Origin of the sequence: Pseudomonas sp. B21-047, from assembly GCF_024748775.1 — a bacterium.
Taxonomy (GTDB): Bacteria; Pseudomonadota; Gammaproteobacteria; order Pseudomonadales; family Pseudomonadaceae; genus Aquipseudomonas; species Aquipseudomonas capeferrum.
Window position 1 is genome coordinate 5,204,702 of the sequence record NZ_CP087169.1, and the last position, 55,137, is coordinate 5,259,838.

Here is a 55,137-nt window from a genome sequence, read left to right on the forward strand (position 1 = left end):
AGCGACAGCGCCGCCCCCACCAGTACCGCCATCAACGCGTACGGCAGGCGCACGTTCCAGATGATCACCCGCTCGGTGGCACTGAGCGTGGTCGGCTCGAAAATGCCCTGCAGCAAACGCCCCAGGCTCATGCCCGAGGCGCCACTGGCCAGGTCGCCCAGCACCGACACCAGCAGCACCAGCGCCAGCCCCGCTACCAGCAACCCGCGCCGCCACAGCAGCCGGCGATAGTGCCAGGCGGCCAGTGCGGCGCCATCCTGAGCCAGTGCAGTCACTTGGCGTCGACCCAGTACTGGCCGTCCAGGCCGACCTTGAGCAGCTGGTTGATCTCGGCCAGGGTCGCCTGCGGGTCGAGGCCCTCGAAGCGCTCGGGGTGTACCCAGCGGGCCATGGCTTCGATGGCGAGGATGTTGAACGGCGAATTGTAGAAGTCATGCCACAGGCCATGCGCCTGGCCCGCCTGGATTGGCCGCAGTGGCGCGAATTCCGGCCGTGCGGTGATCTTGGCCAGGCTCTGGCGCGCGGTATCGAGCGACACCCCAGCCCCCATTAGCACGCCGGGTGCGCGGTTGCCGGTGGCGATATACACATCAGGGTCGGCCTGCAGCACGTATTCGACGCTCACATCGCCGAGCGCGCCCGGCACCACATCGGCACCAATATTATGCCCGCCCACGGCCTCGACCACGCTGCCCAGGCCGCTCTTGCCGGTGGTGTGCCCAGGCGCCTGCCAGACCCCGGCCAACAGTTCGAGGAAGACCTTGGGCCGCGCGTTGTCCGGCAGGCCGGCCACGCCCTCGGTCACCCGCTTCAGGTGGCGGTCATACAGGCTGAGGTACTGCTGGGCCCGGGCCTCGCGACCGAGCAGCGTGCCCAGCGCTTGCATGCTGACCCGGGTATTGCGGATGGGGTGTACACGAAAGTCGATGAACAGCACCGGTACGCCGGCTTTGGCCAGCAGGTCTGCCACCGGGCTGTGCTGGGTCGGGCCCTCGCCGGCAATGCTGAAGATCGCCAGGTCGGGCTTGAGCGCGAGAATCTGTTCAGCGCTGACGCTTTGCTCGGTGGCCTGGCCGATCAGCGGCAACTGGGTGATCTGCGGGTACTTTTGCGCATACACCGCATAGGTGTGGGGGTCGAGCAGGCGCATGTCGTTCTGCCAACCCACCACGCGTTGGAAGGGGTTGTCGCGGTCGAGCAGTGCCAGGGCGAAGAACAACCGGCCCTCGCCGAGCACGATCCGCTGCGGCGCATGGTCGAGCTCGACTTTGCGCCCCAGCACATCGGTGGCTTGCACGGCACTGGCGGTCTGGACGAAGGCCATCGACAACAGAAAAGGCAGCAAGCGCTGCCAGAGGCGGGGAAGTACGCACATGGGGGCATCCTCTTCAAGAGAATCAGTCGCATCAGAAGCGGGGCATTCTAGCCAGCCGCCTGGTGCTACCCATGTGCGGGAATGTATCGGGTTGTAGGTCGCTCGTTACAAACGCCTTGTCGGCGCAGCAACTACCAGGTCAGGCAGATCTTGCCGAAATGCTTGTTGCTCTCCTGGTAGCGGAAGGCATCGACGATCTGCTCCAGCTCGAAGTGTTTGTCCACCACCGGCCGCAAGCCATTGGCATCGATCGCCCGCACCATTGCCTGCTGCTGAGCCCGACTGCCGACCAGCACGCCCTGCAAGCGGATCTGCCGCACCAGCGCCTGCACCAGCGGCAACTGCCCTGCCACCCCGGTAAGGATACCGATCAACGACACATGCCCGCCGATACGCGCGGCAATCATCGATTGCTCCAGGGTCGCCGGGCCGCCGACTTCGATCACATGGTCGACACCGCGATTGCCGGTAAGCTCACGCACCTTCTCGCCCCAGGCCGGGGTGCTCTTGTAGTTGATCAGGTGGTCGGCGCCCAGGGCCTTGAGGCGCTCGAGCTTGGCATCGCTGGACGACGTGGCGATCACCGTCGCACCCGCCAGCTTGGCGAACTGCAAGGCGAATATCGACACCCCGCCGGTACCCTGCACCAGCACGGTATCGCCGGGTTTGAGGTGGTCGTCGCTCATCAAGGCACGCCAGGCGGTAAGGCCTGCGGTGGTCAGCGTGGCCGCTTCGGCGTGGCTGTAACCCTTGGGCGCCAGGGTAAAGGACGTGGCACGCGCGGTGACCTGCGCACGGGCGTAGCCATCCAGGCCATCACCGGGCACCCGGGCAAACCCTTCGACATTGGCCTGGCCGTCGAGCCAGTCGGGGAAGAAGGTGCTGACAACGTTGTCACCCACCTGGAATTCGCTGACGCCGGCCCCCACCGCCGTCACTTCACCGGCACCGTCGGCCATGGGAATGCGCCGCTCGCTCGGCCCCCACATGCCGCTGACCACGGCGAAGTCGTGGTAGTTGAGGGAACTGGCGTGCAAACGCACGGTGATTTCGCCGGCCTGTGGCGCAAGCGCCTCGCAGGTGCCGACCTGGACGTTGGCGTAGCCGCCGCCAGGTTGGACGTAGATGGCCTTGCTGCTCATGGCTGGGTCTCCATCAAGGGAAAAATTTCGGTTCAGCATAGCCAGTGCAGGCAGCTTGCCAACACCAACGATCAGCCGAGCATCACCCGCAACGCCCGGCAATCCGCCGCATGCCAATCGGTCAATTGCGGCCACGGGTTGTCCGGCAGGTTGACCAGTATGGTCCGCGCCCCGGCCGCGCGCCCGCAATCCAGGTCGAAGCGGTAGTCACCGACCATCACCAGCTCGCGGGGCGCCACGCCCCACGCCCCGGCAATTTTCAAAAGGCCGTCCGGGCTAGGCTTGGGCGCGGCCTCGTCACGGCCAAGAATATGCTCCACCGCGAAGCAGTCAGCCAGGCCGATGGCCTCTAGCGTGACATGCGCAAGCTCGCGGGCATTGCGGGTCAGGATCGCCAGCCGGCAGCCGCGCTCGGCCAGCTCGCGCACCAGTTCCACCGCGCCCGTCGCTGCCGTCGAGGCCAGCGCCAGGTCGCGTTCATGCTCCAGCAGCCAGGCGTGCTTGGCCGCCGCTTGCGCCGCCGGCAACGCCGCCAGGTGGGTCAGGATGTCGTGCTCGGCCGGTATCTCCAGCGCTTCGCGGATTGCCGCAAAATCGTGCACCGCCACGGTCAGGGTGCCGTCCATGTCGAACACCCAGTTACGCACTTCGCTCAGGTTCATGCCCAGTCCTTGCGATGACGAATGAGGCCTTCCTGGCACGACGATGCCACCAGCTGCCCGGCCTGGTTGAAGATACTGCCCCGGCAGAAGCCGCGGGCATTGCCGGCCCAAGGGCTGTCGGTGGCGTACAGCAACCACTCGTCTGCACGCAGGTTGCCATGGAACCACAGCGAATGATCGAGGCTGGCGATCTGCATGTCGCGCTGCCACACCGATTTGCCATGGGGCAGCAGCGCGGTGGTCAGCAGGCCGAAGTCAGAGGCATAGGCCAGCAGGTACTTGTGCAGCGCTGGCACGTCCGGCAGGTTGCCGTCGGCACGGAACCAGGCGTACTTCACCGGGTCACCCGGCTTGGGGTTGAACGGGTCGCGTTCTGTGACCGGGCGGATTTCGATCGGCTTGGCGCACAACACCTTGTCGCGGATGCGTTCGGGCAGGTGCTCGGCCATGGCACTGGCCAGTTCGACTTCGCTGGGCAGGTTTTCCGGGCCGACCACATCCGGCATCTGCGCCTGGTGCTCAAAGCCCTCTTCGTCGTACTGGAACGACGCGCTGCAGGTGAAGATGGTGTGGCCCTTCTGAATCGCGGTCACCCGCCGGGTGCTGAAGCTGCCACCGTCACGTACCCGGTCTACCGAATAGACCACCGGCAGGCTGGCATCGCCAGGGCGCAGGAAGTAGCCGTGCAACGAATGCACGTGGCGCGCGTCCTCGACCGTCTGGCTGGCCGCCGACAATGACTGGCCCAGCACCTGCCCGCCGTACAGCTGGCGGAAGCCCAGGTCCTGGCTGCGTCCACGGAACAGGTTCTCCTCGATGGACTCGAGGCTCAACAGGTCGACCAGGTCGTCCAACACATGACTCATCGGGGGTTCTCCTAGCAAGGCATCACGGCTCTACAGCACTTTCATGAAGGCAAATGATACAGGGTTTGTCATTCGCACCGCGCATGGCCATCCATTCAGCCACGCAGGGTCTGCTCCCAGTGTGCACGGTCGATGCGGTACAGCACATGCGGGCGCAACGGGTGGCCGGCCGGCAGGCGCGGGTGTTCGAAACTGCCGCTCGGGTCTTGCAGCATGCCAACGGCCTGCATGACCTTTTGCGAGGGCAAGTTGCTCTCGCTAGTGAACGACACCACCTCATCCAGGCGCAATTGGGCAAAGGCACAACGCAGGCACGTCCAGGCGGCCTCGCTGGCAAAGCCCAGGCCCCAGTGGCGCCGCGCCAGGCGCCAGCCGATTTCCACTGCAGGCGCAAAGTCGGCATCGAAGCTGACGTGCAACAGCCCGGTCATGCCGATGAACGCGCCGCTGTCCTTGCGCTCCAGCGCCCACAGGCCGAACCCGTACTCATTGAAGTGGCCACGGATACGCCCGATCAGCGCAGCCGCCTCAAGGCGCGTCAGCGGCGCCGGGAAGTAGCGCATCACCTGAGGGTCGGCGCACAGCGCGGCGAACTCGCGCAGGTCGTCGTCATGCCATTGGCGCAGCACCAGCCGTGCGCTTTCCAGTTGGGGGATGGGGGTCATGGGGTGTGCTCCGGTTTTGCTGTCTTGCAGTTTACAGCGTAGGCGCGGGCGAAGGTTTAACCCAGTGAGATCGAGCGCCGCCCGCGCGGCGCTTCGCGGGGCAAGCCCGCTCCCACAGGCAATAGCACCGACCGCCCAAGAACTGGCAAGATCAGCACTGGCCCCGATTGCGAACCCACCATGCCGTTGCCGCTGATCTACCACGATGACTACAGCCCGGCGTTCCCCGCCGACCACCGCTTCCCGATGGACAAGTTTCGCCTGCTGCGCGACCACCTGGTCGACAGCGGCCTGACCCGCGACCAGGACCTGTTGCGCCCGCAGATCTGCCCCAACGACATCCTCGCCCTGGCCCACGACCGCGGTTACATCGAGCGCTACATGAACGGCGACCTGTCCCGCGAGGACCAGCGCCGCCTCGGCCTGCCCTGGAGCGAGGCGCTGGCCCGGCGCACCGTGCGCGCCGTGGGCGGCTCGCTGCTGTGCGCCGAATTGGCCCTAGAGCACGGCATCGCCTGCCACCTGGCCGGCGGCACCCACCACGCCCATTACGATCACCCCGCCGGCTTCTGCATCTTCAACGACCTGGCCGTGATCAGCCGCTACCTGCTGGAGGCCGGGCGGGTGCACCGGGTGCTGATCTTCGACTGCGACGTGCACCAGGGCGACGGCACCGCGCGCATCCTCCAGGACATACCCGACGCGATCACCGTGTCCCTGCACTGTGAACAGAACTTCCCGGCCCGCAAGGCGCAGAGCGACTGGGACATCCCCCTGCCCCGCGGCATGGGCGACGCCGCCTACCTCAAGGTCGTGGACGATGCCCTCAACTACCTGCTGCCGCTGTACCAACCCGACTTGGTGCTGTACGACGCCGGCGTGGATGTGCACAAGGACGACGCCCTGGGCTACCTGCAACTGACCGACGAAGGCCTGGCGGCCCGCGACGAAAGGGTCATGCGCCATTGCCTGGGCCGCGATATCCCGGTGGTGGGGGTGATCGGCGGTGGCTACAGCAAGGACCGCGCAGCCTTGGCGCGGCGCCATGGCATCCTCCATCACAGCGCGGCGAAGGTCATCAGTTGTTCACAATGACTGTGGAACCGCCTGTGGATAAGCTGCGCGAAAGCTGCTGCAGCCCTTTGCCTGCGTGCCCTGCAAAGATCTGATCATTTTTTGACCAGTGCTTCCGCAGGGCCGGCTGCGCTAGAATGCGCACTCTTTTCCACAGCCTGCCGCCGCCCATGCCCGATCTACGCCCTTCATCCCCTCCCCTTGTCGCCGTCATCGGTGGCGGCCCCGCCGGCCTGATGGCCGCCGAAGCGCTGGCCCAAGCGGGCTTGGCGGTCGAGGTGTTCGATGCCATGCCCTCGGTAGGCCGCAAGTTCCTGCTGGCCGGTGTCGGCGGCATGAACATCACCCATTCCGAGCCCTACCCCGCTTTCGTCGCGCGCTACGCCGAACGCCAGGGCGAGATCGACGCCCTGCTGCGCAGCTTCGATGCCCAAGCCCTGCGCCAGTGGATTCACGGCCTGGGTATCGAAACCTTCGTCGGCACCTCGGGCAGGGTATTCCCTCGCGACATGAAAGCCGCCCCGCTGCTGCGCGCCTGGCTCAAGCGCCTGCGCGACAGCGGCGTAGTTATCCACACCCGCCATCGCTGGCTGGGCTGGCATGACGATGGCAGCCTGCGGATCGCTTATCCACAGGGTGAACGACGGGTGAAAGCGGCAGCCGTGGTGCTTGCGCTGGGTGGGGGCAGTTGGGCGCGCCTGGGTTCAGACGGTGCGTGGCAACCACTGCTGGCTGAGCGGGCTGTGGATATCTCGCCCTTGCAGCCGAGCAACTGTGGGTTTGAAGTCGAAGGCTGGAGCACCTTGCTCAAGGACAAGTTTGCCGGCGCACCGCTGAAGAACATTGCCCTCAGCGTGCCGGGCAGCCTGCCGCGCAAGGGCGAGTTCATTCTCACTGCGCAGGGGGTCGAAGGCAGCCTGGTGTACGCCTGGTCGGCGCCGGTGCGCGAGGCCATCAACCGTGAGGGCCGCGGGGTGCTGCTGCTGGATCTGTTGCCAGACCGCCCTGTGGATAAAATTGCTGAAGCGTTGGCCAGGCCGCGTGGTTCACGCTCGATGGCCAAGCACCTGCACAGCCAGCTGGGTATCGACGGGGTCAAGGCAGGCTTGTTGCGGGAGTTGACGGACCAGGCGACCTTCGCCGACCCGCAAGCGCTGGCTCGGGCGATCAAGGCGTTGCCGATTACCTTGGTGCGCGCCAGGCCGCTGGATGAAGCGATCAGCAGTGCCGGTGGGGTGCGCTTCGAGGGGTTGGATGCGGGGTTGATGGTCAAGGCGCTGCCGGGGGTGTTCTGTGCCGGCGAGATGCTGGACTGGGAGGCGCCGACGGGGGGTTATCTGCTGACGGCGTGCTTTGCCAGTGGGTTGCGGGCCGGGCGGGCAGCGGCGGATTGGGTGGCGGGCTTGTTCCACGAATAGAGGCACGCAGTGCCTGGCACCGGCTTCGCCGGTGTTCGCGGGGCAAGCCCGCGCCCACAGAGCCGCCGCTAGCTCAAGGCTTACGCTTACGCGGTCCGCCATTGAAGCTAGGCACCTTACGCACCGCTTTAACAGCTGGCGCCGGGCTAGCCGCCTCGGCACTGTCCATCCAGCGCCCCAGGCCACGCTTGGCGCTGTTCTCTTTCGGCTTCTTGGCCTTCTTCGGCTTCTTGATCACCTGCCCACTGGCATCGGTCATCGGCACCCGGTGTTCAGGGATGAAGTCCGGCTCTTCGTGCCGCGGCAAAGTCTGGCGAATCAGCGTTTCGATCGACGCCAGCATCTGCACTTCGTCGGCACACACCAGCGAAATGGCCTCACCTTTGTTGCCAGCACGCCCCGTGCGGCCGATACGGTGCACGTAATCCTCGGCGACAATCGGCAGGTCGAGGTTGACCACCAGCGGCAGGTCGTCGATGTCCAGCCCGCGTGCGGCCACATCGGTTGCCACCAATACCTGGATCTCACGCGCCTTGAAGGTATCCAGGGCACGCTGGCGCGTCGCTTGCGGGCGGTCGCCATGGATGCCATCGGCGTTGATACCTTCGCTGAGCAAGCGCTCCACCAACTGGTCGACACCGTTGCGGGTCTTGGCGAACACCAGCACCTGGCTCCAGCGCTGCTTGCGCAGCAAGTGGCAGAACAGGTCGGCCTTGCGCTTCTTGTCCACAGGCACCAGCCACTGCTTGACGGTGGAGGCGGCGGCGTTGCGCGGGCTGACTTCGATGCTCAGCGGGTCGTTCAGGGCCAGGCCGGCGAGCACCCGGATCTGGTCCGAGAAGGTCGCGGAAAACAGCAACGTCTGGCGCTTGCGCGGCAGCGCGGCGTACACCGACTGCAGCTCTTCGGCAAAGCCCAGGTCGAGCATGCGGTCGGCTTCGTCGAGCACCAGGGTTTGCACCTGGTTGAACTTCACGGCGTTCTGGCGGAACAGGTCGAGCAAGCGACCTGGGGTTGCCACCAGCAGGTCGACGCCACGGCGCAGGCGCATCATCTGCGGGTTGATACTGACGCCGCCATACACCGCATAGGTGCTCAGCGGCAGGTTCTCGGCATATTCGCGCACGTTGTTGTGTACCTGCTCGGCCAGCTCGCGGGTGGGTACCAGCACCAGCGCGCGGATCGAGTTGCTGGCAACCTTCTCACCTTCCAGCGCCAGGCGCTGCAGCACCGGCAGGGCGAAACCTGCGGTCTTGCCGGTGCCAGTCTGGGCTGCGGCCATCAGGTCGCGGCCGGCCAGCACGGCAGGGATGGCCTGGGCCTGGACCGGGGTCGGGGTGGTGTAGTCCAGCTGCTGCAGGGTACGCAGCAAGGGTTCGATCAGGCCGAGTTTGGCGAAATTCATGGCAATACCGTCAGGGGGTTCAGCGAAGGCGGCAAGTTTACCGCAACACCCCCGCTTACTTGCAGATTTCGCCCTTCAGCGGTTGCGCAGGTTGTGGTGCCTTGCGCCACTGCGGCAGGCCAATCAGCACCACTGCGCCAATGATGACTGCCATGGCCACGCATTCCTCGGCGCCGATCTGCTCACCGGCGAAGACGATACCCAACAGCACCGCCACCGCCGGGTTGACGTAGGCATAGCTGGTCGCGGCTGCCGGGCGTACATGCTTGAGCAGGTACATGTAGGCACTGAACGCGAGGATCGAGCCGAAGAACACCAGGTAGGCCAGCGCGCCCCAACCGGCGGCGGTCGGCATCTGGGTCATGCGCTCGCCCGACACCACGCTGCCCAGCAGCAACACTGCCCCGCCCACCAGCATTTCGGCAGCACTGGCCATCGGCCCCTGGGGCAACGGCAAGCTCTTGCTCCACACCGAACCGAATGCCCACGACGCCGCCGCGAACAGAATCAGTGCCGCGCCAATCGGGCTTGCCTGCAAGTTGGAACCGAGGTTGAGCAGGCCGATACCGACCAGCCCAAGGCCGATGCCCGCCCACTCGAGCCGCGAATTACGGTGACCGAACAGCAAGCCGAACACCAGGGTGAACAGCGGCACCGTCGCCACCGCCAGCGCCGCCACGCCTGAGGCGACACCGGCGTGCTCGGCCACGGTCACACCGCCATTGCCGCAGCTGAGCAGCAGAAAGCCGATTGCCCCCGCCGCCCGCCATTGCGGCCAGGTCGGCGCCGGCACACCCCGCCAGCGCAGGAAGCCGTACAGCAAGCCCCCGGCGATCAGAAAGCGCACCCCCGCCATGAGCATCGGTGGCCAGGACTCGACGCCAATGCGGATGAACAGATAGGTGGACCCCCAGACCAGATACAGGGCCATAAAGGCGCCGATAAGCAGCAGCGGGAAGCGACGGGAGGCAGGCATGGCAAGGTTACTCAAAATCCGTTTACGGGTGGCCTAGTTTAGAAAGGCTACCGAGCAATAATAAGTTACAAAACCAGAATAAATGAGCGGCACACTTGGTGGGGGGAGCGAGTTTGACGGTAGGTTTTCAGCGCCCATAAGATCGAGCGCCGCCCGCGCGGCGCTCGATCTTATGGGCGCTGAAGATGTAATGGCGACCCCCTCAATGACGCAACAACAACCGCCCCTCAATAGGCACATACCGGCTCGCAGCGCGGATCAGTGACATCGCAGTAAGCCCGGGCACGCCATACACCACCGCTTCAGCACCGTGACGCTGGATGACCCGCTCCAGCAACAGGTCGAAGTCACCATCACCCGAGGCCAGCACCACCTGGTCCACGCGGCTGGCCGCATCGATCACATCCAGGGTGATGCCCACATCCCAGTCACCTTTGGCCGAGCCATCGCTGCGCTGGATGAACGGTTTCAGGCGTACCTCGAAACCCAGGTTGCGCAAAATTTGCTGAAACTGCTGCTGCTTGCTGTCCCCGCGGTCGATGGCATAGGCCACGGCCTCGACGATCTGCCCTTCACGGCTGACCTCGGCCCACAGCGCGGCGTAGTTGAAATGACAACCGTGCGCCTGGCGCACGGTGTAGTAGAGGTTCTGCACGTCGGCGAACAACGCGATCTTTTTCACCTGGAACCCCTTCATCTGATGGAATTCGGGGCTGCCCTGCAGCCCCAAAATGCCAGCAGTATGCCAGACCCGTCAGACGTAGGAATCGTCGTCGGAGAAGAAGCCCCCATCATCACTGCCATAATCGGTATCGGCGTAACCGCCCTGGTCATTGCTCCAGCCGCCGTTGTCGGCCACTTGCTGCTGCCCGCCCTGGTCATTCCAGCCACCGCTGTCGCTGGCAGGGGTCGGTTCTTCCTTGATCACCTCGGCCACTTCCTCAGGCTGCGAGTTGTGGTTGAACAGGCTGCTGATACCTTGCGCCAGCAACACCCCGCCTGCCACACCGGCAGCAGTCTGCATCGCGCCGCCCAGGAAGCTGCTGGCGCCACCCCGCGCCGGGGCGGCGCCGAAGCCTTGCTGCTGTTGCTGCGCAGGCTGCGGGTTAAAGCCCGGCGCAGACGGTTCACGCCAGCCACCGCCGGCAGGAACAGGCGCCGAAGGCCGCTGCGGTTGCACCGCCGGTGGCGCACTGCGCCCGCCCGAACCAAAGATGCTCGACAGGAAACCACCGCCGCTGTTGCTCGGGGCGTTGCTACCCGCACGGCTGGCTTCGGCTTGAGCGCGGGCCTGCTTGAGCTCCGCTTCCAGTTGCTTGTTCTGCTCGTCCAGGCGCTTGAGCGCAGCTTCCTGAACCAGGATCGCCTGGGCCATGTAATACGGCGCCGCCGGCTGCTGACGCAGGTGTTCCTCGATGCACGCCTGGGCCTGGGCATCGCGGGGCTGGCTTGGGTCTTCAGCTTGCTTGATGCGGCCGAACAGGCTATCGATCAGGGTTTGTTCTTCAGTGTTCATGAGGCAACCTCGTGGGGAAGCGGGACAACGGACAGCGTCAAAGATGGGGGGTGCAGGCATGGGATTCAATCACCACGGCGGTGAAACTTTTTTCAGCAAGTGACAGCTGCGCGCCCGCTTTGGGCTAAAGTTAGGCCCCTGCTTTTACTGCCATGCGATGTTGACCGATGAATCCGCTGAGCGTTCTGCGCGACTCCCTGTACTTCTTCCGCCGCCACCTGCCAAACATTCTCCAGCTGTGCCTGCCGCTGGTGGTGCTTGAAGCCTTGCTCACCCAGCTGCTGTACCGGCAGCTGGGCGACCAGGCGTCGCCGGCTTACGGCATGCTGGTCAGCCTGCTGTTCTACCCGTTGTACAGCGCGGCGCTGATCCTTTACCTCGACACCCGCAGCAACGGCCAGGACATCGCCAAGCGCGACCTGTTCGCCCGCGCCCTGCAACTGTGGCCGCAACTGGCCCTGCTGATTCTGATCAGCTCGCTGCTGATCATGGCGGGCCTGGCGCTGTTCATCTTCCCGGGCGTGTGGATCATGATCAACCTGGTGTTCGCCGAATACCTGCTGGTGCTGCGTGGCCTGCCGGTGGTGCAGGCGATGCGCGAAAGCGCGCGGATGACCACCGGCCACTTCATGCGCATCATGATCTGCGTGCTGGGCGTGCTGGCACCGATCTGGCTGATCGACGGGCTGTTGCTGATGGCCTTCCCGGAGCCAGCCCCCGGCATGGAACTGGCCATGGACAGCCTGAGCGGCTTCTTGCAGCTGTTCAGTACTGTGGTGCTGTACCGCCTGTTCACGTTACTGGAAGCGGATAGCGGCGCCTGACGCCAGTGACCTTGCACAAGGCGTGCGCCGTGGAAGACCTGCACGCTGCCAGCATGGTCCCGTATCAGTGAACGTGGCGGCTCGCGACCTTAAGACACGGAGCCGCCATGATCACTTCCACAGCCGATTGCCGTTGGGCAGCAAGCGATAGCCATTGGGCAGAAAGTGCCGAGATATTCCTCGGCACTCTGCAGGCCCTCGATCCGGCAACCACTCTCGAAAGCCTTCCGCGCGAGAAGCCCAAATCCGTCTACCTCAGCCTGTTCAAAGACGCTGATCAGCAGGTGATCAGCGGCCAAAGTGATTGGCTGATTGCAGGCCATCAGAAGCCTGCCAGCGTGTTTCGTTTTCTGTTTCACTCGAAAGAACCCGATCGCCTGCATTTCATGATCACCGGCAGCGGAGCGGACCACGAGAAGAAGATGGGGGTCAGCCGCAACGGCTACCTTGGGCTATACCAGTACGCCAGCGTGTCCGCCCCCTTCAAGTTCGAACCCCTGTACTGGAGCGACGACAGCTTGATATGCCGTTGGCGTGATCATCAAGGGCATACGGTGCGGCTCGACCACGACCAGACCGTGGCCGATCCTTTCTTTTCTTACTTGCGAGTCTTGGAGGGCAAAGAAACCATCTTCCTCCTCACGCGGGTTTGCAACGGACGCCCTGTGCAGGCACCGAGTAATTCCGCCTGAAACCCATCAGGTACCCCGAGGCTTGGCCCGCGCCGTGGCTTCGGCCACCAGCGGGTCATCCGGCCAGTAGTGCTTGGGGTAGCGGCCCTTGAGGTCCTTCTTCACCTCGGCATAGGTCGTGCGCCAGAAGTTGGCCAGGTCCTGGGTCACCTGCACCGGCCGGCGTGCCGGTGACAGCAGGTGCAGCTTGACCTGCTGACGCCCCTGGGCAATGCGTGGGGTGTCTGCCAGGCCGAACAGCTCCTGCAAACGCACGGCGAGAATGGGCGGGTATTCACTGTAGTCCAGGCGGATGTTCGAGCCAGACGGCACGGCCAGATGCGCCGGCGCCCACTCATCCAGACGCTGCGGCAACGGCCATGGCAGCAGGTTGCGCAGGATCGACGACAGGTCCAGCGCGGCAAAATGGCTCAAGCGCGAGACCTTGCCCAGGTAGGGTTGCAGCCAATCTTCCAGGCTGGCCAGCAGCGCTTCGTCGCCCAGATCAGGCCACTCGCTCTGCCCGTTCTTCTCCAGGTCCAGCTGGCGCAGCAAGGCCACCCGCGCCTGCCACTGGCGCAACTCTGGCGTCCAGGTCAGCAGGTTCAGGCCTTTGCGCCGTACCAGGCCGAGCAGCGCCTTGGCGCGGGCTTCATCGTCCAGGCCAGGCAACGGTTCGCGGCTGAGCACCAGCTCGCCGACCTTGGTCTGGCGTTCGGCACGCAGCACCTGTTCGCGTTCGTCCCAGTCGAGCAGGTCGACACGCTCGACCTGCTCGGCCAGCACACCGTCGAGCAGCGCCGGGTCGAACTCGGCGGCCAGGTAGATGCGTTCCTCACGCTGGCCCTGACGGCTGCCCAGGTCGGCAATCACCAGCCACGGGCACTTCATCAAGGCATCGACCTCGGCGAACAATGCCGCGCGGCCATTGGCCAGGCGGTACTCGGCGCCGCCTTCGCGTCGCTGCTGGGCGACCCGGTCGGGGTAGGCCAGCGCCAGCAACGCGCCCAACCAGCGTGGATGGTCGGGGTCGGCGACGCCCGCACCCACCTTGCCGCGCAGCAGCCCACGGTACTGGCGGGCCAGCTGCCGCGCACGCTGCACACCGCCCTGACCGCCTCGGGATGCTTTGCTTTCACCACTGACCAGCGCCAGCCGGCTGTGCAGGTCGGCGCCGCCGCCACGCTGGATATCACGCTCGCCCAGCAAGGCCGCAACATCACAGGCCATGGTGGCCAGCCCCAGGTCCTGGCCGCGCAGCAGCAAGTGAGCGATGCGCGGATGGGCCGGCAATTCGGCCATCGCCTGGCCGTGCTCGCTCAAGTTGTCGCGGCTGCCGGCCTTGAACGTGTTGAGCCGTGCCAGCAGGTCCTGGGCCTGGGAGAACGCCGCCGCTGGCGGCTGGTCCAGCCAGCGCAACTGATCGGGGGTGACGCCCCAGCGGGCCAGTTGCAAGGCCAGCCCCGCAAGGTCGGCCTGGAGTATTTCTGCGCTGCCATGGGCGGCCAGCTGGTCATGCTGGGCCTCGGACCACAGCCGGAAGCACACCCCCGGTTCCAGGCGCCCGGCACGGCCGGCGCGTTGGGTGGCACTGGCGCGGGAGATGCGCTGGGTATCGAGCCGCGTCATGCCGCTGCCGGGGTCGAAGCGCGGCACTCGCGCCAGGCCTGCGTCCACCACCACGCGCACGCCGTCGATGGTCAGGCTGGTTTCCGCGATGTTGGTGGCCAACACCACCTTGCGCATACCGCTGGGCGCGGGGTCGATGGCCGCGCGCTGCGCGTTCAGGTCGAGTTCGCCATGCAGCGGGCACAGCAGGATACCCGGGCGGTCAGCCAATGCTTCCTGAAGGTGCTGATGCACCCGGCGAATCTCCGCCTGGCCAGGCAGAAACACCAGTACGCTGCCTGGCTGCTCCGCCAGGGCCTGCAGGACACACTCGACGACCCGTGGCTCGACGAATTCACCAGGCTGGTAGGGCCGCCCCCAGCGGATATCCACCGGGTGCATGCGCCCTTCACTGCTGACCACCGGCGCGTCGTCGAGTAGCCGCGACAGGCGCTCGCCTTCCAGGGTCGCCGACATCAGCAAGATCTTCAGCGGCTCGTCACGCAGCAACTCGCGGCCATTGAGGCTCAGCGCCAGCGCCAGGTCGGCGTCCAGGCTGCGTTCGTGAAACTCATCGAAAATCAGCAACCCCACGCCCTCCAGCCCTGGGTCGGCCTGCAGCCGGCGGGTGAGGATACCCTCGGTGACCACCTCGATACGGGTCTTGGGCCCGACCTTGCTGTCCAGGCGGATGCGGTAGCCGACGGTTTCCCCGACCTTTTCCCCCAGCTCGCTGGCCAGCCTTTCGGCGGCCGCGCGGGCCGCCAGGCGGCGCGGTTCGAGCATCACGATGGTCTGCCCGGCCAGCCATGGCGCGTCCAGCAACGCCAGCGGCACGCGGGTGGTCTTGCCGGCGCCGGGCGGCGCTTCGAGCACGGCTTCGTCGCGGTTTTCCAATGCCTGGCGCAAGGCGGGCAACACGGTATCGATCGGTAATGAAATCATGGTGGTCCTCGAACAGTCGGGCGAGTATAACGGCGAACCCAGCCTGCTCTATCATGGTCTTAGCTTCAGGTGCTGGCGCTTCGCTTGCCCCTGCTGAATACCTTTTCGGAGATTTACATGCGTATCCCATCCCGTGTCATCGGCGGCGCCCTCATCGTCACCTTGCTGACCCAGCTGACGGCCTGCGGCACGCTGTTCTACCCAGACCGTCGCGGGCAGATCGACGGCAAGATCGACCCCGTGGTCGCCGCCATGGACGCCATCGGCATCCTGTTCTACGTGATCCCCGGGCTGATCGCCTTCGGCATCGACTTCGCCACCGGCGCCATCTACTACCCCGGCGGCCGCACCGCCCAGGTCGCCCCGGAAAAACTGCGCGAAGCGGTAAGCCCCGATGGCAAGGTCGACAACCTCAAGCTGCAGGCCATCCTCGAAAGCGAACTGGGCCAGCGCCTGCCGCTGAACGACCCGCGCCTGATCCAGCAGCGTGGCAGCGTCGAGCAACTGGCGGCCTACCAGCGGGTACCGGCTGCCTGAACCACACAAGGACATCGCCCACAGCATGATCACCCCGGCTGAACACCAGCGCCTGCTGCGCCTGGCCACCCGCGCCTCACTGGCGGTGGCCAGCATCCTGGTGCTGAGCAAGGCACTGGCCTGGTGGCTGAGCGGCTCGGTCAGCTTGCTGGCCGGGCTGACCGATTCGGCACTGGACGCCGTGGCCTCGTTTCTCAACCTGCTCGCCGTGCATTACGCCTTGCGCCCAGCCGATGACGACCACCGGTTCGGCCACGGCAAGGCCGAGGCCCTGGCCGGCATGGCGCAGGCGCTGTTTATCGGGGTCAGCGCGGTGTTGATCGGGGTGCAGGCGGTCGAACGCCTGCAAACGCCACAACCGTTGGGCGACACCACGGTCGGCATCGCGGTGATGCTGCTTTCGCTGGTGCTGACCATTGCCCTGCTGGCGTTGCAGCACAAGGTCATTCGCCTGACCGGCTCTACGGCGGTGCGCGCCGACTCACTGCACTACCGCTCCGACCTGCTGCTCAATGGCAGCATCTTGCTTGCCCTGTTGCTGACGCAGTTTGGCTGGTCGCAACTGGACGCCCTGTTCGGCCTGGGCATTGCTTTCTACATTCTCTGGAGCGCCCTGCAGATCGCGCGGGAAAGCACCGCCATCCTGATGGACAAGGCGCTGCCCGGCGAGGTTGGCGAGCAGATGGCCGCCCTGGTGCTGGCCATCCCCGGGGTGAAAGGGGTGCATGACCTGCGCACGCGGGTATCGGGCAACCAGTGGTTCGTGCAGTTGCACCTGGAGTTGCCTGGGGAGCTGGCGCTGCATGAGGCGCACGGCTTGTGCGTGGCGGCATCGAAGGTGATCCGCCAGCGTTATCCACAGGCGGATGTGATGGTGCACGCGGACCCGGTGTAGGCGCGTCAGCTTCAGTTGATGCTGTAACCACGCCCACTGAAACAGGCCCCCAGCGCACGCCGGTAGGTGTCTGTGACATTGCCCGGTGGCGCATAAACCGCCGTGGCCGGATCAAACCCAGACTGGCTCACCGCCCAACGATGGCATTGGTAGCGGTCCTGCTCCTGCTGCTCCTGCCCCTGGCCATTCATCGGATAGGCCACCACGTCGTAACCGTTGCCAGCCGGCACAGGCGCCGGCGCCCCCCCCGGCGGGTTGACCACCACGTACTCGCGGCTGTCCGCCAGGTACTGGTAATAGGTATCGGCAACCAGGAAGAACAACGCCCCGCCCAACCATACCTCGCGGGCATACGACGGCAAGTATTCCACCCTTACCCCATAGGGCGGCGCCACGACGATGTAACTGCCGCCATGCGGCCGGTACCAGTAGCCGCCCGAGTAGAAGTAGTCCTGCCCGCGGTAGGGCACCTTCCAGTAGCGGTCAGGGAAGCGGTCGATGCTTTGCCCTGGCCGATACTGCGGCCCCGGCCCCCAGCCATTGCCATGCCCGTCCGGGCGCCCCTGCCAGTCACCGCCTGGCCGCTGCCCAGGCCCACCGGCCTGCCAGTGACGGTTATCGCCATTGCGCCGAGGGATGTCCTGGTAATAGCCCTCGCGCGGCGGCTGCGTCTGGCGCACTTCGTCGCGCGAGTTGAGCGGGGAGCGGCCCGCGGGGGCGCCAGTGGGGTCGCCGCCATGCCCACCCTGCGCCTCATCCGGGCCTTGGGCCAAGGCGCCCAGACTGATGCTCAACGCAACCAAACCAACACCTGCCAACTGCCAGATGCGCGACTTCATGGTGTTCCTCTCGGTAAAAAATGACTGCAGCCGCTGCCAGTCTACCGCGCCGGCCACAGCGGCAAGTTAAAATCGCGGACATGAAAAAAGGGAGGCCGTGGGGCCTCCCTTTGGGAATTGTCGTCCGTGCTCGGCACTTGTGGCGCCGGCTCACCTCACATCGTCTTCTGGACGGTGTGTAGCCCGGGGGCCTGGCGGATCCTGTTGGATGGCTGGCCGCGACCGCCCGCCTAGGGCGCGTCGCCGTGGACTGTTGTCCGGGCAGTGATTCTGTTGATAAAGATACCGAACCGGAGGTGACAGAGGATTGCGAAGATTGCTCAGATAAATAGCACTTGCGCAATTTTTCATCGCGGATTGATAATTCACCGCAATCGGAACAGAAAAGGCATATTCCATGAGCAAACTTGACCGCTACGACCTGAGCATCCTTGCCGAATTGCAGCGCGATGCGCGCATTTCCAACCAGGAGCTGGCCGAACGCATCGGCTTGTCACCTTCGCCGTGCTCGCGTCGGGTCAAGCAGCTGGAGGACGACGGCTACATTTCGCGTCAGGTTGCCCTGCTCGACCGCAAGAAGCTCGGCCTGAGCCTGACCGCCTATGTGCTGATCGGCATGGACCGCCACACCCCGGAGCGCTTCGAAACCTTCGAGGCCGCCATCCGCAACTTGCCGCAGGTGCTCGAATGCAGCCTGGTCACCGGTATGGACGCCGACTACCAGCTCAAAGTGGTGGTGCCAGACATGGACCATTACCAGAAATTGCTACTAGGCAGCCTGACCCGCATCGAAGGCGTCACCAGCGTGCGTTCGAGCTTCGTGCTCAACCAGGTGCTGGCCAGTACCGAACTGCCCTTGACGCACCTGCGTTGAATACCCGGGCGCCCGGCGTATGATCGAGCGCTCAGACTGCCTGGAGAACACAGATGGATCCCGCCGTATTCGAAGAATGGATGATGATTATCCTGGTCACCGTGCTGATCGGTTTCATGGGTTTCATCGTCTGGGACCTGGCGAAAAAGTCCAAGGCCGGGCGGTTTGGCACGATGATCCTGTTCTTCGTGCTGGGGCTGGGGGTGCTGGCCTTCATCATCAAGAGCGTGGTGGTGGCATTCCTGGAAGGCGTGTAGGCGCGCGGCGCTTTACCTTGCGTAGCGAATGGGCCGCAAAGCGGCCCCCTGCACCTACCTCGACAGCTTCGCTGCAACTTCCCGCCAGCACCCCTGCTCCAGCCCATCCAGCGCCCAGTCACCAATGCGCACCCGCACCAGGCGCAATGTCGGTAACCCTACCGCCGCCGTCATCCGCCGCACCTGGCGGTTACGCCCCTCGCGAATCACCAGCTCCAGCCAACTGGTCGGCACGCTCTTGCGAAAGCGCACCGGCGGGTTGCGTGGCCACAGCTCGGGCTCATCCAGGCGCCGTGCTTCAGCCGGCAATGTCGGCCCATCATTGAGTGCCACGCCTTCGCGCAGGCGTTGCAGTTGCTCGTCGCTCGCCTCGCCTTCCACCTGCACCCAATAGGTCTTGGCCAGTTTGTGCTTGGGGTCGGCGATGCGCGCCTGCAGGCCACCATCGTTGGTCAGCAGCAACAAGCCTTCGCTGTCACGGTCCAGCCGCCCGGCCGGGTACACTCCGGGGATGTCGATGAAGTCCTTGAGGGTCGCACGCCCTTCGCCATCGCTGAACTGGGTCAGCACGTCGAACGGCTTGTTGAACAGGATCAGGCGTGGCTCGGCCGGCGGCGCCTTGGGCTGGCGACGCTGGTCAGCAGGCCGCGCCTGGGGGCGGCGCGGCTTGGAACGGGGTGGCAGGGGCATGGATCCTCAGCGGAACGGCGGCTCATCGAAGCTACGCAGTTTACGCGAGTGCAGCGAATTGAGCTCGGTACGCAGCAGATCCAGTGCGGCGATGCCGATCTTCAAGTGCTGGCTGACCGCGCGGTTGTAAAACGCGTTGGCCGACCCCGGCAGCTTGATCTCACTGTGCAGAGGTTTGTCGGACACACACAGCAAGGTGCCGTACGGCACACGCAGCCGGTAGCCTTGGGCGGCAATGGTGCCACTCTCCATGTCCACGGCCACCGCACGTGACAGGTTGATCAATGGCCGCTCCTGGGCCCAGCGCAGCTCCCAGTTACGGTCGTCGTAGGTCAGCACGGTGCCGGTGCGCAGGCGTTTCTTCAGCTCTTCGCCACGCTCACCGGTCACCTGTGCAGCCGCTTCCTGCAAGGCCAGTTGCACCTCGGCCAAGGCCGGGATGGGAATGTTCGGCGGCACCACGCGGTCGAGGATACCGTCGCGCCGCATGTAGGCGTGCGCCAGCACATAGTCACCGATGGTCTGCGACTGGCGCAGGCCGCCGCAGTGGCCGATCATCAGCCAGCAGTGCGGGCGCAGCACGGCCAGGTGGTCGGTGATGTTCTTGGCATTGGAAGGGCCGACGCCGATGTTGACCAGGGTGACCCCGTCGCCGTCGCCCGCAATCAGGTGATAGGCCGGCATCTGGTAACGGTGCCAGACCACGCTGGCCACCAGGGCCTGGGTCTCGCCATGGTCCATGCCCTTTTCGATCACCACATTGCCCGGCAACACCATGCGCACGAAGCGCGGGTCTTCACGCAACTGCTCCAGGCCATGGCTGATGAACTGGTCGACATAACGGTGGTAGTTGGTCAGCAAGATCCACGGCTGCACGTGGCGCCAGTCGCTGCCGGTGTAATGCACCAGCCGGCGCAGCGAGAAGTCCACGCGCGCGGCATCGAACAAGGCCAACGGCAGGGTTTCGGTGCTGTCCCAGTCGTACAGGCCATCGGCGATATTGTCGGTGGCTGCCGACAGGTCGGTGCTGGGGAACACCCGCGCCAGCTGCGCCGCGGTGATACCGCTGCCGGCCAGTTCGTCGCCCTGGTCGACCACGTAGGGGTACGGGATGTTCTGCTCGCTGACGCCGACTTCAACCGTCACGGTGTAGTCGTGCATGAGGGGGCGCAACTGCTCCAGCAAATAGCCGCGGAAGGCGGCCGGCTGGGTGACGGTAACGCTATAGGTACCGGCTACCTGCACCTTGGCGTAAGCACGCGTGGTGGCCGCGACTTCACCTTGGCTGTAGTAGGTCAGGCGCAGCGCCGGGTAACGGAACAGCCCGCGTTCCTCGGCGTCTGGTTCGGTTCGGTCCTTGAGGTATTGCTTGAGGGCCTGGCTGAGGGCACCGGTGGCCTGAGCATGCAGGGCCGCCAGACGGTCGACGGCCTGTTCTGGGGTATCAACGACTACAAAAGCGTGGCTCACACTGTGCTTCCTGTCTGGACATGCATGTGGACCATCTTGCCTGCCTTCGAGGGTAAATACACCCCCATTGATCAGTGTTGCCAGGCTGGCGTAGCCCTGGCCACCAGCGCGTGCACATCCACACCCCGCGGCAACGCCCCATAGGCCCGGCCGCCACCGGCCAGGCGGCTACCGATGAAGGCATCGCTGACCACCGCATTGCCCGCTTCCAGCAGCAGTTTGGTCTGCAGTGCCAGGGCAATGTCCTCGGTCAACTGACGGGCGCGATACTGGATGTCGGCGGTGTCGGCGAACGCCCCCTTGAGGTTGCCGATGTGCGCGGCCAGCCGAGGGTCGCCATGGCCGTCCCCCAGTTCTGCGAACAGCGCATCGAGCACCCCGGGTTCCTTGGACAAGGCCCGCAGCACATCCAGGCACTGCACATTGCCCGAGCCTTCCCAGGTCGAGTTGACCGGCGCCTCACGGTACAACCGTGGCAGGATGCTGTCTTCGACATACCCGGCGCCGCCCAGGCATTCGGCGGCTTCATTGATCATGGCCGGCGCACGCTTGCAGATCCAGTACTTGCCCACCGCCGTGACCAGCCGGGCAAAATGCGCCTGCTGCGGATCATCGAGCTGTTCCAGCGCCTGCCCCATGCGCAGGCTCAGGGCCAGCGCCGCCTCGCTTTCCAGCGCCAGGTCGGCCAGCACGTTCTGCATCAGCGGCTGCTCGTTCAGCACCCGGCCGCCGACCTTGCGATACGCGCAATGATGGGCCGCCTGGGTCAAGGCCTGGCGCATCAAGGCACTGGAGCCGACCATGCAGTCGAAACGGGTCATGGCGACCATTTCGATGATGGTCGGTACCCCGCGCCCTTCTTCGCCGACCATCCACGCCAGGGCGCCACGAAACTCCACTTCGCTGGAGGCATTGGAGCTGTTGCCCAGCTTGTTTTTCAACCGCTGGATATAGAACTGGTTGCGGTTGTCATCCGGGCGATGGCGTGGCAACAGGAAGCAGCTCAGGCCTTTTTCGGTCTGGGCCAGGGTCAGGAAGGCGTCGCACATGGGCGCCGAGCAAAACCATTTGTGGCCGACCAGTTCATAGGCCTGGCCCGGCCCAGGCGCACCCACAGGATAAGCGCGCGTGGTGTTGGCCCGCACATCGGTGCCGCCCTGTTTCTCGGTCATGGCCATGCCAAGGGTGACCCCCGCCTTGTGCCGATCCCCGACATTGCGCGGGTCGTATTCACGCGCCAGGACTTTGGGCAGCCAGTACTCGGCCAGCTCAGGCTGCAGCCTGAGCGCCGGCACCGCGGCAAACGTCATCGTCAGCGGGCAGCCGGTACCGGCTTCGGCCTGGGTGTGCAGGTAGGTCATCGAAGCCCGCGCCACATGGGCACCGGGGCGCGGCTCGGCCCAGGGCAATGAGGGCAGGCCATGTTCGACCGCGGTGCGCATCAGTTCGTGATAGGCCGGGTGAAACTCGACCAGGTCGATACGATGGCCATAGCGGTCGTGGCTGCTGAACTCCGGCTTGTGCGCGTTGGCCAGGAAGCCCGCGCGCATCAGCGGGCCGCCGGCCAAGGCACCGTAGGCATCGACCCGCGACTCGGCCCAGCCGGCGCCAAAGCGCCGCGACCATTCCTGCAATGGCAGGTCGAGGCGGTAGAGGTTGGCGCCATCAAGCGACGGCGGCTGGTTGGTGACTTCGTGGGTTTCAGCGTACTGGTGCAGGTTCATCGGGAGCTCCTGGAGCCGGGCATGCTTGAAAGGACCAGTGAAGCACTCCCTGGGGGTCAGTCAAAGTGACAAAAATGACTAATCGGGATGGCAATTGGCTACGGCGGTGATTACTGGACGACATCCATATCTGCATTTCGCGTAAGACGTTTCCTAAACCATTCTTCCAGTGAAAAGGGCTGTTTCCAGAGTGCTAGGTTCGGGCTTCCACCCTTTCAGGAAGAAACGAACCATGAGCCAGCGTCTCAACATCCTTGGCAAAGGCCAGGGGCTCGACGGTGACCAGACCACCACAGGTGCCCTCTGTATCGCCGGCCAGGCACGTGGGCGTGTACACGGGAGAGGCTGGCTGCTGGTGGGCGAAAAAACAACACCCTGCCCACTCTGCGGTAACGAGGGGACCATCGTTGAAGGCGAAAGCCGATGGAAGCAGGACGGGATACCGACCGCCGTGGATGGCGCACTGGTCCAGTGCGGCTGCCCTCTAGGCAGCAATCGTCTGGTTGCGCGTGCACACAATGGGCCGGCCCCGCGCAGAGCGCCCGCACCTACGACCGTCCATGATGCACAGCCCCAGGCCCCAACGAGTAACCCGATAAGCAGTCGCTTGTCATTGGCGACGGCCAGAGGCGCCCGGTCTGCAACCGTGAAGAGCTGCATGCGATGAGTGCGGCGAAACAGGCGGAAGCGTTGGCAGACGCTGACGCCGGAGGAAGCCGAATTCATGATGCGTCATCAGGCCGAAATTGCCGGGCTGCTCAGCGATGTGAGCCTGGCGATGGGGGTTAGCGAGGCGATGGTTGGCAAGTCGCTGGATGAGCTCAGCGACATATTGCGAAAAATAGAAGACCTGCATAAAAATCAATTCATCAAACATGGGCATCTTAGGCACCCTGAGTTTTTTGCGGAGCGTCAAAAGCTGTTCACGCAATTGAGTACGAACTTGAAAGCCACCGTTCTGAACAAACGCCTCAATCTCGGAAACTATGAAAGTCTGCGCCGGGACTTGGGGATCTCGTCGAGAAGCTTGGTGCACCACTGGAGTAAAGCGGGAGGACCGACACACATACCTGGTTACTCGACACATTTGGACAAGCTTGCCAGGATGGCTAAATATTTAAAGGCCGGAGGACATATTGGCATTGCTATTGGCGGTGGCGGATCTGCTTTGAAAATTTCTGAGGTATGCAAAGAGGGCAATACAAATGCCTGTAAAAAAGTCAGCGTTACTGAGGCAGGTAATTTCTCCGGTGGCTTAACGGGTGGCTGGTTGGGAGGAAAATTTGCGGGCAGAATCTCTGCGAAGGTTTGCTGGAGATTCGGACCCTACGCCGTAGCATGCGGAATAGTTATCACGGGTGGAGGCGCTTTGGCCGGCAGCATCGGTGGTATGGAAGCGGGTGAGGAGTTCGGCGAATTAGTCTTCGAGGTCTTTGGGGATGATTGATCACCTTGACGTAAAACTAAGGCTTTTTTTGTTAGGTACTCCTATCTGCCTCGCCTTGATCGGGATTGTATCTGACCTTCACATCGCTTGCTCTCGCCAGTATAAAGAAATGACCTCAGCACTCCAACGGAGCGCGTGCCTTCCATTTGCGACCGGCATGTGGGGAGAGAAAAAAATAGGTTCCAGAATTCTAGTTATTTCTGTAATCGCTGGCGCCATTGGATCCCCCGCCTCAAGCATTCGTAGAGGGCTACTGGATGAGCAAGATTACTTACAATTCCCTAGACATTTGAGAAGAAAAATACTCATTGCATCTTCATTAAACACCCTTGGCGTTGCCTGGGTAGCGGGATATTACCTCATAAAGCTGATAAAATAAGAGACCAAACGTAAAAAGCACAACACCAAATCACAAGCCCATGTGCCCAAAGACGCCGACCATATAGCTAAGCTACTTACTGGTCGATCCCCACCAGATTAGCTGATCGTAAAGCTACTTTGCGGATAAACCCACACCCACACGGAGCGCGCATCTTCCAGACTAAGCACAACTCCTGTGGGAGCGGGTTCACCCGCGCAAGGGGCGGTACAACCGATACAAAAATCAGCGCATCAAGCCCAACTCGGCATCATCCAGCAACGCCTTGGCCATGGCTGTGAAGTAGCGCGAAGCCCAGAGCATCTGCCGATCACCATCCATCAAGCCGGTCATCGACAAGTCCCCCGATCGCTGAACTGTCAGCCCCAAACGCGTCGTCCCCGCTATCGATATACCTAGAACGAGCGACGCGTCTGCAGCGAGTGCGCAGGCAACTGCACCTGCGATATCGCGACTTTCATCGTCAGCTCGAACCGGCTCCCCAACCCCCGTGTCGAGTCATGCGACAACGTCGCCCCCAACAACTCCCCCATCTGCCGGCAAATCGACAAGCCAATCCCCAGCCCGCCATAACGCCGGGTCATGGAACCATCGAGCTGATAAAAACGCTGATAAAGGGCCGCCTGGTCAAGATCATCAAAGCCGATACCACTGTCGCTGACCGTGAAGGTGAGCGCCAGGTTGTCCGGCCCCAGGTGTCGACCGCGCACTTGCAGCATGACCCCGCCCTGATGGGTGAACTTCAGGCCGTTGTCGAGCAGGCAACCCAGGCAGCGGCTGAGTTTTTGCGCATCACCCAACAGCGCATCCGGCAGCTCGGCGGGGATGTCCAGGCTCAGGTACAACCCTTTGCCCAGCGCCTGGCCGGCATGCGCGGCACGCAGGCCCTGCAGCAGGTTGCGCAAACTGAACGGCGCAGGCTGCGCACGCAGGCGACCACCTTGCAATTCGGAAAGGGTGAGGATGTCGTCGACCATGTCCATCATGCCCTGCGCCGAACCTGCCGCCGTGCGATGGTACTGGGCCATCTCGGCGTCCATCGGCAGCGTGTGCATCAGCTCCAGCGAACCGATCACACCATTCATCGGTGTGCGCAGCTCATGGGTCACGCTGGCCAGGAACTCGTCCTTCATGCGGTTGCTCCGGGCCAGTTCAAGGTTCAGTTGCTCCAGCGTTCGCCCGGTTTCACGCAAGGTTTGCGCCTGCTGCTCGCGCAGGCTGTTGATACGGTCGGCCAGCGCCAGCGACAGCAGTGCCACTTCCAGGGCCGAACCCAACTGGCTGGCATACATGGTGATGAACAGGTTCGGCAGGTAACCCAGCACCATCAAGGTGTTGACCAGCCCGCCCAGCAAAAACGCCGACCAGGCGATGATGAACCAGCGCGCCACCCGCAAGCCGCGCGACCAGGCATACACACCGGCAGTAAAGATGCTGACCGTAAACAGCAGCGCCAGCACCGTGGCCATGCGCAGGGCGATGCCATACGGCATGCTCACGGCCAGCACCATCACCACCGCGCCACCGAGCATCAACAGTTGCAGCAACCGGTCGAAGCCTCGGCTGATCGTGCCCAGTTGTAGAAAATGCCGCGCGAACTGGCAGCCAAACAAGCCGGCGGCGCCAATGAACAGCGGTGTCGAAGCATTCGCCCACCAGGGGCTGTCCGGCCAGAAGTAGGCGACCCCCGCACCGTTCACCGAAACCTGGTAAAGGCCGAACGACGCAATATAGAGGATGTAATAGAGGTAGCTGACATCCCGCACGCTGAGGTAGATGAACAGGTTGTACACCAGCATCACCAGCAGCACGCCGTAGATCATGCCCAACACGTACAGGCGAGTCGGCTGGTCCTCCATATAGGCTTCGGCGGACCATAACGCCAGCGGTGCCTGCACCGACCCCTGGCTGTGCAGGCGCAGGTAGACGGTAAGCGCCTGGCCAGGGCGCAGCGGCAACTCGAACAGGTAGTTGTTCTGCCGGATCTGCCGGCTGGCGTAGGGCAAGGCGTCGCCCGTGCGCTGGGCCAGGCGGCAAGCGCCGGCACTGTCGGGCAGGTACAGCTCAAGGTGGTCCAGGGGTGGGTAGGCCAGTTCCAGCAGCCATTCACGGGGCGAGGCAGTGGCCGATGCCAGGTAGTGCAAGTCGATCTTCAGCCAGAACACCGATGTGGAGTAACCGGCGTTCAACACCGGCTCGTGGTGCGCGCGAAACCGCTTGGCGAACGCAGGCGCACTGACCTCGGCGATGCTGGCGCTGCCATCATGGTCCTCGAAGACCTGCATGGCCTGGCCCAACGGAAGGTGGCGGGTGGCATCGTCGAATTCGACCGCCCCGGCCAGCACAGGCAACAAGCCCAGAAGCACAATCAGCAAATAGCGCATACAGCCCCAGCATGGCCTGTCCGGTCGCGTCGCGGTTGCCTCCCATCCGTTTGAGACGACGTAATCCGGCAGAACCCGTTTGTCGAGTTATCCGAGCACTCTAGCATAGCTTTCCCACCTGGCAATCGACCACCTGCAATCACGATAAAACAGCTCTAAATCAATACTTTCAGAAGATTCCCACAAATAAATCTGACCACTCGATCAACAAAACCCGTTTGTAGGACGATCCCCACAAATAGGTTTGGTGGTAAGCTCGCCGCCCATGAATACCTACAGCTCCCGCCCCGTTGTCCTCTGTCTCTCCGGCCACGACCCCAGTGGCGGCGCCGGCTTGCAGGCAGATATCGAAGCCCTGATCGCCCAAGGCTGTCACGCCGCACCTGCGGTGACCGCCCTGACCGTCCAGGATACCGTCAACGTTTCCGACTTCCGCGTACTCGACCGCGAGTGGGTGCTGGCCCAGGCCAACGCCGTGCTGGCCGACTCCACGGTGGCCGCCGTCAAGCTGGGCATGCTCGGTTCGATCGACATGGTCGACACCGTCGCCGAACTGCTGGCTGCCCACCCGCACCTGCCGTTGGTCTGCGACCCGGTGCTGCGTGCCGGCGGCGGTGGCCGCCTGGGCAAGGACGAGGTCGGCTATGCCGTGCGCGAGCGCCTGCTGCCGCTGGCGACCATCGCCACGCCCAACCTGCCGGAAGCGCGCATTCTGGCCGAACTGCCGGAAGGCACGGCTGACGAGTGTGCCGAGAAACTGTTGCCGTTCTGTAGACACCTGCTGATTACCGGCGGTCACGGCGACGAAGACGAAATCCACAACCGCCTGTACAGCCGCGACGGCCAGCCCCATACCTGGACCTGCCAGCGCCTGCCTGGCAGCTATCATGGCTCGGGCTGCACCCTGGCCAGTGCCCTGGCTGGCCGACTGGCCCTCGGCGAACAGCTGCAAAGCGCTGTACGCAGCGCCCTGGACTACACCTGGCGGACCCTGCGTGACGCCGAGCAACTGGGCCGCGGCCAGTTCGTACCACGCCGTCTGCCCCTGGACTTCTGCTCCTGATACGAGGCTTTCAGATGAAGCTACGCGGTCTGTATGCAATCACCGACAGCCAGCTGCTCGCCGGCCGTTTCCTGTCTCATGTCGAAGCGGCGCTGGAGGGCGGCGTGTGCCTGCTGCAGTACCGCGACAAGAGTGACGATGCGGCCCGCCGCTTGCGTGAAGCCGAAGCATTGATGCGCCTGTGCGAGCGCTACGATACCCAACTGATCATCAACGATGATGCCGAACTGGCCGCCCGCCTGGGCGTGGGTGTACACCTGGGCCAGACCGACGGCCCACTCACCCCGGCCCGCGCCCTGCTCGGTCGCAACGCCATCATCGGCTCGACCTGCCACGCCCAGCTCGACCTGGCCCGGCAGGCCGCCAGCGAAGGCGCCAGCTACGTGGCCTTCGGGCGGTTTTTCAACTCCGTGACCAAGCCGGGCGCGCCGGCCGCCAGCCTCGACCTGCTGGAGCAGGCCCGCGCCCAGGTCAAGCTGCCGATCGCCGTGATCGGCGGCGTCACCCTCGACAACGCTGCCCCGTTGGTCGCCCATGGCGCCGACCTGCTGGCAGTGATCCACGGCTTGTTTGGTACCGATAGCGCGCAGGAAGTCACCCGCCGCGCCCGTGCCTTCAATGCCCTGTTCGCTTCCTGATTTCGAGAGAAGATCCCATGTCCCGTTCCGAATCCCTGTTCGCCCAAGCCCAGAAGCACATCCCGGGCGGCGTCAACTCGCCGGTCCGCGCGTTCAAGAGCGTTGGCGGCACGCCCCTGTTCTTCAAGCATGCCGAAGGCGCTTATGTCGTTGACGAAGATGACAAGCGCTACGTCGACTACGTCGGCTCCTGGGGCCCGATGATCCTCGGCCACGGCCACCCTGAAGTACTCGACGCGGTGCGTAACCAGCTGCAGCACGGCCTGTCCTATGGCGCACCGACGGCCATGGAGACCGAGATGGCCGACCTGGTCTGCTCGCTCGTGCCATCGATGGAGATGGTGCGCATGGTCAGCTCCGGCACCGAAGCCACCATGAGCGCCATCCGCCTGGCCCGTGGCTACACCGGCCGCGACGCCATCATCAAGTTCGAAGGCTGCTACCACGGCCACTCCGACAGCCTGCTGGTCAAGGCAGGCTCGGGCCTGCTGACCCAAGGCGTGCCAAGCTCGGCGGGCGTACCGGCGGACTTCGCCAAACACACCCTGACCCTGCCGTTCAACGACATTGCCGCGGTCGAGAAGACCCTGGCCGACGTCGGCCAGACCGTGGCCTGCATCATCGTCGAGCCGGTCGCCGGCAACATGAACTGCGTACCGCCCGCGCCAGGCTTCCTCGAAGGCCTGCGTGAGCAGTGCGACAAGCACGGTGTGGTGTTGATCTTCGACGAGGTGATGACCGGCTTCCGCGTCTCGCTGGGCGGCGCCCAAGGCCACTATGGCATCACCCCTGACCTGTCGACCTTCGGCAAGATCGTCGGCGGCGGCATGCCCGTCGGCTGCTTCGGCGGCAAGCGCGAGATCATGGGCTGCATCGCCCCGCTCGGCCCGGTCTACCAGGCCGGCACCCTGTCGGGCAACCCGCTGGCCATGGCCGCCGGCCTGACCACGCTGAAGCTGATCAGCCGCCCTGGGTTCCACGCCGAGCTGACCGACTTCACCAGCCGCATGCTCGACGGCCTGCAGCAACGCGCCGATGCCGCTGGCGTGCCGTTCGTCACCACGCAGGCGGGTGCCATGTTCGGCCTGTACTTCAGTGGCGCCGACGACATCGTCACCTTCGACGACGTGATGGCCAGCGATGCAGACCGCTTCAAGCGCTTCTTCCACCTGATGCTCGAAGGTGGCGTGTACCTGGCGCCGAGTGCGTTCGAGGCCGGCTTCACCTCCATCGCCCACGGTGACAAAGAGCTGCAGATCACCCTGGATGCGGCTGAGCGAGCGTTCGCGAAACTCAAGTAAGTGGCATTGCCTGCACCCACCAGGCGGCGGGTGCAGGCGCAAAAAAGCCCGAGACAATCAGCCAACTCCCCCACCCATGCAGAAATTCGAGTAAAACTTTGTAAGGTTGGCGTTGCTTATCCCATAATGTGCCACCAGAGACATTGGCCGCAGCTTTGCAGAGGTAAGTCGATCCCCATGAACCGCACCGGCCGCGCCCTGACCCTGGGCTGCCTGTTGCTTCTTCAGCCCCTGCTGGCCCTGGCGGAGGGCGGTAACTCGTTGCTGATTCCAGCGACGGGCCGCTGCACCCTGAATGTTCAGCCAGAAGACCTCGCCAATGCCCTAAAGGCTTGCGAGCAGACGGCGACGACGGGGGATGCCCAGGCGCAGTTCGAACTGGGCGAGTACTACTACACCCAGACGCCAAAAGACCTGAACAAGGCGCTGAACTGGTTCCAGAAGGCCTCGCTGCAAGGCCACGCCCAGGCGCAATATCGCCTTGGCGCCATGTTCTACCGGGGCGAAGGGGTCAAGGCCAACAACGTGCAGGCCTACATTCTGCTGAAAATGGCGGCAGTCAACGGTGCCGAGGATGCGCTGGATATGGCCGACGAAGTCACCGAACAGATGCCCCGCGACGAACTGGAGCATGCCACCCAGGTGCTCGGCCAGATCTTCCGCAAGTACCTGCTCGAACTGCAGAACGCCGAAGGCCGCACGCCGTTCTCGCCACTGCCCTGAACCGCCCTACTTCTCCGGCATCGGCATGGGGAACGGCATCACGTTGCCGCCGCCCTTGGCTTCGCTGATCTTCGCCGTGCCCAGGCGCTCGACCTCATCGATGCGCACGATCGAATGCATCGGCACAAAGCTGCGGATCACACCTTCGAACTGGCTCTTGAGTTTTTCCTCGCTGGGGTCGACCACCACCTGGGTGCGCTCGCCGAAGACGAACTCTTCGATTTCCAGAAAGCCCCACAGGTCGCTCTGGAAGATCTGCTTGGCATACATCTCGAAGACCTGCCCCTGGTTGAGGAAGATCACTTTATAGATGGCGGGTTCGCGTTTGCTCATGTTTGGCGGGATAACCCATGTGTAAGAAAAGGCGCGCATCATAGCAGTGCCGGCCGCTTCGCAGGCAAGCCCACGATGGGCCGGCACAGGCCGCAAGACCCTTGATCGTTTCAGTGCTTTCGCCACTGCCATTCAAGGGTTATTCTTGAGCTCACATCCATTGCCGTCGGGCGGCTAAAAACGACCTTGAACGCACCCATAGAACCCCATCGTTTCATCCTCGAACCTTTCGAGGCCCACCGTTTCGCCAACTTGTGCGGCCAGTTCGACGAGCACCTGCGCCTGATCGAACAACGCTTGGCCATCGAGATCCGCAACCGCGGCAATCAGTTCGAACTGATCGGCGAGCCCAAGACCACTTCCGCTGCTGAACAGCTGCTGCGCCGCCTCTATCGCGAGGCCAAGGCCACTGACCTGTCGCCGGAAACCGTCCATCTGTACCTGCAGGAGTCGACCGTCGAGAACATCGACAACCCGGCGGTCAACGAGGTCAGCGTCTCGTTGCGCACGCGCAAGGGCAATATTCGCCCGCGCGGCGTCAACCAGCAGCGCTACGTCAAGGAAATCCTGGCCAACGACATCAACTTCGGCGTTGGCCCGGCCGGTACTGGCAAGACTTACCTGGCCGTGGCCTGCGCCGTGGATGCCCTAGAGCGCGAACAGGTGCGCCGCATCCTGCTGGTGCGCCCGGCGGTCGAGGCGGGCGAGAAGCTCGGCTTCCTGCCCGGCGACCTGGCACAGAAGATCGACCCGTACCTGCGCCCGCTGTATGACGCGCTCTACGAAATGCTGGGCTTCGAGCACGTGGCCAAGCTGATCGAGCGCCAGGTGATCGAGATCGCCCCGCTGGCCTACATGCGTGGCCGCACCCTGAACAACAGCTTCATCATCCTCGACGAGAGCCAGAACACCACGCTTGAGCAGATGAAGATGTTCCTTACCCGCATCGGCTTCGGCTCGACTGCGGTGATCACCGGTGACATCACCCAGGTCGACCTGCCGCGTGGCACCAAGTCGGGCCTGGCGCATGTGATCGACGTGCTCAGGGACGTTCCGGGTATCAGCTTTACCCATTTCCAACCCAAAGATGTGGTTCGTCACCCACTGGTGCAACGCATCGTCGAGGCCTACGACCGCTTCGAAGGCCGTCAGGCCCAGCTAGAGGCACCCGGCAAAGATGCTTGAACTCGACCTGCAACGGGCCACGGACGCCGCCGCCCCTGATGATGCCGCCTTCCGTCGCTGGTGCGAGCTGGCCCTTCGCCAGCGCACAGCCGACTCGGAAATGACCATTCGCCTGGTCGATGAAACCGAAGGCCGCGAGCTGAACCACACCTACCGGCACAAGGACTACGCGACCAACGTGTTGTCGTTTCCCGCCGACGTGCCCGATGACCTGCTCGATATCCCATTGCTGGGCGACCTGGTGATCTGCGTGGCGGTGGTCGAGCGCGAAGCCGCCGAACAGGGCAAGGCCCTGGAGGCGCATTGGGCGCACTTGGTAATACACGGCTGCCTGCATCTGCTCGGTTACGACCACATCGACGATGAAGAAGCCGAGGAAATGGAAGCCCTGGAACGAGAATTGCTGGCAGAACTGGGCCACCCGGACCCCTATGCCGACGACGAAACCGATTCAATCACACACTGACACTGCAAGGATCACGAGTAACCGCCATGAGCGAAGATCGATCGAGCAACGGGCAAAAGTCCTGGTTGGGTAAACTGACCCAGGCTTTTGCCCATGAGCCGAAAAACCGCCAGGAGCTCCTTGAGCTGCTGCGCGAAGCCCATCAGAACAAGCTGCTCGACAGCGAAGCGCTGACCATCGTCGAAGGCGCCATCCAGGTCGCTGACCTGCAAGTGCGCGACATCATGGTGCCGCGCTCGCAAATGATCAGTATCAAGGCCAGCCAGTCGCCTCGCGAGTTCCTGCCGGCGGTGATCGACGCCGCGCACTCGCGCTACCCGGTGATCGGCGAAAGCCACGACGATGTGCTGGGCATCCTGCTCGCCAAGGACCTGCTGCCGCTGATCCTCAAGGAGAACGGCGACAGTTTCAACATCAAGGACCTGCTGCGCCCGGCTACCTTCGTGCCCGAGTCCAAGCGCCTGAACGTGCTGCTGCGCGAGTTCCGTGCCAACCATAACCACATGGCCGTGGTCATCGACGAATACGGCGGTGTGGCGGGCCTGGTGACCATCGAAGACGTACTGGAACAGATCGTCGGCGACATCGAAGACGAGCATGACGTCGAGGAAGACAGCTACATCAAGCCGCTGCCCAGCGGCGACTTCCTGGTCAAGGCACTGACGCCGATCGAGAACTTCAACGAGTTCTTCGACAGCAGCTTCTCCGATGACGAATTCGACACCGTTGGCGGCCTGGTGATGAGCGCGTTCGGGCACCTGCCCAAGCGCAACGAAACCACCGAGATCGGCGCCTACAAGTTCCGCATTCTCAATGCCGACAGCCGGCGGGTACACTTGCTGCGCCTGACACCGATCACCCGCTAAGGACAATCATGCGTTGGATCACCCGCCCCGGCTGGCCCGGTAACCTGCTGGCCATGGCGGCCGGCGCTTCCACCCTCCTGGCCCTGGCGCCATTCGACATCTGGCCGCTGGCCCTTTTGTCCATCGCCCTGCTCTACCTTGGCCTGCGCGAGCTCAGCCCGCGCCAGGCCATGGGCCGTGGCTGGTGCTTCGGTTTCGGCCTGTACGGCGCCGGCACCTGGTGGATCTACGTCAGCATGACCACCTACGGCGGCGCCTCGCCGCTGCTGGCGATCCTGCTGCTGTTGGCGTTCTTCGCCGCCCTGGCCTGGTTCTTCGCCCTGCCCGCGTGGCTGTGGGCGCGCTGGCTGCGGCGCAATGAGGCGCCACTGGCTGATGCCTTGTGCTTCGCGGCCCTGTGGCTGCTGCAGGAGGCCTTCCGCGGCTGGTTTCTCACCGGCTTCCCTTGGCTTTATGCCGGCTACAGCCAGCTCGACGGCCCGCTGGCGGGCCTTGCGCCGCTGGGGGGTGTCTGGCTGATCTCGTTCACCCTGGCGCTTAGCGCCGCGTTGCTGTGCAACTTGCCCCGCCTGCGTGCCCGGCCCTCGTTCCTGGCCGTCGCCGGCGTGCTGCTGCTGGCCCCCTGGCTACTGGGCATGGCACTCAAGGGCCACGCCTGGACCAAGCCTGCCGGCGAGCCGCTGAAGGTGGCCGCCATCCAAGGCAACGTCGCGCAGGACCTGAAGTGGGACCCGGCCCACATCGACGCCCAGCTGGCGCTGTACCGTGACATGAGCTTCACCTCAAAGCCGGTAGACCTGCTGATCTGGCCCGAAACTGCGGTACCGGTGCTCAAGGACCAGGCCCAGGGCTACATCGACGTGATGGGGCGCTTTGCCGCCGAGCGCCATTCGGCGCTGATCACCGGCGTGCCGGTGCGTGAGGTGGTGCACCACCAGCGCCGCTACTACAACGGCATTACCGTAACCGGCGAAGGTGACGGCACCTACCTCAAGCAGAAGCTGGTGCCCTTCGGCGAGTACGTGCCCTTGCAGGACATGCTGCGCGGCGTGATCGAGTTCTTCAACCTGCCGATGTCGGACTTCGCCCGGGGCCCGGAAGACCAGCCGTTGCTGCAGGCCAAGGGTTATCAGGTCGCACCGTACATCTGCTATGAAGTGGTCTACCCCGAGTTTGCCGCCAGCCTGGCAGCGCGCAGCGACCTGCTGCTGACGATCAGCAACGACACCTGGTTCGGCACCTCGATCGGCCCGCTGCAGCACCTGCAGATGGCACAGATGCGCGCACTGGAAGCCGGCCGCTGGATGATCCGCGCCACCAACAATGGTGTGACCGCGCTGATCGACCCGTTTGGGCGCATTACCACACAGATCCCGCAGTTCCAGCCGGCGGTGCTGTATGGCGAGGTGGTGCCGATGCAGCAGCTGACGCCTTATCTGCAGTGGCGTTCGTGGCCGCTGGCGATTGTCTGTGTGCTGTTGCTCGGGTGGGCGTTGCTGGCAGGGCGGATTGCCAAGACTGTTTGACTGCGCCCTCCTTAATGACCGGCGCAGTCTTTGTAGGAGCGGCCTTGCGTCGCGAAAGGGCTGCGTAGCGGCCCCAGGTTCTGTGGCGCAAAGAAGATCGCTGGGGCTGCTGCGCACCCCTTTCGCGACGCAAGGCCGCTCCTACAAAGACCAAGCACCTCCGAGATCAGTAGAACAACCGATACCCCACCAACCCCACCGCTTCATTAAGCAACTGCCCGCTCTGCCACATCGCCCGGCTTTCCGGCAGCAACCCGGCAAACGGGCGGGCATGCTCGCGCCCGAGGAAGCCCATCGGTGCCGGCACCACGTCGAACCCTGCCTGCTCGAAGCTCCAGCGCGAACGCTGCATATGCCAGGCCTGCGTCACCACGACCACCCGGCGAATACCCAGCGGCTGCAGCATGTCCGCCGTGAACCGGGCATTTTCCCAGGTGGTGCGGCTGGCCTGCTCTTGCCATTTCACCTCAACCGCAAAATCCTCACGCAAGCGATCGGCCATCAACCGCGCTTCACTGGGCGGCGTGCCATAGTGCAAGCCACCACTGGTCAGCACCGGCAAACCCGAGGCCTTGGCCAACCGTGCGGCAAAGCGCATGCGCTCAAGGGCCGTTGCAGTGGGCTGGTCATCGCCACCCCAGGCCGGGTCACCGCGCTCGCGCCCTGCGCCCAGCACGACAATGGCATCCGCCCTGCCCGCAAGGCCCGCCCATTCGCTGACCGCCAGCGGCGGCTCGGTCTCCAGCAGGCGCGCCGATTCCTGCACGGCAAGCGGCAGGCTCATCAGCCACAAACTGCCAAGGCCCACGGCGAAGCACAGCCCGGCCAGCCGTGGGCGCCGCTTGCGCAGCCACCACGCCGCCAACAGCAGCAGCAAGAGGACGCCAGGCGGCATCAGCCATTGTTTGATGAAGAATCGGATCGGCATCGGCCACACCTCCATGGAAGGCGTGCAGCCTAAGAGGATCGACGCCGGGCAACAAGTGTGCGGCCGGCGACGATCGTGAGAAGTGTATTGAAGAACCGGCGCGCGATGGCCTGCGGCTGGCGTCCTGAACGGCTAACGATGTGGCAGCGTCCTGGATCTCGCCGTGCTGGCGGGGCGTTTCTTGTCCTTGAGCCAGATGATCTTGGCCGATGTCGGCTCCGCTTGCGGGTAACTGCCGGCACAGGCATTTTGGCGCTCCGGGAGGGTGTCCAGGTACGCCTTGATCACTTCGAACTCTGCGTGGCTAAGGCCACGCAACTCCAGCTCGGCTGGCATCTCGTCGCGCAATCTTACCGATGTCCTGGCAACTTCCAGCGCCAGGCCAAGGCGGTCGATCAGGCGTTCGTAAAGCTCCGGTTTGATTGCGGGTAGCTGCGTCTCTCCCATCCGTTCACCTCATTGAAGGTCAGAATATCTCCCCCCACACCTGAGCTTAGCGTCACTCTAAAAAGCAGCCGTTTGCCGCGACCAGCGGCCATTAGCAATCAAGGTTTCCCACGATGCGCGGCGCTGCTGTATGCTACGGCGTTCACTCTAAACGACACCGGAGTACCGGTTGCAGCGAGGTTCCGCTGCCTGGAACAAGGTCTCTTCTCTCTCAGCCAAAAGTAGCCATGCACGAACAATACACGCCCCGTGATATCGAAGCCGCCGCCCAGAACTTCTGGGACGAGCAACAATCGTTCGCTGTTACCGAACAGCCAGGCAAAGACACTTACTATTGCCTATCGATGTTCCCGTACCCGAGCGGCAAGCTACACATGGGCCACGTGCGCAACTACACCATCGGTGACGTGATTGCCCGCTACCAGCGCATGCTGGGCAAAAACGTCCTGCAGCCGATGGGCTGGGACGCCTTCGGCATGCCCGCGGAAAACGCGGCGATGAAAAACAACGTCGCCCCGGCCAAGTGGACCTACGAAAACATCGACTACATGAAGACCCAGCTCAAGAGCCTGGGCCTGGCCATCGACTGGGCACGTGAAGTCACCACCTGCAAGCCGGACTACTACCGCTGGGAACAGTGGCTGTTCACCCGCCTGTTCGAAAAGGGCGTCATCTACCGCAAGAACGGTACCGTCAACTGGGACCCGGCCGACCAGACCGTGCTCGCCAACGAGCAGGTCATCGACGGCCGCGGCTGGCGTTCGGGCGCGCTGATCGAAAAGCGCGAAATCCCGATGTACTACTTCCGCATCACCGACTATGCAGACGAGCTGCTGGAAAGCCTCGACGAGTTGCCGGGCTGGCCTGAACAGGTCAAGACCATGCAGCGCAACTGGATCGGCAAGTCGCGCGGCATGGAAGTGCAGTTCCCGTTCGACCAGGCCAGCATCGGCCACGAAGGCACCCTCAAGGTCTTCACCACCCGCCCCGACACACTGATGGGCGCCACCTACGTCGCAGTCGCCGCCGAACACCCGCTGGCCACCCAGGCCGCCCAGGGCAACCCGGCGCTGCAGGCGTTCATCGACGCGTGCAAGAGCGGTAGCGTCGCCGAGGCCGACATGGCCACCCAGGAGAAGAAGGGCATGCCCACTTCCCTGTTCGTCGACCACCCGCTGACCGGCGAGAAGCTGCCGGTGTGGGTCGCCAACTACGTATTGATGCATTACGGCGATGGCGCGGTGATGGCCGTGCCGGCCCACGACGAGCGCGACTTCGAGTTCGCCCACAAGTACAACCTGCCGGTCAAGGCCGTGGTGCGCACCAGCGCTGGCGATGACGTCGGCAACGAGTGGCTGGCCGCCTATGGCGAGCATGGCCAGCTGATCAACTCCGGCGAGTTCGACGGCCTGGACTTCGCCGGCGCCTTCGACGCCATCGAGGCCGCCCTGATCCGCAAGGACCTCGGCAAGTCGCGTACCCAGTTCCGCCTGCGCGACTGGGGCATCAGCCGTCAGCGCTACTGGGGCTGCCCGATCCCGATCATCCACTGCCCGTCCTGCGGCGACGTGCCGGTACCGGAAGACCAGCTGCCGGTCACCCTGCCGGAGAACGTGGTACCGGACGGCGCCGGCTCGCCACTGGCGCGCCTGCCAGAATTCTACGAATGCACCTGCCCGAAATGCGGCACCGCGGCCAAGCGCGAAACCGACACCATGGACACCTTCGTCGAGTCGTCCTGGTACTTCGCCCGCTACGCCTCGCCAAACTACGATCAGGGCCTGGTCGACCCGAAAGCGGCCAACCACTGGCTGCCGGTCGACCAGTACATCGGCGGCATCGAGCACGCGATCCTGCACCTGCTGTACGCGCGCTTTTTCCACAAGCTGATGCGTGACGAAGGCCTGGTCACGTCGAACGAGCCGTTCAAGAACCTGCTGACCCAAGGCATGGTGGTCGCCGAGACTTACTACCGCGTCGCCAGCAACGGTGGCAAGGACTGGTTCAACCCGGCCGACGTCGAAATCGAGCGTGACGCCAAGGCCAAGATCATTGGTGCGCGCCTGAAGACCGACGGCCTGCCGGTGGAAATCGGCGGCACCGAGAAGATGTCGAAGTCGAAGAACAACGGCGTCGACCCGCAATCAATGATCGAAGCCTACGGCGCCGACACTTGCCGCCTGTTCATGATGTTCGCCTCGCCACCTGACATGAGCCTGGAGTGGTCCGACTCCGGCGTCGAAGGTGCAAGCCGCTTCCTGCGCCGTGTCTGGCGCCTGGCCCAGGGCCACGTCAACCAGGGCCTGCCGGGCACGCTGGATGTCGCCGCGCTGGACGACGCGCAAAAAACCATCCGTCGCGCCATCCATGCCGCCATCAAGCAGGCCAGCACCGACGTGGGCCAGTACCACAAGTTCAACACCGCCATCGCCCAGGTGATGACCGTGATGAACGTGCTGGAAAAGGCCCCGCAAGCCACCGAACAGGACCGCGCCCTGCTGCAGGAAGGCCTGGAAGCCGTGACGCTGCTGCTGGCACCGATCACCCCGCACATCTCCCACGAGCTGTGGAAGGCGCTGGGCCACGACCAGGCGGTCATCGATGCTGGCTGGCCAGCGGTCGACGAGAGCGCGCTGGTGCAGGACAGCATCGTCCTGGTGGTACAGGTCAACGGCAAGCTGCGTGGCCAGGTCGAAATGCCGGCCGCCGCCAGCCGCGAGGAAATCGAAGCCGCCGCCCGCAGCAACGAGAATGTCCTGCGCTTCATCGATGGCCTGACCATCCGCAAGGTCATCGTGGTGCCGGGCAAGCTGGTCAACATCGTCGCCAATTGATGGCACGCCCGCCCGCAGCCACTGCGGGCGGGCGGTACAGGCCCAAGAGGGAGCAACAACATGATCAAACGCAATCTGCTGGTAATCGGCCTGGCCGTTTTGCTCAGCGCCTGCGGTTTCCAGCTGCGCGGCACTGGCTCTACCGAGCTGAGTGTCAAGGAGATGGACGTCAGTGCACGTAATGCCTATGGCGAAACCGTGACCGAACTGCGCCAGGTGCTGGAGCGCAGCGGCGTCAACGTGCACGCCGGCGCACCGTACCGCCTGGTCCTGACCAACGAGCAGGAAAACCAGCGCGCCGCGACCTACAGCGGTGGCAGCCGCTCGGCCGAGTACGAGCTGACCACGGTGCTGAACTACAGCATCCAGGGCCTGAACAACCTGGAACTGCTCAGCGACAAGCTGGAAGTGCGCAAGATCTACGTGCGTGACGCCTCCAACATCACCGGTTCCGAGCAGGAAGCCAATCGGGCACGTGAAGAAATGCGCCGCGACCTGGTCAACGCCATGGTTGTACGCCTGCAAATGCTGACCCCGGCCCAACTGGACGAGCTGCAGGTCAAAGCCGACGAACGCGCCAAGGCCGAAGCCGACGCGCTGGAAGCGGCCCGCAGCCAGCAGGCTGAAACGCCGCAGCAGTCGCCACTGGAAGTTCCGGGCAACTGAGCCCGCGCGGGGCACCCCGGTGCCCCGCCTGTTTCCAATGAAACTCGCCCCCGCCCAACTCAACAAGCACCTGCAAGGCGCTCTGGCACCGGTCTACGTGGTCAGTGGCGACGACCCGTTGCTGTGCCAGGAAGCCGCCGACGCCATCCGTGGCGCCGCACGCCAGCAGGGTTTCGACGAACGCCAGGTGTTCAGCGCCGACGCCAATTTCGACTGGGGCACCCTGCTTCAGGCCGGTGCCAGCCTTTCCCTGTTCGCCCAGCGCCGCCTGCTGGAGCTGCGCCTGCCCTCTGGCAAACCCGGGGACAAGGGCGCCGCCGCGTTAATGGAGTACTGCGCCAACCCGGCCGAGGACACGCTGCTGCTGATCAGCCTGCCCAAGCTCGACGGCAGCGCGCAGAAGACCAAATGGGGCAAGGCCCTGATCGAAGGCGCCCACTGCCAGTTCATCCAGATCTGGCCGGTAGATGCCCACCAGCTACCCCAGTGGATCAACCAGCGGCTGTCACAGGCGGGCCTTTCGGCGCAGCGTGATGCGGTCGACCTGATTGCCGCACGCGTCGAAGGCAACTTGCTGGCCGCCGCCCAGGAAATCGAAAAGCTCAAGCTGCTGGCCGAGGGTAACCAGATCACCGTGGAGACCGTGCAGTCGGCAGTCGCCGACAGCGCCCGCTTCGATGTCTTCGGGCTGGTCGATGCCATTCTCAATGGCGAAGCCGCGCATGCCCTGCGCATGCTCGAAGGGCTGCGCGGTGAAGGCGTGGAGCCACCGGTGATTCTGTGGGCACTGGCCCGCGAGCTGCGGCAACTGGCCGGGCTGGCTCAGCAGTTCAGCCAGGGCGTACCGCTGGACAAAGCCTTCAGCCAAGCACGACCACCGGTGTGGGATAAACGCCGCCCGCTGGTCAGCAAAGCACTGCAGCGCCTTTCCGCGCAGCGTTGGGCCCAGCTGTTGCAGGATGCCCAACGTATCGATGCGCAGATCAAGGGGCAGGCCGAGGGGTCGCCTTGGACCGGGCTGGCGCGGCTTTCGTTGTTGATGGCGGGGCAGCGATTGGCGCTTCCTTCGCAATAGCCGGGCGCGCTGCGCACGCCTTTCGCGACGCAAGGCCGCTCCTACGAGCGTCGCGTACTGCCACCCATAAACACAATCAATTGGCCCGTAGTAGCCCTGGGGCCTACAGTGCGCCCCGAAAGCCACCCATCGGGAACCTGCACCATGAGCAAAAAGCCGAAAAAGCACGGCCCCAACAAGGCCAAGTCGATCGTCGCCCAGCCCTTGTTCCGCTGCCGCCAGGAACAACCAGACAAGGGCAAAGGCAGCTACCGCCGCGAAGCCTTCCAATCGAGAGATTGGGAGGCTTCTTACTTTTTGGCCGCATGAAAGCATCGAAAGCGCAGGCATGGTATGGTCGGCACCTGACCTGAAATTCTGGATCTGTGCATGCTCTTCAGTCTTCTCCCCCGTTGGAAATCCCGCCAGCTGATCGCGGCCTCCAGCTTCATCCTGCTCGTCGCCTGCGCGGAAAAACCCACCGCCGCCGATGCCTTGCCGCTGGCCCCTGCCCAGCCCGCTCCAGTGGTGAACCTGCCCGGTGCAACGCCCGACGCCAGCACTGAGATCCAACCCCTGCAAACCTTCGCGCAATGGCAGGCTGGCTTCCGCCAACAAGCGCTGCAGGCCGGTATTTCGCCGAACACCTTCGACCGTGCATTCCTCGGTGTTACCCCCGACCTGGACGTGATCAAGGCCGACCGCAGCCAGCCTGAGTTCAGCCGGCCGGTGTGGGAGTACCTTGAAGGCGCCCTGTCGCCACTGCGTGTGCGCAACGGCAAGAAACTGCTGGAGCAGAATGCAGAGCTGCTGACCCGCCTCGAACAGCGCTATGGCGTGGATCGCCAGGTGCTGGTTTCGGTCTGGGGCATGGAAAGCAACTTCGGCCAGTTCCAGGGCAGCAAGTCGGTCATTCGCTCGCTGGCGACCCTGGCCTACGAAGGCCGCCGCCCGCAGTTCGCCCAGGACCAACTGATTGCCGCCCTGCAGATCCTGCAGAACGGTGACATCCAGCCGGAGGCCATGCGCGGTTCGTGGGCCGGTGCAATGGGCCAGACCCAGTTCATTCCGACTACCTACAACACCCATGCCGTGGATTTCGACGGCGATGGCCGCCGGGACATCTGGAACAGCACCCCGGACGCCCTGGCCTCGACCGCGCACTACCTGCAAAGCTCCGGCTGGAAGCGTGGCCAACCCTGGGGCTTTGAAGTGCAGGTGCCGGCAGGTTTCGACTTCTGGCTGGCCGATGGTTCGCTGCGCAAGCCGGTGAGCGAGTGGCTGCAACTGGGCGTGACACTGCCAGCCGGCACCCAACTGCCCGCCAACAGCAATCAGCTGTCCGCCGCCCTGCTGCTGCCTGCGGGCGCTCGCGGTCCGGCGTTCCTGGTACTGGACAACTTCCGCGCGATCCTCAAGTACAACAACTCATCGTCCTATGCCCTGGCAGTGAGCCTGTTGGGTGATCGGTTCTCAGGCTGGGGGTTCATTGCCGGCAGCTGGCCGAAAGAGGACCTGCCCCTGAGCCGCAGCGAACGCATGGAGCTGCAGCACCTGCTCAATGCCAGCGGGCATGACGCGGGCAATGCCGACGGCATCATTGGCGCCAATACCCGCAAGGCCATTCGCACCGCCCAGCAGGGGTTGGGTTGGCCGGCGGATGGGTATCCGACGCACAAGCTGCTTGAGCGCTTGCGTCAGCGTTGAGGCAGTTGGGGCTGCGGCGCAGCCCCATCAAGCCCTGAACAGATCCTGCTGCAACACCAGGCTCATCTTCTCGCTGTCCAGCACCACCTCGGCTCCCAACGGCAAGCACACATTCGGGTCACAGTGCCCACTGCGCCACCCGGCCAGCACCGGCACACCCAGCGGCCCGAAAATGTCCTGCAGCAACGGCGTCATAGCCGCCACGGTAATACCGGCGAAATCCCCCACCAGCACCCCCTTCACCCCCGCAAGCTTGCCCGCCAGGCGTAACTGGGTCAGCAAACGGTCGACGCGAAACAGCGGCTCGTTGACGTCTTCGATGAACAAGATGCAGCCCTGGGTATCGATCTGGGCCACAGTGCCCAGGGTCGCACCCAGCATCGACAGGTTGCCGCCCAACAAACGCCCGCTGGCAACACCCGGCACCACGCAGCTCAGGGCAAAGTCTGCCGGATGAGCGATCGCATCCCCCGCCCCTACCTGCCCCATCAACTGGGCCACCAGCGACGACTCGGTCGGTTGCTGCTTGGCGCCTAGCAGGTCGGCATTGAGCATCGCCCCATGGAAGGTAATCAACCCGGTCTTGCGGTAGATGGCCGTGTGCAGCGCGGTGATGTCGCTGTAGCCGATCAGCGGCTTGGGATTACGGCGAATGAGCTCAAAATCGAGCCTATCGAGCAAACGCATGCTGCCGTAACCCCCGCGCATGCACACAATCGCATCGATGGCTGGATCGGCGAAGGCATCGTGAAGGTCCTGCAGCCTTTGCTGATCGGTACCTGCGAGGTAACCCTGGGCCTCTTCCACACCCGGGTAGATACGGCAACGGTAGCCACGCCCGGCAAACCATTGGCTGGCCTTTTGCGCATCCAGCCGTGCCGGACCGGCCGGGGCGACGATGGCAAAGCAGGCATTGCCTGGCAGTGCAACAGGCAGGCGTGACTCGGTGCGTTCAGTGCAGTACATCGTGCAACTCCTTGCAGGTATAGGGCCGCCCAAATCTAAATACGCAAGGCTTTCCAACACAGTAGGAAAAAAGCCTAAACAAAAATGCCGATGCCGCCTTTCGGCGCGCATCGGCATGTGTGGCTCAGACCAGGCTCAGAGCTTGATCTTGGCTTCGTGAGCCTGCTGGTCGGCATGGTACGAAGAACGCACCAGCGGGCCGGAGGCGACGTTCTTGAAGCCCATCTTGTAGCCTTCCTCGGCGAACCAGGCGAAGGTGTCGGGGTGCACGAAACGCTGCACCGGCAAGTGGCTGCGCGAGGGCTGCAGGTACTGGCCGAGGGTCAGCATGTCGATCTCATGCTCGCGCATGCGCTGCATCACTTCGATGACTTCTTCGTCGGTCTCGCCCAGGCCGAGCATCAGGCCCGATTTGGTCGGCACGTGCGGCACCATCTGCTTGAACTTCTGCAGCAGGTCCAGCGACCAGTCGTAGTCCGAACCGGGACGCGCTGCCTTGTAAAGGCGCGGTACGGTTTCCAGGTTGTGGTTGAACACATCCGGCGGCTCTTGCGCGGTGATCTGCAGGGCGACATCCATACGGCCACGGTAGTCCGGGACCAACGTTTCCAGCTGCACGCCCGGCGACAAGGCGCGGATCTCGCGAATGCAGTCGGCGAAGTGTTGGGCACCACCGTCACGCAGGTCGTCGCGGTCCACCGAGGTGATCACCACGTACTTCAGGCGCAGGTCGGCGATGGCGACCGCGAGGTTTTTCGGCTCATCGACGTCCAGTGCCTTCGGTCGGCCGTGGCCAACGTCGCAGAATGGGCAACGACGGGTGCAGATGTCACCCATGATCATGAAGGTCGCGGTACCGCCAGAGAAGCACTCGCCCAGGTTCGGGCAGGAGGCCTCTTCGCAGACGCTGTGCAGCTTGTGCTTGCGCAGCAGTTGCTTGATGCGGTCTACCTCGGGCGAAACCGGGATGCGCACACGGATCCAGTCAGGCTTCTTCGGCAGCTCATCGGTGGGGATGATCTTCACCGGGATGCGCGCCACCTTGTCGGCGCCACGCAGTTTGACCCCAGCTTCCACCTTCTTCGGCGCAGTGCGCGGGGTGGCATCCAGGGTAGGTATCAGGTTCGGCACGGCTTCTTGCACAGTTGTCATATTCAGTCGATTCCGCCCGTGAGGGTCGTCTGCTCAGCGTAGTCGAGGTGCTTGACCAGCTGTCCGCGCAGCCTTGTCCTGACCTCGTTGAGTTCGATCGGGCCTGCCTGATCGCGTAGCTGGGTCATGGCCAGCCCCGCATAGCCGCAGGGGTTGATTCGGCGGAATGGCGCAAGGTCCATGTCCACGTTCAGGGCAAGGCCGTGGAAAGAACGGCCGTTGCGGATTCGCAGGCCGAGGGAGGCGATCTTCGCTCCATCGACATAGACACCCGGGGCGTCGGGCTTGGCCGCGGCCTGGACATCGTAACTGGCAAGCAGGTCGATCAGCGCCTGCTCGATGCGGCTGACCAGCTCACGTACACCAAACCCCAGCCGCCGTACATCCAGCAGCAGGTAAGCCACCAACTGCCCGGGGCCGTGATAGGTCACCTGGCCACCGCGGTCGGTCTGTACCACCGGGATATCGCCCGGGATCAGCAGGTGCTCGGCCTTGCCAGCCTGGCCCTGGGTAAAGACCGAAGGGTGTTCGACCAGCCAGATTTCGTCCTGGCTGTCGGGCCCACGCTGCTCGGTAAAGCGACGCATGGCTTCCAGCACCGGTTCATAGGGCTGCAGGCCGAGATCGCGAAAACCGAGACAGGCGGACATCAGAGCACCATTTTCACGATGCCGGTAGCACGCAGGGCGCTATTGATATCGTGCAACTGATCCTCGCTGGTGGCAACGATGTGCAGTTGCACCGTGGTGTACTTGCCTTCCTTGCTCTGGCGCTCGGCCAAGGTCTGCATGTCGACCTCAGCATATTTCTTCAAGATCTCGATGACCGTGTCCTTGAAATTGACCACGGTGTCACCGATCACCTTGATCGGGTAATCGGCGCAGGGGAATTCGATCTTGTGCGACTTGACGTCAGGTTCGCTCATGGCGGAAACGGCCTCGTAAGCCGTGGCAACAACAACGCTCCCGCATGAACAGCGGGAGCGTGGCAGGTCACGTTATCAGTTGAACAACCCGTAGAAGAATAGACGGATGCTATCCCACATACGGCGGAAGAAACCACCTTCCTCGACGCCATCGAGGGCGATCAGGTCGGCGCTGTGAACCACGTTCTCGTCCAGTTTGACTTCCACTTTGCCGATCACGTCACCTTTGGCGATCGGCGCGGTGAGCTGCGGGTTCATGGTCATCGAAGCTTGCAAGCGCTTCAATTGGCCTTTAGGCATAGTCATGGTCAGGTCGTTGGCCAGGCCCGCCTTGACTTGGCTGGTGGCGCCCTTCCAGACCGGGGCCTGGGTCAGCTCGGTGCCCTTCTGGTAGAAGGTCTGGGTTTCGAAGAAGCGGAAGCCGTAGGTCAGCAGCTTCTGGGTTTCGGCGGCACGGGACTGCTCGCTGTTGGTGCCGAACACCACGGCGATCAGGCGCTGGCCGTCACGTACGGCCGAAGCCACCATGCAGTAACCGGCTTCGTCGGTGTGGCCGGTCTTCAGGCCATCGACGGTCTTGTCGCGCCACAGCAGCAGGTTGCGGTTGGGCTGCTTGATGTTGTTCCAGAAGAACTCTTTCTGCGAGTAGATCGCATAGTGGGCCGGGTCGACGTCGATGATCGCACGCGCCAGCAGGGCCATGTCATGCGCCGAGGAGTAGTGCTCCGTGTTCGGCAGGCCGGTCGGGTTCATGAAGTGGCTGTTGGACATGCCGAGGTCGGCGGCTGTCTTGTTCATCATGTCGGCGAAGGCGTCTTCGCTGCCGGCGATGTGCTCGGCCAGGGCGACCGAAGCATCGTTACCCGACTGGATGATGATGCCGTGCAGCAGGTCGCTGACCGTGACCTGGCTGCCGACCTTGATGAACATGCGCGAACCGCCGGTACGCCAGGCGTTTTCGCTGACGGTAACCGGATCGTTTTCACCGATCTGGCCACGGCGAATGTCCAGGGTGGCGATGTAGGCGGTCATCAGCTTGGTCAGGCTGGCCGGTGGCAGGCGCTCGTCACCGTTGTTCTCGACCAGCACGTTGCCGCTGGACGCGTCCATGAGTACGTAGGACTTGGCTGCCAGTTGCGGTGGTGCCGGCATCATTTGCTCTGCCGCGAAAGCAGCAGGCGTGATCATCAGCAGTACGGGCAGGCAAAGTCGTTTGGCAAGGTTGGTGATGTTCATCCGTCTCTCGAAAATCGCTAATGGTCTGAGATGTTCCCTGGGCCACGTCGTGTACCCAGCGCCAGTCAGTCTAGTTTTAAGGCCTTGGGCCGTGCCCACGAAGTGCGGCTTTATGTCGCTGCGGGCAAAAACGGCCATTGTACATGCGCGCGCCCGGCAATTCATGACAAAACCGACAGTTTGGTGTAGCCCGCTTCGCGGGTAAACCGCTTGGGTTTACCCGCGAAGAAGCCGACTCGGTCAGTCAGCTGTGACCAGCTTGGCCTGCCCCAAGTTCGCCAGGCGAATGCTGTCTTGCGCCTGCTGGATCTCACCTTGGCTGCCGATCGGCCCCAGACGCACGCGGTGCAGCGTCTGCTGGTTACGCACGATGGAGCTGATGAACACCGGTGCGCTGACCATGGTGCTCAGCTTAGAACGCAGCAACTCGGCGGCGTCCGGGTTGGCGAAGGCGCCCACCTGCAGGAAGCTGCCGCCGTTGCCCGCCGGCACATTGTTGCCGCCGACTTGCACGGGCACGACAGGCGCCGCGTGCTGCTGCGGTGGCGGGGTCCACTGCTCGACGCGGCCGGTGCTGGCCGGGATCGACTGGGTCTGCGCGACCTGAGGCTCCTTCAGCACCAACGGTGGCTGTTGGCCACGCTGGGCCCACCATTGTTGCGGGTCGATGCCTTCGACGCGCACATGCGCGGTGCCGATTTCGGCGTAGCCGAGCTTTTTCGCCGCTGCGTACGACAAGTCGATGATGCGGTCGGAATAGAACGGGCCACGGTCGTTGACCCGCAGGACCACGCTGCGGCCGTTGGCCAGGTTGGTCACCCGCACATAGGCCGGCAGCGGCAAGGTCTTGTGCGCGGCGCTCATGCCGTACAGGTCATAGAGCTCGCCGTTGGCGGTGTTCTGCCCGTGGAACTTGGTGCCATACCACGACGCGGTACCCTCGGCGCGGTAGTTGCGCGATTCCTGCATCGGGTAGTAGGTCTTGCCCAGCACCGTGTACGGGTTGGCCTTGTAGTTGCCGGTGTGCACCGTCGGCGTGGCGTCGGGGATCTTGTTCACATCCACGTCCCACCACGGCGCACCGTCCTTGTGGGCACGGTTGATGTCCAGCCCGGGCTGCGTGCGCACGGTGTTACCGCTGCTTTGCGGGGTCGGGCGGCTGGAAGAACAGCTGGCCAGGGCCACGCCGACGGCGAGGCAGGTCAGCAGCTTGAAAGCGTTGGTAGAGATCATTGCGCGCATTACTTGACGCCCCGTGCTTGGACCAGCTGTTCCGAAAGCTGATGCACCGCCATGGCATACATCACGCTGCGGTTGTAGCGAGTGATCGCGTAGAAGTTCTTCAGGCCCATCCAGTACTCGGGGCCGTTTTCGCCCTCCAGGCGGAAGGCGGTAACCGGCAGATCATCGCGCAGCGCATCATGACTTGACCAGCCCAGCGCCCGCAACTCCCCGACCGTCTTCACCGGCTCGATACCGGTGGTCAGGCCTTCGTCGGCACGCTCGCCCTGCACCATGGCACGACTGACCACGCCCTCGCCGGCCACCCAGCCATGGCGCTTGAAGTAGCTGGCGACACTGCCGATGGCATCGTCCGGGTTGTTCCAGATATTGATGTGACCATCGCCGTCGAAGTCCACGGCATAGTTGCGGAAACTGCTCGGCATGAACTGCGGCAGGCCCATGGCACCGGCGTAGGAACCCTTGAGCGTGAGCGGGTCAAGCTGCTCTTCGCGGGCCAGCAGCAGGAACTCGCGCAACTCCTTGCGGAAGAATTCGGCCCGCGGCGGGTAGTCGAAGCCCAGCGTCGACAGGGCGTCGATCACCCGGTAATTGCCGGTATTGCGGCCAAAGAAGGTCTCTACGCCGATGATCGAGACGATGACTTGCGCCGGCACCCCGTATTCCTGCTCGGCACGGGCCAGCACCGCTTCGTGCTGGCGCCAGAAGTCCACACCACGGGCGATGCGCGCGTCGGTGATGAACATCGGCCGGTAGTCCTTCCACGGTTTGACCCGTTCGGCCGGCCGCGAGATGGCATCGAGGATCGACTGCTTACGCTGCACTTCGCGGAACACGCCGGTCAACTGCTCACTGGCAAAGCCATAGTCACGGGCCATTTCGCCAACGAACTCGGCCACCTGGGGCGAGCCATCGTAGTCGCCCGCATGGGCCAGCTGGACAGCGCCGAACAGGCCCACCGCACCGATCCACGGCGTACAACGGGCAGCCCAGTTACGCACTGCTTGCATTAAATTCTTCACCTTATTCAAACCTGTGCGATCCATTTGCGGTGCGTATGGATCGACATCAGAACGCCAAACGCTGACAGCAGCGTCACCAACGAAGTTCCGCCATAGCTGATGAAGGGCAGCGGCACGCCCACCACGGGCAGAAGGCCGCTGACCATACCGATATTGACGAACACGTATACAAAGAAAGTCATCGTCAGGCTGCCCGCCAGCAGCTTGCCGAACAGGGTCTGCGCCTGGGCCGTGATCATCAGCCCGCGGCCGATCAGCAGCAGGTAGACGATCAGCAGCAGGCAGATGCCGACCAGGCCGAACTCCTCACCCAGCACCGCAATGATGAAGTCGGTGTGGCTCTCGGGCAAAAAGTCCAAGTGCGACTGGGTGCCCAGCAGCCAGCCCTTGCCAAAGACGCCGCCCGAGCCGATCGCGGCCTTGGACTGGATGATGTTCCAGCCGGTGCCCAGCGGGTCGCTTTCCGGGTCGAGGAAGGTCAGCACGCGCTGCTTCTGGTAGTCGTGCATGACGAAGAACCACATGGCCACCGCCACTGGCACCGCGGCGGCCACCACGCTGACGATCCAGCGCCAGCGCAGCCCCCCCATGAACAGCACGAAGGCACCGGAGGCGAGAATCAGCAGCGCCGTGCCCAGGTCAGGCTGGCGGACGATCAGAATGAACGGCACGCCGATCAGCACCAGGCTGATCGCCACATGCTTGAGGTGCGGCGGCAAGGTGCGCTTGGACAGGTACCAGGCGATGGTCGCCGGCATGATGATCTTCATGAACTCCGAGGGCTGGAAGCGGATCACCCCCGGGATGTTGATCCAGCGCGTCGCGCCCATTGCGTTGTGGCCCATGACGTCCACGACCACCAGCAACAGCACCCCCGTCAGGTACGCCAACGGCACCCAGCGCGCCATGAAACGCGGCTCCAGCTGGGCGATGACGAACATCGACACCAGGCCGATGCCGAACGAGGTGGCCTGCTTGAGCAGCAGGTCCCAGTTCTTGCCACTGGCCGAATAGAGCACGAACAGGCTGCCGGCCGCGAGGGCCAGCAAAATGACCAGTAACGGTCCGTCGATATGAATGCGCTGCAGAAAACTGGCGCGCCGACGCATCACATCCTCGCTGGAGAGCATGCGATCGAAATTGTTCATCACAGGGCCGATTCCTGAGTAACGGTGGCGGGAGCGAACTCGGTCTTGAGCCGGCCGTGCTCGTCGAGCAACCAGGCGTCCATGATCTGGCGCACCACCGGTGCGGCGACGCCAGAGCCTGACTCACCGTTCTCGACCATCACCGAAATCACGATCTTCGGGTCATCGGCCGGTGCAAAGGCGACGAACAGGGCGTGGTCGCGGTGGCGTTCCTGAAGTTTGTTGCGGTCGTATTTTTCGCCTTGCTTGATCGCCACCACCTGGGCGGTACCGCTCTTGCCGGCGATACGGTACTGGGCGCCGACCGCAGCCTTGCGCGCGGTACCCCGTGCGCCATGCATCACCTGCTCCATGCCATGGGTAACCTTGGCCCAGTCGGACTTGTCCCGCAGGATGATGTTTTCCATGGGGTTGTCGTCCACCGGTGGCTGGCCTTCGATGGTCTTGGCCAGGTGCGGGCGGTTCCACACGCCTTTGTTGGCGATCAACGCGGTGGCCTGGGCAAGCTGCAGCGGCGTGGCCTGCATGTAGCCCTGGCCGATACCGAGAATCAGGGTTTCGCCGGGGAACCAGGCCTGGCGGCGGGTGGCGCGTTTCCATTCACGCGACGGCATGAGCCCGGAGGACTCTTCGAACATGTCGAGGGACACTTTCTGGCCAATGCCGAACTTGTTCATGTAGGTGGACAGGCGGTCGATGCCCATCTTGTGGGCAAGGTCGTAGAAGTAGGTGTCGTTGGAGCGCATGATCGCGGTATCCAGGTCGACCCAGCCATCGCCAGAACGGTTCCAGTTACGGTATTTGTGATCGTAGTTGGGCAGTTGGTAATAGCCTGGGTCGAACACCCGACTGCCGGCATTGACAACGCCACTGTCCAGGCCGGCGATGGCCACCGCCGGCTTGATGGTCGAGCCGGGCGGGTACAGCCCGCGCAACACGCGGTTGAACAGCGGCCGGTCGATCGAATCACGCAGTTCGGCATAGGCCTTGAAGCTGATGCCGGTGACAAACAGGTTGGGGTCGAAGCTCGGCTGGCTGACCATTGCCAGCACCTCACCCGTGCGCGGATCGAGCGCAACTACTGCGCCGCGCCGGCCACCCAGGGCCGCCTCGGCGGCTTCCTGCAGCTTGATGTCCAGGCTCAGGACGATGTCCTTGCCCGGCTTCGGGTCGGTACGCTTGAGCACCCGGAGTACCCGGCCGCGGGCATTGGTCTCGACCTCTTCGTAACCGACCTGGCCGTGCAGGGCATCTTCGTAGAAGCGCTCGATACCGGTCTTGCCGATATGGTGCGTGCCGCTGTAATTCACCGGGTCCAGGGTTTTCAGCTCTTTCTCGTTGATGCGCCCGACATACCCCACCGAGTGCGCGAAGTGCGCACCCTGCGGATAGTGCCGCACCAACTGCGCGACCACTTCCACGCCCGGCAGGCGGAACTGGTTCACTGCCACACGGGCAATCTGCTCTTCGTTGAGCTCGAACAGGATGGGCACCGGCTCGAACGGCCGGCGGCCTTGGCGCATGCGTTTTTCGAAGAGGGCGCGGTCGTCCGCTGTCAGCTCCAGCACTTCGACGATGTTGTCCAGCACCACCTGCCAGTCCCCTGCGCGTTCACGGGTCATGGACAGGCTGAAGCTGGGCCGGTTATCGGCGATGATCACCCCGTTACGGTCGAAGATCAGCCCGCGGGTCGGCGGGATCGGCTGCACATGCACCCGGTTGTTCTCCGACAGCGTCGAGTGGTAGTCGTACTGGATGATCTGCAGGTAATACAGCCGCGCGATCAAGACGCAGATAAGCAGCATGATCGCCACCGCGCCGACCACGACGCGGTTACGCACCAGGCGGGCGTCTTTCTCGTGGTCCTTGAGACGGATCGGCTGCGACATCGGACTGCTTACAGGCTCATTTGTGGTAAGGGTGCCCGGACAACACGGTCCAGGCGCGGTAGATCTGCTCGCCGATGAGTATCCTTACCAACGGGTGCGGCAACGTCAGCGGCGACAGCGACCAGCGTTGCTCGGCGCGCGCGCAGACCTCAGGCGCCAGCCCTTCGGGGCCGCCAACCATCAAATTCACCGTGCGCGCATCCAGGCGCCAGCGGTCCAGCTCGGTCGCCAGTTGCTCGGTGCTCCAAGGCTTGCCATGGACCTCCAGGGTAACGATGCGTTCCCCAGGCTGCACCTTGCTCAGCATGGCCTCGCCCTCCTGACGGATCAGGCGAGCGACGTCGGCATTCTTGCCACGGGTATTCAGCGGGATTTCCACCAGCTCGAGCGACAGCTCCGGGGGCAGGCGCTTGGCATATTCATGCCAACCGTCCTCGACCCACTTGGACATGCGCGAGCCGACCGCGATCAGGCGCAGACGCACGACGCTTCCTTATTCCCGGTCTTTGAGCTTGTCGGAGTACTCGTGGGCGTGCTCCGGGTTGTGGTGCTTGCCATCGGCAGCACGGCTCAGCTCAGCACCCTTCCACAGGCGCTCCAGGTCGTAGAACTGGCGGGCAGCGGCAGTCATCATGTGCACAATGACATCGTTCAGGTCGAGCAGCACCCAGTCGCTGTCGCCCTTGCCTTCTTCGCCCAGCGGCTGAACGCCCTTACTCTTGACCGCTTCGCGGACCTTTTCCAGCATCGCACTGATCTGGCGGTTGGAGGTACCGGTGGCAATGATCATGTAATCGGTCAGGCTGTGTTTTTCGCTGACGTCGATGACCTGGATGTCCTGGGCCTTGACGTCTTCCAGCGCGGTAATGGTCAGCTGGACCAGTGCTTCGCCGTGAATTTTCTGCTTGTTCATATAAAACTCGTTCAACTTGTTGGATGAGGTGCCGGAGCACCGTCAGTTAGGCACACGATACAGTTCGTGCGCCTCGATGTAGGCCAGTACGGCGTCCGGCACCAGGAACCTCACCGACTTGCCGCTGGCCAGCAACTGTCGGATCTGTGTAGCCGACACCGCAAGCGGGGTCTGCCAGACGAACGAAATATTTCCCGCCGGGCCGGACATGGCGGTGGGATCGCTCTCGGAGCGCGCAGCCAGCAGGTTGCGCAGCTCGTCAGGGGGTTCTACGTCGGCATCCGGGCGTTGCAGCACCAGGATGTGACAGTGTTGCAGCAGTTCTTCCCAGCGGTGCCAGCCTGGCAAGCCACAAAAGGCATCCCAGCCCAGCACCAGGAACAACTGGTCGTGCATGCCCAGTTCGGCGCGGATCGACTCCAGTGTGTCGATGGTGTACGACGGCTTGTCGCGCGCGAGCTCGCGGGCGTCGACACTCAGGCGCTCGACACCCTGCACGGCACTTTGCACCATCGCCAGGCGATCCTGCGCGGCCACTTGCGGCGTGTCGCGGTGCGGCGGCCGGGCGTTGGGCAGCAGGCGCAACTCGTCCAACGCCATGAGCTCGGCCACTTCCAGCGCGCTGCGCAAGTGGCCGATGTGCACGGGGTCGAAGGTGCCGCCTAGAATGCCGATGCGCCGGACTGCCTGGGCCTTGCTCAACTCAGCAGGACTCCTGGCCGCGCAGCTGGCCGTCGCCGATCACCACGTACTTCTCGCAGGTCAGCCCTTCCAGGCCGACCGGGCCGCGGGCATGCAGCTTGTCGGTGGAAATACCGATCTCCGCACCCAGGCCGTACTCGAAACCGTCGGCAAAGCAGGTCGGGGTATTGAGCATCACCGACGCCGAGTCGACCTCGGCCATGAACTGGCGGGCCTGGCCCTGGTGCTCGGTGATGATCGAATCGGTGTGGTGCGAACCATAGTGGTTGATGTGCTCGATGGCCTGGTCCAGGTCATCGACCACACGAATCGACAGGATCGCATCCAGGTACTCGGTGTGCCAGTCGTCTTCGCCGGCCGGCTTGGCGTCGATGAACGCACGCGTGCGCTCGCAGCCACGCAGTTCGACGCCCTTTTCCTGGAAACGGCGGGCCATTTCCGGCAGGAACCGTTCGGCTACGCGCTGGTCGACCAGCAGGGTTTCCATGGCGCCACAGATGCCGTAGCGGTAGGTCTTGGCGTTGAAGGCGACGCGCCAGGCCTTGTCCAGGTCGGCGTGCTCGCTGACGTAGACATGGCAGATGCCGTCCAGGTGCTTGATCACCGGCACCCGCGCATCGCGGCTGATACGCTCGATCAGGCCACGGCCGCCGCGCGGCACGATGACATCGACGAACTCGGGCATGCTGATCAGCGCGCCCACGGCTTCGCGGTCGGTGGTCTCGACCACCTGCACCACTGCTGCCGGCAGGCCGGCCTCGGCCAGGCCACGCTGAATGCAGGTGGCGATGGCACGGTTGGAGTGGATTGCTTCGGAGCCGCCACGCAGGATGGTCGCGTTGCCGGATTTAAGGCACAGGCTGGCAGCGTCGATGGTCACGTTCGGGCGTGATTCGTAGATGATCCCGATCACCCCCAGCGGAGCGCGCATCTTGCCGACCTGAATACCCGATGGGCGGTAGCTCATGTCGCGGATGGCACCGACCGGGTCCGGCAGGCTGGCCACCTGGCGCAGGCCGGTGATCATGCCGTCGATACGCGCCGGGGTCAGCGCCAGGCGGTCGAGCAGCGCTGGCTCCAGGCCATTGCCGCGGCCGGCGGCCAGGTCCAGCTCGTTGGCGGCGGTCAGCTCGGCGCGTGCGGCGTCCAAAGCGTCGGCGGCCGCTTGCAAGGCGCGGTTCTTCTGCGCGGTGCTGGCGCGGCCGATCACCCGGGAAGCCTGGCGAGCAGCGCGACCCAAACGGGTCATGTAGTCAAGAACGGACTCAGTCATGGGTTCGGTGTCTTGGCGAAGGGGAAATCGGCTGATTATAACTGGCGCGCAGGTATACGCCCAGCGGCGGCTGGCGGATGGTAGAAAATGGCTGTTCACGACTTGGGTTTTTCGGTGCCTGTGAGGTCGAGCGCCACCCCTCCCAAGGCAAACATCACCCTGGCGCGAAACATATCGATACCAATGAATCAGGGCACTGGTTCAGCCTCGATTAAGCCATTCATTGCTATTATCCCCGCCTTTCCACCGACGAACTGCCAGCATGCCAGCCCTGCCCGACAGCTTTTTC

The 55,137-nt window shown here is 63.8% G+C and carries 57 protein-coding genes (2 of these 57 only partly in view); 24 read left to right on the forward strand and 33 right to left on the reverse strand.

Annotated elements, in window-relative coordinates; translation table 11 throughout:
- The 6 genes from LOY26_RS23530 to LOY26_RS23555 all read right to left on the reverse strand — a co-directional run.
- Nucleotides 1–275 carry the 5' end (the start) of an iron ABC transporter permease gene (locus LOY26_RS23530; RefSeq protein WP_258714173.1) on the reverse strand. It extends 787 nt beyond the left edge of the window, so the window shows 275 of its 1,062 coding nt (coding positions 1–275); it begins with the start codon at nt 273–275; the stop codon falls past the left edge of the window.
- Complete coding sequence (locus LOY26_RS23535; protein ID WP_408980749.1) at nt 272–1,375, reverse strand: ABC transporter substrate-binding protein; 1,104 nt, start codon at nt 1,373–1,375, stop codon at nt 272–274. The genes LOY26_RS23530 and LOY26_RS23535 overlap by 4 nt, the downstream gene beginning before the upstream one ends.
- 131 nt (nt 1,376–1,506) lie before the next feature.
- Nucleotides 1,507–2,517: an NAD(P)-dependent alcohol dehydrogenase gene (locus LOY26_RS23540; protein WP_033701674.1), complete on the reverse strand. Its 1,011-nt coding sequence runs from the start codon at nt 2,515–2,517 to the stop codon at nt 1,507–1,509.
- A 71-nt stretch (nt 2,518–2,588) separates the two neighbouring features.
- Entirely contained in the window at nt 2,589–3,179 is a 591-nt protein-coding gene (locus LOY26_RS23545) for an HAD family hydrolase (protein WP_033701675.1), read from the reverse strand.
- Nucleotides 3,176–4,045 carry an acyl-CoA thioesterase II gene (tesB, locus tag LOY26_RS23550; protein WP_033701677.1) on the reverse strand — a complete coding sequence of 290 codons (870 nt, stop codon included), beginning with the start codon at nt 4,043–4,045 and terminating at the stop codon, nt 3,176–3,178. The genes LOY26_RS23545 and tesB overlap by 4 nt, the downstream gene beginning before the upstream one ends.
- A gap of 95 nt (nt 4,046–4,140) precedes the next feature.
- Nucleotides 4,141–4,710 carry a GNAT family N-acetyltransferase gene (locus LOY26_RS23555; protein WP_033701678.1) on the reverse strand — a complete coding sequence of 190 codons (570 nt, stop codon included), beginning with the start codon at nt 4,708–4,710 and terminating at the stop codon, nt 4,141–4,143.
- Nucleotides 4,711–4,890: 180 nt separating this feature from the next.
- On the opposite strand from LOY26_RS23555, the gene LOY26_RS23560 reads away from it, so the two are divergent.
- Nucleotides 4,891–5,805 carry a histone deacetylase gene (locus LOY26_RS23560; protein ID WP_258714174.1) on the forward strand — a complete coding sequence of 305 codons (915 nt, stop codon included), beginning with the start codon at nt 4,891–4,893 and terminating at the stop codon, nt 5,803–5,805.
- Nucleotides 5,806–5,954: 149 nt separating this feature from the next.
- Complete coding sequence (locus tag LOY26_RS23565; RefSeq protein WP_258714928.1) at nt 5,955–7,202, forward strand: TIGR03862 family flavoprotein; 1,248 nt, start codon at nt 5,955–5,957, stop codon at nt 7,200–7,202.
- A gap of 73 nt (nt 7,203–7,275) precedes the next feature.
- Here the strand turns inward: LOY26_RS23565 and LOY26_RS23570 are convergent, their stop codons facing one another.
- The 4 genes from LOY26_RS23570 to LOY26_RS23585 form a co-directional block, all read right to left on the reverse strand.
- Entirely contained in the window at nt 7,276–8,607 is a 1,332-nt protein-coding gene (locus LOY26_RS23570) for a DEAD/DEAH box helicase (protein ID WP_033701681.1), read from the reverse strand.
- 55 nt (nt 8,608–8,662) lie between these two features.
- Entirely contained in the window at nt 8,663–9,583 is a 921-nt protein-coding gene (yedA, locus tag LOY26_RS23575) for a drug/metabolite exporter YedA (RefSeq protein WP_186652640.1), read from the reverse strand.
- A gap of 202 nt (nt 9,584–9,785) precedes the next feature.
- A complete protein-coding gene (locus LOY26_RS23580; protein ID WP_156311438.1) occupies nt 9,786–10,280 on the reverse strand; it encodes an NYN domain-containing protein in 495 nt (164 codons plus the stop codon).
- A 57-nt stretch (nt 10,281–10,337) separates the two neighbouring features.
- Nucleotides 10,338–11,099: a DUF2076 domain-containing protein gene (locus LOY26_RS23585; RefSeq protein WP_186652642.1), complete on the reverse strand. Its 762-nt coding sequence runs from the start codon at nt 11,097–11,099 to the stop codon at nt 10,338–10,340.
- 167 nt (nt 11,100–11,266) lie between these two features.
- Here LOY26_RS23585 and LOY26_RS23590 point away from each other — a divergent pair, with 167 nt between their 5' ends.
- Together LOY26_RS23590 and LOY26_RS23595 are read left to right on the forward strand one after the other, a co-directional pair.
- A complete protein-coding gene (locus LOY26_RS23590) occupies nt 11,267–11,923 on the forward strand; it encodes a YciC family protein (RefSeq protein WP_047582415.1) in 657 nt (218 codons plus the stop codon).
- 107 nt (nt 11,924–12,030) lie between these two features.
- The gene (locus LOY26_RS23595; protein WP_095063851.1) at nt 12,031–12,615 is read left to right on the forward strand and encodes a hypothetical protein; all 585 of its coding nucleotides are present in this window, start codon (nt 12,031–12,033) and stop codon (nt 12,613–12,615) included.
- Nucleotides 12,616–12,621: 6 nt separating this feature from the next.
- Here LOY26_RS23595 and hrpB read toward each other — a convergent pair whose 3' ends face one another.
- On the reverse strand, nt 12,622–15,147 hold the full coding sequence (hrpB, locus tag LOY26_RS23600) for an ATP-dependent helicase HrpB (RefSeq protein WP_258714175.1): 2,526 nt from the start codon (nt 15,145–15,147) through the stop codon (nt 12,622–12,624).
- A gap of 117 nt (nt 15,148–15,264) precedes the next feature.
- On the opposite strand from hrpB, the gene LOY26_RS23605 reads away from it, so the two are divergent.
- Together LOY26_RS23605 and LOY26_RS23610 are read left to right on the forward strand one after the other, a co-directional pair.
- Nucleotides 15,265–15,684: a hypothetical protein gene (locus LOY26_RS23605; protein ID WP_047582423.1), complete on the forward strand. Its 420-nt coding sequence runs from the start codon at nt 15,265–15,267 to the stop codon at nt 15,682–15,684.
- A 25-nt stretch (nt 15,685–15,709) separates the two neighbouring features.
- Nucleotides 15,710–16,579, forward strand: a complete 870-nt coding sequence (locus LOY26_RS23610) for a cation diffusion facilitator family transporter (protein ID WP_258714176.1) — start codon at nt 15,710–15,712, stop codon at nt 16,577–16,579.
- A gap of 11 nt (nt 16,580–16,590) precedes the next feature.
- Here LOY26_RS23610 and LOY26_RS23615 read toward each other — a convergent pair whose 3' ends face one another.
- Entirely contained in the window at nt 16,591–17,418 is an 828-nt protein-coding gene (locus LOY26_RS23615) for a DUF6515 family protein (RefSeq protein WP_258714177.1), read from the reverse strand.
- Nucleotides 17,419–17,815: 397 nt separating this feature from the next.
- Here LOY26_RS23615 and LOY26_RS23620 point away from each other — a divergent pair, with 397 nt between their 5' ends.
- Together LOY26_RS23620 and LOY26_RS23625 are read left to right on the forward strand one after the other, a co-directional pair.
- Entirely contained in the window at nt 17,816–18,292 is a 477-nt protein-coding gene (locus LOY26_RS23620) for an Lrp/AsnC family transcriptional regulator (protein ID WP_003249795.1), read from the forward strand.
- A gap of 53 nt (nt 18,293–18,345) precedes the next feature.
- Entirely contained in the window at nt 18,346–18,549 is a 204-nt protein-coding gene (locus LOY26_RS23625; RefSeq protein WP_033701689.1) for a DUF2788 domain-containing protein, read from the forward strand.
- A 54-nt stretch (nt 18,550–18,603) separates the two neighbouring features.
- Here the strand turns inward: LOY26_RS23625 and LOY26_RS23630 are convergent, their stop codons facing one another.
- The 3 genes from LOY26_RS23630 to LOY26_RS23640 form a co-directional block, all read right to left on the reverse strand.
- Nucleotides 18,604–19,239, reverse strand: coding sequence for a pseudouridine synthase (locus LOY26_RS23630; RefSeq protein WP_047582401.1), 636 nt, complete (start codon nt 19,237–19,239; stop codon nt 18,604–18,606).
- Nucleotides 19,240–19,245: 6 nt separating this feature from the next.
- A complete protein-coding gene (gene amn, locus LOY26_RS23635) occupies nt 19,246–20,709 on the reverse strand; it encodes an AMP nucleosidase (protein ID WP_033701693.1) in 1,464 nt (487 codons plus the stop codon).
- Between the two features lie 71 nt (nt 20,710–20,780).
- Nucleotides 20,781–22,433, reverse strand: coding sequence for an acyl-CoA dehydrogenase family protein (locus LOY26_RS23640; protein WP_258714178.1), 1,653 nt, complete (start codon nt 22,431–22,433; stop codon nt 20,781–20,783).
- A gap of 232 nt (nt 22,434–22,665) precedes the next feature.
- On the opposite strand from LOY26_RS23640, the gene LOY26_RS26935 reads away from it, so the two are divergent.
- A complete protein-coding gene (locus LOY26_RS26935; RefSeq protein WP_309475602.1) occupies nt 22,666–23,100 on the forward strand; it encodes a PAAR domain-containing protein in 435 nt (144 codons plus the stop codon).
- 57 nt (nt 23,101–23,157) lie between these two features.
- Nucleotides 23,158–23,880, forward strand: coding sequence for a hypothetical protein (locus LOY26_RS26940; RefSeq protein ID WP_309475603.1), 723 nt, complete (start codon nt 23,158–23,160; stop codon nt 23,878–23,880).
- A 604-nt stretch (nt 23,881–24,484) separates the two neighbouring features.
- Here the strand turns inward: LOY26_RS26940 and LOY26_RS23650 are convergent.
- A complete protein-coding gene (locus LOY26_RS23650; RefSeq protein WP_186652957.1) occupies nt 24,485–24,592 on the reverse strand; it encodes a DUF3077 domain-containing protein in 108 nt (35 codons plus the stop codon).
- Between the two features lie 62 nt (nt 24,593–24,654).
- Complete coding sequence (locus LOY26_RS23655; RefSeq protein ID WP_258714179.1) at nt 24,655–26,643, reverse strand: hybrid sensor histidine kinase/response regulator; 1,989 nt, start codon at nt 26,641–26,643, stop codon at nt 24,655–24,657.
- Between the two features lie 265 nt (nt 26,644–26,908).
- On the opposite strand from LOY26_RS23655, the gene LOY26_RS23660 reads away from it, so the two are divergent.
- The 4 genes from LOY26_RS23660 to LOY26_RS23675 all read left to right on the forward strand — a co-directional run bounded on the left by LOY26_RS23660 (nt 26,909) and on the right by LOY26_RS23675 (nt 30,368).
- The gene (locus LOY26_RS23660; protein ID WP_033701697.1) at nt 26,909–27,706 is read left to right on the forward strand and encodes a hydroxymethylpyrimidine/phosphomethylpyrimidine kinase; all 798 of its coding nucleotides are present in this window, start codon (nt 26,909–26,911) and stop codon (nt 27,704–27,706) included.
- A gap of 14 nt (nt 27,707–27,720) precedes the next feature.
- A complete protein-coding gene (gene thiE / locus LOY26_RS23665) occupies nt 27,721–28,344 on the forward strand; it encodes a thiamine phosphate synthase (protein ID WP_033701698.1) in 624 nt (207 codons plus the stop codon).
- Nucleotides 28,345–28,361: 17 nt separating this feature from the next.
- Complete coding sequence (gene hemL / locus LOY26_RS23670) at nt 28,362–29,645, forward strand: glutamate-1-semialdehyde 2,1-aminomutase (protein WP_033701699.1); 1,284 nt, start codon at nt 28,362–28,364, stop codon at nt 29,643–29,645.
- 177 nt (nt 29,646–29,822) lie between these two features.
- Entirely contained in the window at nt 29,823–30,368 is a 546-nt protein-coding gene (locus tag LOY26_RS23675) for a tetratricopeptide repeat protein (RefSeq protein ID WP_033701700.1), read from the forward strand.
- Nucleotides 30,369–30,374: 6 nt separating this feature from the next.
- On the opposite strand, the gene LOY26_RS23680 is transcribed toward LOY26_RS23675, so the two are convergent.
- Nucleotides 30,375–30,701 (reverse strand): DUF1820 family protein, encoded by a 327-nt coding sequence (locus tag LOY26_RS23680; RefSeq protein WP_033702578.1) that lies wholly within the window; start codon nt 30,699–30,701, stop codon nt 30,375–30,377.
- A 186-nt stretch (nt 30,702–30,887) separates the two neighbouring features.
- On the opposite strand from LOY26_RS23680, the gene LOY26_RS23685 reads away from it, so the two are divergent.
- The 4 genes from LOY26_RS23685 to lnt are packed head-to-tail and all read left to right on the forward strand — an operon-like array spanning nt 30,888 to nt 34,744.
- Nucleotides 30,888–31,886 (forward strand): PhoH family protein, encoded by a 999-nt coding sequence (locus LOY26_RS23685; RefSeq protein WP_033701701.1) that lies wholly within the window; start codon nt 30,888–30,890, stop codon nt 31,884–31,886.
- Complete coding sequence (gene ybeY / locus LOY26_RS23690; protein ID WP_047582393.1) at nt 31,879–32,352, forward strand: rRNA maturation RNase YbeY; 474 nt, start codon at nt 31,879–31,881, stop codon at nt 32,350–32,352. The genes LOY26_RS23685 and ybeY overlap by 8 nt, the downstream gene beginning before the upstream one ends.
- Before the next feature lie 26 nt (nt 32,353–32,378).
- On the forward strand, nt 32,379–33,218 hold the full coding sequence (locus LOY26_RS23695; protein ID WP_033701704.1) for an HlyC/CorC family transporter: 840 nt from the start codon (nt 32,379–32,381) through the stop codon (nt 33,216–33,218).
- A gap of 8 nt (nt 33,219–33,226) precedes the next feature.
- A complete protein-coding gene (gene lnt, locus LOY26_RS23700) occupies nt 33,227–34,744 on the forward strand; it encodes an apolipoprotein N-acyltransferase (RefSeq protein ID WP_186652660.1) in 1,518 nt (505 codons plus the stop codon).
- A 166-nt stretch (nt 34,745–34,910) separates the two neighbouring features.
- On the opposite strand, the gene LOY26_RS23705 is transcribed toward lnt, so the two are convergent.
- Together LOY26_RS23705 and LOY26_RS23710 are read right to left on the reverse strand one after the other, a co-directional pair.
- On the reverse strand, nt 34,911–35,672 hold the full coding sequence (locus LOY26_RS23705) for a YdcF family protein (protein WP_186652662.1): 762 nt from the start codon (nt 35,670–35,672) through the stop codon (nt 34,911–34,913).
- Nucleotides 35,673–35,804: 132 nt separating this feature from the next.
- Nucleotides 35,805–36,119, reverse strand: coding sequence for a hypothetical protein (locus LOY26_RS23710; protein WP_047582388.1), 315 nt, complete (start codon nt 36,117–36,119; stop codon nt 35,805–35,807).
- Nucleotides 36,120–36,346: 227 nt separating this feature from the next.
- Here LOY26_RS23710 and leuS point away from each other — a divergent pair, with 227 nt between their 5' ends.
- The 5 genes from leuS to LOY26_RS23735 all read left to right on the forward strand — a co-directional run bounded on the left by leuS (nt 36,347) and on the right by LOY26_RS23735 (nt 42,380).
- Entirely contained in the window at nt 36,347–38,953 is a 2,607-nt protein-coding gene (gene leuS / locus LOY26_RS23715; protein WP_033701708.1) for a leucine--tRNA ligase, read from the forward strand.
- A 60-nt stretch (nt 38,954–39,013) separates the two neighbouring features.
- Entirely contained in the window at nt 39,014–39,619 is a 606-nt protein-coding gene (gene lptE / locus LOY26_RS23720) for an LPS assembly lipoprotein LptE (protein ID WP_033701709.1), read from the forward strand.
- Between the two features lie 37 nt (nt 39,620–39,656).
- On the forward strand, nt 39,657–40,694 hold the full coding sequence (gene holA, locus LOY26_RS23725; protein WP_033701710.1) for a DNA polymerase III subunit delta: 1,038 nt from the start codon (nt 39,657–39,659) through the stop codon (nt 40,692–40,694).
- Nucleotides 40,695–40,838: 144 nt separating this feature from the next.
- Nucleotides 40,839–41,003, forward strand: coding sequence for an alternative ribosome rescue factor ArfA (arfA, locus tag LOY26_RS23730; RefSeq protein ID WP_016501800.1), 165 nt, complete (start codon nt 40,839–40,841; stop codon nt 41,001–41,003).
- Between the two features lie 60 nt (nt 41,004–41,063).
- A complete protein-coding gene (locus LOY26_RS23735) occupies nt 41,064–42,380 on the forward strand; it encodes a lytic murein transglycosylase (RefSeq protein ID WP_186652664.1) in 1,317 nt (438 codons plus the stop codon).
- A 27-nt stretch (nt 42,381–42,407) separates the two neighbouring features.
- Here LOY26_RS23735 and LOY26_RS23740 read toward each other — a convergent pair whose 3' ends face one another.
- The 13 genes from LOY26_RS23740 to LOY26_RS23800 form a co-directional block, all read right to left on the reverse strand.
- Complete coding sequence (locus LOY26_RS23740) at nt 42,408–43,346, reverse strand: LD-carboxypeptidase (RefSeq protein ID WP_033701713.1); 939 nt, start codon at nt 43,344–43,346, stop codon at nt 42,408–42,410.
- Between the two features lie 135 nt (nt 43,347–43,481).
- Entirely contained in the window at nt 43,482–44,498 is a 1,017-nt protein-coding gene (gene lipA, locus LOY26_RS23745) for a lipoyl synthase (RefSeq protein WP_033701714.1), read from the reverse strand.
- A 2-nt stretch (nt 44,499–44,500) separates the two neighbouring features.
- Nucleotides 44,501–45,148, reverse strand: coding sequence for a lipoyl(octanoyl) transferase LipB (gene lipB, locus LOY26_RS23750; RefSeq protein WP_033701715.1), 648 nt, complete (start codon nt 45,146–45,148; stop codon nt 44,501–44,503).
- A complete protein-coding gene (locus tag LOY26_RS23755) occupies nt 45,148–45,423 on the reverse strand; it encodes a DUF493 domain-containing protein (protein WP_033701716.1) in 276 nt (91 codons plus the stop codon). Before LOY26_RS23755 ends, lipB begins: the two co-directional genes overlap by 1 nt.
- Nucleotides 45,424–45,498: 75 nt before the next feature.
- Nucleotides 45,499–46,659: a D-alanyl-D-alanine carboxypeptidase family protein gene (locus LOY26_RS23760; RefSeq protein WP_033701717.1), complete on the reverse strand. Its 1,161-nt coding sequence runs from the start codon at nt 46,657–46,659 to the stop codon at nt 45,499–45,501.
- Nucleotides 46,660–46,899: 240 nt separating this feature from the next.
- Nucleotides 46,900–47,901 carry a septal ring lytic transglycosylase RlpA family protein gene (locus LOY26_RS23765; RefSeq protein ID WP_186652668.1) on the reverse strand — a complete coding sequence of 334 codons (1,002 nt, stop codon included), beginning with the start codon at nt 47,899–47,901 and terminating at the stop codon, nt 46,900–46,902.
- Entirely contained in the window at nt 47,901–48,911 is a 1,011-nt protein-coding gene (gene mltB / locus LOY26_RS23770; RefSeq protein ID WP_033701719.1) for a lytic murein transglycosylase B, read from the reverse strand. The genes LOY26_RS23765 and mltB overlap by 1 nt, the downstream gene beginning before the upstream one ends.
- A gap of 17 nt (nt 48,912–48,928) precedes the next feature.
- A complete protein-coding gene (gene rodA, locus LOY26_RS23775) occupies nt 48,929–50,032 on the reverse strand; it encodes a rod shape-determining protein RodA (RefSeq protein ID WP_050506153.1) in 1,104 nt (367 codons plus the stop codon).
- Between the two features lie 38 nt (nt 50,033–50,070).
- Nucleotides 50,071–51,960, reverse strand: a complete 1,890-nt coding sequence (gene mrdA, locus LOY26_RS23780; protein ID WP_033701721.1) for a penicillin-binding protein 2 — start codon at nt 51,958–51,960, stop codon at nt 50,071–50,073.
- A 16-nt stretch (nt 51,961–51,976) separates the two neighbouring features.
- A complete protein-coding gene (rlmH, locus tag LOY26_RS23785) occupies nt 51,977–52,444 on the reverse strand; it encodes a 23S rRNA (pseudouridine(1915)-N(3))-methyltransferase RlmH (protein WP_258714180.1) in 468 nt (155 codons plus the stop codon).
- Nucleotides 52,445–52,453: 9 nt separating this feature from the next.
- Nucleotides 52,454–52,873, reverse strand: coding sequence for a ribosome silencing factor (gene rsfS / locus LOY26_RS23790; RefSeq protein WP_186652677.1), 420 nt, complete (start codon nt 52,871–52,873; stop codon nt 52,454–52,456).
- 42 nt (nt 52,874–52,915) lie between these two features.
- Entirely contained in the window at nt 52,916–53,575 is a 660-nt protein-coding gene (nadD, locus tag LOY26_RS23795; protein WP_186666123.1) for a nicotinate-nucleotide adenylyltransferase, read from the reverse strand.
- Between the two features lies 1 nt (nt 53,576).
- Nucleotides 53,577–54,848: a glutamate-5-semialdehyde dehydrogenase gene (locus tag LOY26_RS23800; protein ID WP_186652682.1), complete on the reverse strand. Its 1,272-nt coding sequence runs from the start codon at nt 54,846–54,848 to the stop codon at nt 53,577–53,579.
- Nucleotides 54,849–55,110: 262 nt separating this feature from the next.
- On the opposite strand from LOY26_RS23800, the gene LOY26_RS23805 reads away from it, so the two are divergent.
- Nucleotides 55,111–55,137, forward strand: the start of a protein-coding gene (locus LOY26_RS23805; RefSeq protein WP_186652684.1) for a DNA-3-methyladenine glycosylase. 642 nt of this gene lie beyond the right edge of the window; 27 of the gene's 669 nt are visible here — the first part of the coding sequence; it begins with the start codon at nt 55,111–55,113; its stop codon lies beyond the right edge, outside the window.

What these genes read in the sequence shown, in the direction of transcription:
- lipB (WP_033701715.1), bottom strand. Translation starts at nt 45,148, where the DNA reads ATGTCCGCCTGTCTCGGTTTTCGCGATCTCGGCCTGCAGCCCTATGAA.
- LOY26_RS23680 (WP_033702578.1), bottom strand. Translation starts at nt 30,701, where the DNA reads ATGAGCAAACGCGAACCCGCCATCTATAAAGTGATCTTCCTCAACCAG.
- arfA (WP_016501800.1), top strand. Translation starts at nt 40,839, where the DNA reads ATGAGCAAAAAGCCGAAAAAGCACGGCCCCAACAAGGCCAAGTCGATC.
- mltB (WP_033701719.1), bottom strand. Translation starts at nt 48,911, where the DNA reads ATGCAAGCAGTGCGTAACTGGGCTGCCCGTTGTACGCCGTGGATCGGT.
- LOY26_RS23545 (WP_033701675.1), bottom strand. Translation starts at nt 3,179, where the DNA reads ATGAACCTGAGCGAAGTGCGTAACTGGGTGTTCGACATGGACGGCACC.
- LOY26_RS23760 (WP_033701717.1), bottom strand. Translation starts at nt 46,659, where the DNA reads ATGAACATCACCAACCTTGCCAAACGACTTTGCCTGCCCGTACTGCTG.
- lnt (WP_186652660.1), top strand. Translation starts at nt 33,227, where the DNA reads ATGCGTTGGATCACCCGCCCCGGCTGGCCCGGTAACCTGCTGGCCATG.
- mrdA (WP_033701721.1), bottom strand. Translation starts at nt 51,960, where the DNA reads ATGTCGCAGCCGATCCGTCTCAAGGACCACGAGAAAGACGCCCGCCTG.
- LOY26_RS23565 (WP_258714928.1), top strand. Translation starts at nt 5,955, where the DNA reads ATGCCCGATCTACGCCCTTCATCCCCTCCCCTTGTCGCCGTCATCGGT.
- LOY26_RS26935 (WP_309475602.1), top strand. Translation starts at nt 22,666, where the DNA reads ATGAGCCAGCGTCTCAACATCCTTGGCAAAGGCCAGGGGCTCGACGGT.
- LOY26_RS23605 (WP_047582423.1), top strand. Translation starts at nt 15,265, where the DNA reads ATGCGTATCCCATCCCGTGTCATCGGCGGCGCCCTCATCGTCACCTTG.
- LOY26_RS23655 (WP_258714179.1), bottom strand. Translation starts at nt 26,643, where the DNA reads ATGCGCTATTTGCTGATTGTGCTTCTGGGCTTGTTGCCTGTGCTGGCC.
- LOY26_RS23555 (WP_033701678.1), bottom strand. Translation starts at nt 4,710, where the DNA reads ATGACCCCCATCCCCCAACTGGAAAGCGCACGGCTGGTGCTGCGCCAA.
- LOY26_RS23590 (WP_047582415.1), top strand. Translation starts at nt 11,267, where the DNA reads ATGAATCCGCTGAGCGTTCTGCGCGACTCCCTGTACTTCTTCCGCCGC.
- LOY26_RS23740 (WP_033701713.1), bottom strand. Translation starts at nt 43,346, where the DNA reads ATGTACTGCACTGAACGCACCGAGTCACGCCTGCCTGTTGCACTGCCA.
- hrpB (WP_258714175.1), bottom strand. Translation starts at nt 15,147, where the DNA reads ATGATTTCATTACCGATCGATACCGTGTTGCCCGCCTTGCGCCAGGCA.
- LOY26_RS23765 (WP_186652668.1), bottom strand. Translation starts at nt 47,901, where the DNA reads ATGCGCGCAATGATCTCTACCAACGCTTTCAAGCTGCTGACCTGCCTC.
- LOY26_RS23540 (WP_033701674.1), bottom strand. Translation starts at nt 2,517, where the DNA reads ATGAGCAGCAAGGCCATCTACGTCCAACCTGGCGGCGGCTACGCCAAC.
- LOY26_RS23580 (WP_156311438.1), bottom strand. Translation starts at nt 10,280, where the DNA reads ATGAAGGGGTTCCAGGTGAAAAAGATCGCGTTGTTCGCCGACGTGCAG.
- lptE (WP_033701709.1), top strand. Translation starts at nt 39,014, where the DNA reads ATGATCAAACGCAATCTGCTGGTAATCGGCCTGGCCGTTTTGCTCAGC.
- holA (WP_033701710.1), top strand. Translation starts at nt 39,657, where the DNA reads ATGAAACTCGCCCCCGCCCAACTCAACAAGCACCTGCAAGGCGCTCTG.
- rodA (WP_050506153.1), bottom strand. Translation starts at nt 50,032, where the DNA reads ATGCGTCGGCGCGCCAGTTTTCTGCAGCGCATTCATATCGACGGACCG.
- LOY26_RS23620 (WP_003249795.1), top strand. Translation starts at nt 17,816, where the DNA reads ATGAGCAAACTTGACCGCTACGACCTGAGCATCCTTGCCGAATTGCAG.
- lipA (WP_033701714.1), bottom strand. Translation starts at nt 44,498, where the DNA reads ATGACAACTGTGCAAGAAGCCGTGCCGAACCTGATACCTACCCTGGAT.
- LOY26_RS23610 (WP_258714176.1), top strand. Translation starts at nt 15,710, where the DNA reads ATGATCACCCCGGCTGAACACCAGCGCCTGCTGCGCCTGGCCACCCGC.
- rsfS (WP_186652677.1), bottom strand. Translation starts at nt 52,873, where the DNA reads ATGAACAAGCAGAAAATTCACGGCGAAGCACTGGTCCAGCTGACCATT.
- LOY26_RS23705 (WP_186652662.1), bottom strand. Translation starts at nt 35,672, where the DNA reads ATGCCGATCCGATTCTTCATCAAACAATGGCTGATGCCGCCTGGCGTC.
- LOY26_RS23695 (WP_033701704.1), top strand. Translation starts at nt 32,379, where the DNA reads ATGAGCGAAGATCGATCGAGCAACGGGCAAAAGTCCTGGTTGGGTAAA.
- yedA (WP_186652640.1), bottom strand. Translation starts at nt 9,583, where the DNA reads ATGCCTGCCTCCCGTCGCTTCCCGCTGCTGCTTATCGGCGCCTTTATG.
- LOY26_RS23625 (WP_033701689.1), top strand. Translation starts at nt 18,346, where the DNA reads ATGGATCCCGCCGTATTCGAAGAATGGATGATGATTATCCTGGTCACC.
- LOY26_RS23650 (WP_186652957.1), bottom strand. Translation starts at nt 24,592, where the DNA reads ATGACCGGCTTGATGGATGGTGATCGGCAGATGCTCTGGGCTTCGCGC.
- LOY26_RS23755 (WP_033701716.1), bottom strand. Translation starts at nt 45,423, where the DNA reads ATGAGCGAACCTGACGTCAAGTCGCACAAGATCGAATTCCCCTGCGCC.
- tesB (WP_033701677.1), bottom strand. Translation starts at nt 4,045, where the DNA reads ATGAGTCATGTGTTGGACGACCTGGTCGACCTGTTGAGCCTCGAGTCC.
- LOY26_RS23800 (WP_186652682.1), bottom strand. Translation starts at nt 54,848, where the DNA reads ATGACTGAGTCCGTTCTTGACTACATGACCCGTTTGGGTCGCGCTGCT.
- ybeY (WP_047582393.1), top strand. Translation starts at nt 31,879, where the DNA reads ATGCTTGAACTCGACCTGCAACGGGCCACGGACGCCGCCGCCCCTGAT.
- LOY26_RS23675 (WP_033701700.1), top strand. Translation starts at nt 29,823, where the DNA reads ATGAACCGCACCGGCCGCGCCCTGACCCTGGGCTGCCTGTTGCTTCTT.
- LOY26_RS23735 (WP_186652664.1), top strand. Translation starts at nt 41,064, where the DNA reads ATGCTCTTCAGTCTTCTCCCCCGTTGGAAATCCCGCCAGCTGATCGCG.
- LOY26_RS23660 (WP_033701697.1), top strand. Translation starts at nt 26,909, where the DNA reads ATGAATACCTACAGCTCCCGCCCCGTTGTCCTCTGTCTCTCCGGCCAC.
- LOY26_RS23535 (WP_408980749.1), bottom strand. Translation starts at nt 1,375, where the DNA reads ATGTGCGTACTTCCCCGCCTCTGGCAGCGCTTGCTGCCTTTTCTGTTG.
- LOY26_RS23615 (WP_258714177.1), bottom strand. Translation starts at nt 17,418, where the DNA reads ATGAAGTCGCGCATCTGGCAGTTGGCAGGTGTTGGTTTGGTTGCGTTG.
- hemL (WP_033701699.1), top strand. Translation starts at nt 28,362, where the DNA reads ATGTCCCGTTCCGAATCCCTGTTCGCCCAAGCCCAGAAGCACATCCCG.
- LOY26_RS23595 (WP_095063851.1), top strand. Translation starts at nt 12,031, where the DNA reads ATGATCACTTCCACAGCCGATTGCCGTTGGGCAGCAAGCGATAGCCAT.
- LOY26_RS23710 (WP_047582388.1), bottom strand. Translation starts at nt 36,119, where the DNA reads ATGGGAGAGACGCAGCTACCCGCAATCAAACCGGAGCTTTACGAACGC.
- LOY26_RS23585 (WP_186652642.1), bottom strand. Translation starts at nt 11,099, where the DNA reads ATGAACACTGAAGAACAAACCCTGATCGATAGCCTGTTCGGCCGCATC.
- LOY26_RS23640 (WP_258714178.1), bottom strand. Translation starts at nt 22,433, where the DNA reads ATGAACCTGCACCAGTACGCTGAAACCCACGAAGTCACCAACCAGCCG.
- thiE (WP_033701698.1), top strand. Translation starts at nt 27,721, where the DNA reads ATGAAGCTACGCGGTCTGTATGCAATCACCGACAGCCAGCTGCTCGCC.
- LOY26_RS26940 (WP_309475603.1), top strand. Translation starts at nt 23,158, where the DNA reads ATGATGCGTCATCAGGCCGAAATTGCCGGGCTGCTCAGCGATGTGAGC.
- LOY26_RS23570 (WP_033701681.1), bottom strand. Translation starts at nt 8,607, where the DNA reads ATGAATTTCGCCAAACTCGGCCTGATCGAACCCTTGCTGCGTACCCTG.
- leuS (WP_033701708.1), top strand. Translation starts at nt 36,347, where the DNA reads ATGCACGAACAATACACGCCCCGTGATATCGAAGCCGCCGCCCAGAAC.
- LOY26_RS23560 (WP_258714174.1), top strand. Translation starts at nt 4,891, where the DNA reads ATGCCGTTGCCGCTGATCTACCACGATGACTACAGCCCGGCGTTCCCC.
- LOY26_RS23630 (WP_047582401.1), bottom strand. Translation starts at nt 19,239, where the DNA reads ATGCCCCTGCCACCCCGTTCCAAGCCGCGCCGCCCCCAGGCGCGGCCT.